The sequence below is a fragment of the Sphingomonas phyllosphaerae genome (assembly GCF_029623345.1).
GTDB lineage: Bacteria > Pseudomonadota > Alphaproteobacteria > Sphingomonadales > Sphingomonadaceae > Sphingomonas > Sphingomonas phyllosphaerae_C.
Genome location: NZ_JAPYKH010000003.1, coordinates 224,868 through 282,251, shown reverse-complemented (window position 1 = coordinate 282,251; position 57,384 = coordinate 224,868). Strand labels below are relative to the sequence as shown.

General features: G+C 69.2%; 49 protein-coding genes and 2 tRNA genes (2 of these 51 running past the window's edge). 16 read left to right on the top strand and 35 right to left on the bottom strand.

Going from position 1 to position 57,384, the window contains the following annotated elements:
• Positions 1-3,295: the 5' portion of a DNA polymerase III subunit alpha gene (gene dnaE, locus QBJ89_RS04875; RefSeq protein ID WP_277979404.1), read on the bottom strand. The gene continues 200 nt to the left of window position 1, outside the view; only the first 3,295 of its 3,495 coding nucleotides appear in the window; it begins with the start codon at positions 3,293-3,295; its stop codon lies off the left edge, out of view.
• A 101-nt stretch (positions 3,296-3,396) separates the two neighbouring features.
• Here dnaE and QBJ89_RS04870 point away from each other — a divergent pair, with 101 nt between their 5' ends.
• Positions 3,397-3,975: an HdeD family acid-resistance protein gene (locus QBJ89_RS04870; RefSeq protein WP_277979403.1), complete on the top strand. Its 579-nt coding sequence runs from the start codon at positions 3,397-3,399 to the stop codon at positions 3,973-3,975.
• Positions 3,976-4,176: 201 nt separating this feature from the next.
• On the opposite strand, the gene QBJ89_RS04865 is transcribed toward QBJ89_RS04870, so the two are convergent.
• The 5 genes from QBJ89_RS04865 to QBJ89_RS04845 form a co-directional block, all read right to left on the bottom strand.
• Positions 4,177-4,656 (bottom strand): glutathione peroxidase, encoded by a 480-nt coding sequence (locus tag QBJ89_RS04865; protein ID WP_277979402.1) that lies wholly within the window; start codon positions 4,654-4,656, stop codon positions 4,177-4,179.
• The gene (locus tag QBJ89_RS04860; protein ID WP_277979401.1) at positions 4,653-5,243 is read right to left on the bottom strand and encodes a GNAT family N-acetyltransferase; all 591 of its coding nucleotides are present in this window, start codon (positions 5,241-5,243) and stop codon (positions 4,653-4,655) included. Before QBJ89_RS04860 ends, QBJ89_RS04865 begins: the two co-directional genes overlap by 4 nt.
• Entirely contained in the window at positions 5,240-5,941 is a 702-nt protein-coding gene (locus QBJ89_RS04855) for an ABC transporter ATP-binding protein (RefSeq protein WP_431522504.1), read from the bottom strand. The genes QBJ89_RS04860 and QBJ89_RS04855 overlap by 4 nt, the downstream gene beginning before the upstream one ends.
• The gene (locus QBJ89_RS04850) at positions 5,934-7,184 is read right to left on the bottom strand and encodes a lipoprotein-releasing ABC transporter permease subunit (RefSeq protein WP_277979400.1); all 1,251 of its coding nucleotides are present in this window, start codon (positions 7,182-7,184) and stop codon (positions 5,934-5,936) included. The genes QBJ89_RS04855 and QBJ89_RS04850 overlap by 8 nt, the downstream gene beginning before the upstream one ends.
• A 338-nt stretch (positions 7,185-7,522) precedes the next feature.
• Positions 7,523-9,982, bottom strand: a complete 2,460-nt coding sequence (locus QBJ89_RS04845; protein WP_277979399.1) for a TonB-dependent receptor — start codon at positions 9,980-9,982, stop codon at positions 7,523-7,525.
• A gap of 205 nt (positions 9,983-10,187) precedes the next feature.
• Between QBJ89_RS04845 and QBJ89_RS04840 the strand changes: the two genes are divergently transcribed.
• Entirely contained in the window at positions 10,188-10,655 is a 468-nt protein-coding gene (locus QBJ89_RS04840; RefSeq protein ID WP_277979398.1) for an Hsp20 family protein, read from the top strand.
• A gap of 100 nt (positions 10,656-10,755) precedes the next feature.
• On the opposite strand, the gene QBJ89_RS04835 is transcribed toward QBJ89_RS04840, so the two are convergent.
• The 3 genes from QBJ89_RS04835 to secG all read right to left on the bottom strand — a co-directional run bounded on the left by QBJ89_RS04835 (position 10,756) and on the right by secG (position 14,799).
• Positions 10,756-12,591, bottom strand: a complete 1,836-nt coding sequence (locus QBJ89_RS04835) for a methyl-accepting chemotaxis protein (protein WP_277979397.1) — start codon at positions 12,589-12,591, stop codon at positions 10,756-10,758.
• A gap of 93 nt (positions 12,592-12,684) precedes the next feature.
• Positions 12,685-14,319, bottom strand: a complete 1,635-nt coding sequence (locus tag QBJ89_RS04830; RefSeq protein ID WP_277979396.1) for a CTP synthase — start codon at positions 14,317-14,319, stop codon at positions 12,685-12,687.
• An 84-nt stretch (positions 14,320-14,403) separates the two neighbouring features.
• Positions 14,404-14,799, bottom strand: coding sequence for a preprotein translocase subunit SecG (gene secG / locus QBJ89_RS04825; RefSeq protein ID WP_277979395.1), 396 nt, complete (start codon positions 14,797-14,799; stop codon positions 14,404-14,406).
• A gap of 264 nt (positions 14,800-15,063) precedes the next feature.
• On the opposite strand from secG, the gene QBJ89_RS04820 reads away from it, so the two are divergent.
• From QBJ89_RS04820 to eda, 8 genes are all read left to right on the top strand, one after another.
• On the top strand, positions 15,064-15,399 hold the full coding sequence (locus QBJ89_RS04820) for a MarR family transcriptional regulator (protein WP_132908177.1): 336 nt from the start codon (positions 15,064-15,066) through the stop codon (positions 15,397-15,399).
• The gene (locus QBJ89_RS04815) at positions 15,344-15,706 is read left to right on the top strand and encodes an SH3 domain-containing protein (protein WP_277979394.1); all 363 of its coding nucleotides are present in this window, start codon (positions 15,344-15,346) and stop codon (positions 15,704-15,706) included. The genes QBJ89_RS04820 and QBJ89_RS04815 overlap by 56 nt, the downstream gene beginning before the upstream one ends.
• A complete protein-coding gene (gene argC, locus QBJ89_RS04810) occupies positions 15,703-16,632 on the top strand; it encodes an N-acetyl-gamma-glutamyl-phosphate reductase (protein WP_277979393.1) in 930 nt (309 codons plus the stop codon). Before QBJ89_RS04815 ends, argC begins: the two co-directional genes overlap by 4 nt.
• A 21-nt stretch (positions 16,633-16,653) precedes the next feature.
• Positions 16,654-18,117: a glucose-6-phosphate dehydrogenase gene (zwf, locus tag QBJ89_RS04805; protein ID WP_277979392.1), complete on the top strand. Its 1,464-nt coding sequence runs from the start codon at positions 16,654-16,656 to the stop codon at positions 18,115-18,117.
• 351 nt (positions 18,118-18,468) lie between these two features.
• Complete coding sequence (pgl, locus tag QBJ89_RS04800) at positions 18,469-19,173, top strand: 6-phosphogluconolactonase (RefSeq protein ID WP_277979391.1); 705 nt, start codon at positions 18,469-18,471, stop codon at positions 19,171-19,173.
• Positions 19,174-19,279: 106 nt separating this feature from the next.
• Positions 19,280-21,094, top strand: a complete 1,815-nt coding sequence (edd, locus tag QBJ89_RS04795) for a phosphogluconate dehydratase (RefSeq protein ID WP_277979390.1) — start codon at positions 19,280-19,282, stop codon at positions 21,092-21,094.
• Between the two features lie 101 nt (positions 21,095-21,195).
• A complete protein-coding gene (glk, locus tag QBJ89_RS04790) occupies positions 21,196-22,161 on the top strand; it encodes a glucokinase (RefSeq protein WP_277979389.1) in 966 nt (321 codons plus the stop codon).
• Positions 22,162-22,165: 4 nt separating this feature from the next.
• The gene (gene eda / locus QBJ89_RS04785; RefSeq protein WP_223010177.1) at positions 22,166-22,771 is read left to right on the top strand and encodes a bifunctional 4-hydroxy-2-oxoglutarate aldolase/2-dehydro-3-deoxy-phosphogluconate aldolase; all 606 of its coding nucleotides are present in this window, start codon (positions 22,166-22,168) and stop codon (positions 22,769-22,771) included.
• A gap of 256 nt (positions 22,772-23,027) precedes the next feature.
• Here eda and QBJ89_RS04780 read toward each other — a convergent pair whose 3' ends face one another.
• From QBJ89_RS04780 to QBJ89_RS04715, 14 genes are all read right to left on the bottom strand, one after another.
• Complete coding sequence (locus tag QBJ89_RS04780) at positions 23,028-24,080, bottom strand: Glu/Leu/Phe/Val dehydrogenase family protein (protein ID WP_277979388.1); 1,053 nt, start codon at positions 24,078-24,080, stop codon at positions 23,028-23,030.
• A gap of 93 nt (positions 24,081-24,173) precedes the next feature.
• Positions 24,174-24,250: transfer RNA gene (locus tag QBJ89_RS04775), tRNA-His, on the bottom strand.
• 48 nt (positions 24,251-24,298) lie between these two features.
• Positions 24,299-25,018, bottom strand: a complete 720-nt coding sequence (gene gspN, locus QBJ89_RS04770) for a type II secretion system protein N (RefSeq protein WP_277979387.1) — start codon at positions 25,016-25,018, stop codon at positions 24,299-24,301.
• The gene (gspM, locus tag QBJ89_RS04765) at positions 25,018-25,494 is read right to left on the bottom strand and encodes a type II secretion system protein GspM (RefSeq protein WP_277979386.1); all 477 of its coding nucleotides are present in this window, start codon (positions 25,492-25,494) and stop codon (positions 25,018-25,020) included. Before gspM ends, gspN begins: the two co-directional genes overlap by 1 nt.
• Positions 25,491-26,576, bottom strand: a complete 1,086-nt coding sequence (gene gspL / locus QBJ89_RS04760; RefSeq protein WP_277979385.1) for a type II secretion system protein GspL — start codon at positions 26,574-26,576, stop codon at positions 25,491-25,493. The genes gspM and gspL overlap by 4 nt, the downstream gene beginning before the upstream one ends.
• On the bottom strand, positions 26,573-27,535 hold the full coding sequence (gspK, locus tag QBJ89_RS04755; RefSeq protein WP_277979384.1) for a type II secretion system minor pseudopilin GspK: 963 nt from the start codon (positions 27,533-27,535) through the stop codon (positions 26,573-26,575). The genes gspL and gspK overlap by 4 nt, the downstream gene beginning before the upstream one ends.
• Complete coding sequence (gene gspJ / locus QBJ89_RS04750) at positions 27,522-28,226, bottom strand: type II secretion system minor pseudopilin GspJ (protein WP_277979383.1); 705 nt, start codon at positions 28,224-28,226, stop codon at positions 27,522-27,524. The genes gspK and gspJ overlap by 14 nt, the downstream gene beginning before the upstream one ends.
• Positions 28,223-28,612 (bottom strand): type II secretion system minor pseudopilin GspI, encoded by a 390-nt coding sequence (gene gspI, locus QBJ89_RS04745; RefSeq protein ID WP_277979382.1) that lies wholly within the window; start codon positions 28,610-28,612, stop codon positions 28,223-28,225. Before gspI ends, gspJ begins: the two co-directional genes overlap by 4 nt.
• Positions 28,599-28,997 carry a GspH/FimT family pseudopilin gene (locus QBJ89_RS04740; RefSeq protein ID WP_277979381.1) on the bottom strand — a complete coding sequence of 133 codons (399 nt, stop codon included), beginning with the start codon at positions 28,995-28,997 and terminating at the stop codon, positions 28,599-28,601. Before QBJ89_RS04740 ends, gspI begins: the two co-directional genes overlap by 14 nt.
• A gap of 268 nt (positions 28,998-29,265) precedes the next feature.
• Positions 29,266-29,706, bottom strand: coding sequence for a type II secretion system major pseudopilin GspG (gspG, locus tag QBJ89_RS04735; protein ID WP_277979380.1), 441 nt, complete (start codon positions 29,704-29,706; stop codon positions 29,266-29,268).
• Positions 29,707-29,714: 8 nt separating this feature from the next.
• Positions 29,715-30,938 (bottom strand): type II secretion system inner membrane protein GspF, encoded by a 1,224-nt coding sequence (gene gspF, locus QBJ89_RS04730; protein WP_277979379.1) that lies wholly within the window; start codon positions 30,936-30,938, stop codon positions 29,715-29,717.
• 188 nt (positions 30,939-31,126) lie between these two features.
• Complete coding sequence (locus QBJ89_RS04725) at positions 31,127-32,668, bottom strand: GspE/PulE family protein (RefSeq protein WP_277979435.1); 1,542 nt, start codon at positions 32,666-32,668, stop codon at positions 31,127-31,129.
• Positions 32,669-32,709: 41 nt separating this feature from the next.
• Positions 32,710-34,917 carry a type II secretion system secretin GspD gene (gene gspD / locus QBJ89_RS04720; RefSeq protein WP_277979378.1) on the bottom strand — a complete coding sequence of 736 codons (2,208 nt, stop codon included), beginning with the start codon at positions 34,915-34,917 and terminating at the stop codon, positions 32,710-32,712.
• Entirely contained in the window at positions 34,917-35,765 is an 849-nt protein-coding gene (locus QBJ89_RS04715; protein WP_277979377.1) for a type II secretion system protein N, read from the bottom strand. Before QBJ89_RS04715 ends, gspD begins: the two co-directional genes overlap by 1 nt.
• Positions 35,766-35,879: 114 nt before the next feature.
• Here QBJ89_RS04715 and QBJ89_RS04710 point away from each other — a divergent pair, with 114 nt between their 5' ends.
• Positions 35,880-36,506 (top strand): prolyl hydroxylase family protein, encoded by a 627-nt coding sequence (locus QBJ89_RS04710; RefSeq protein ID WP_277979376.1) that lies wholly within the window; start codon positions 35,880-35,882, stop codon positions 36,504-36,506.
• A gap of 40 nt (positions 36,507-36,546) precedes the next feature.
• Here QBJ89_RS04710 and QBJ89_RS04705 read toward each other — a convergent pair whose 3' ends face one another.
• The 5 genes from QBJ89_RS04705 to lon all read right to left on the bottom strand — a co-directional run bounded on the left by QBJ89_RS04705 (position 36,547) and on the right by lon (position 44,516).
• On the bottom strand, positions 36,547-39,405 hold the full coding sequence (locus QBJ89_RS04705; protein ID WP_277979375.1) for a TonB-dependent receptor domain-containing protein: 2,859 nt from the start codon (positions 39,403-39,405) through the stop codon (positions 36,547-36,549).
• Positions 39,406-39,501: 96 nt separating this feature from the next.
• On the bottom strand, positions 39,502-41,124 hold the full coding sequence (locus QBJ89_RS04700) for a hypothetical protein (RefSeq protein ID WP_277979374.1): 1,623 nt from the start codon (positions 41,122-41,124) through the stop codon (positions 39,502-39,504).
• Positions 41,125-41,559: 435 nt separating this feature from the next.
• Positions 41,560-41,634 (bottom strand) — tRNA-Val (locus tag QBJ89_RS04695).
• A 52-nt stretch (positions 41,635-41,686) separates the two neighbouring features.
• Complete coding sequence (locus tag QBJ89_RS04690) at positions 41,687-41,959, bottom strand: HU family DNA-binding protein (protein WP_183920663.1); 273 nt, start codon at positions 41,957-41,959, stop codon at positions 41,687-41,689.
• Between the two features lie 160 nt (positions 41,960-42,119).
• Entirely contained in the window at positions 42,120-44,516 is a 2,397-nt protein-coding gene (lon, locus tag QBJ89_RS04685) for an endopeptidase La (protein WP_277979373.1), read from the bottom strand.
• A gap of 103 nt (positions 44,517-44,619) precedes the next feature.
• Between lon and QBJ89_RS04680 the strand changes: the two genes are divergently transcribed.
• Complete coding sequence (locus QBJ89_RS04680) at positions 44,620-46,296, top strand: M1 family metallopeptidase (protein ID WP_277979372.1); 1,677 nt, start codon at positions 44,620-44,622, stop codon at positions 46,294-46,296.
• The gene (locus QBJ89_RS04675; RefSeq protein WP_277979371.1) at positions 46,266-46,526 is read left to right on the top strand and encodes a hypothetical protein; all 261 of its coding nucleotides are present in this window, start codon (positions 46,266-46,268) and stop codon (positions 46,524-46,526) included. Before QBJ89_RS04680 ends, QBJ89_RS04675 begins: the two co-directional genes overlap by 31 nt.
• A 124-nt stretch (positions 46,527-46,650) precedes the next feature.
• On the opposite strand, the gene QBJ89_RS04670 is transcribed toward QBJ89_RS04675, so the two are convergent.
• From QBJ89_RS04670 to radA, 6 genes are all read right to left on the bottom strand, one after another.
• Positions 46,651-47,742 (bottom strand): calcium:proton antiporter, encoded by a 1,092-nt coding sequence (locus tag QBJ89_RS04670; protein ID WP_277979370.1) that lies wholly within the window; start codon positions 47,740-47,742, stop codon positions 46,651-46,653.
• Positions 47,743-48,008: 266 nt separating this feature from the next.
• Positions 48,009-48,329 (bottom strand): DUF423 domain-containing protein, encoded by a 321-nt coding sequence (locus QBJ89_RS04665; protein ID WP_277979369.1) that lies wholly within the window; start codon positions 48,327-48,329, stop codon positions 48,009-48,011.
• An 8-nt stretch (positions 48,330-48,337) separates the two neighbouring features.
• A complete protein-coding gene (locus QBJ89_RS04660; RefSeq protein WP_277979368.1) occupies positions 48,338-50,104 on the bottom strand; it encodes a cation:proton antiporter in 1,767 nt (588 codons plus the stop codon).
• Entirely contained in the window at positions 50,104-50,544 is a 441-nt protein-coding gene (locus tag QBJ89_RS04655) for an iron-sulfur cluster assembly scaffold protein (RefSeq protein ID WP_277979367.1), read from the bottom strand. The genes QBJ89_RS04660 and QBJ89_RS04655 overlap by 1 nt, the downstream gene beginning before the upstream one ends.
• Positions 50,541-51,101, bottom strand: coding sequence for a CvpA family protein (locus QBJ89_RS04650; RefSeq protein WP_277979366.1), 561 nt, complete (start codon positions 51,099-51,101; stop codon positions 50,541-50,543). The genes QBJ89_RS04655 and QBJ89_RS04650 overlap by 4 nt, the downstream gene beginning before the upstream one ends.
• A 166-nt stretch (positions 51,102-51,267) precedes the next feature.
• Positions 51,268-52,644 carry a DNA repair protein RadA gene (radA, locus tag QBJ89_RS04645; RefSeq protein WP_277979365.1) on the bottom strand — a complete coding sequence of 459 codons (1,377 nt, stop codon included), beginning with the start codon at positions 52,642-52,644 and terminating at the stop codon, positions 51,268-51,270.
• A 160-nt stretch (positions 52,645-52,804) separates the two neighbouring features.
• Here radA and QBJ89_RS04640 point away from each other — a divergent pair, with 160 nt between their 5' ends.
• Positions 52,805-53,518: a hypothetical protein gene (locus QBJ89_RS04640; protein WP_277979364.1), complete on the top strand. Its 714-nt coding sequence runs from the start codon at positions 52,805-52,807 to the stop codon at positions 53,516-53,518.
• 367 nt (positions 53,519-53,885) lie between these two features.
• Here QBJ89_RS04640 and QBJ89_RS04635 read toward each other — a convergent pair whose 3' ends face one another.
• Positions 53,886-55,493 (bottom strand): phosphoenolpyruvate carboxykinase, encoded by a 1,608-nt coding sequence (locus QBJ89_RS04635; protein WP_277979363.1) that lies wholly within the window; start codon positions 55,491-55,493, stop codon positions 53,886-53,888.
• Between the two features lie 178 nt (positions 55,494-55,671).
• On the opposite strand from QBJ89_RS04635, the gene QBJ89_RS04630 reads away from it, so the two are divergent.
• Together QBJ89_RS04630 and QBJ89_RS04625 are read left to right on the top strand one after the other, a co-directional pair.
• Entirely contained in the window at positions 55,672-56,376 is a 705-nt protein-coding gene (locus QBJ89_RS04630) for a response regulator transcription factor (RefSeq protein ID WP_277979362.1), read from the top strand.
• Positions 56,345-57,384: the 5' portion of a sensor histidine kinase gene (locus QBJ89_RS04625; protein ID WP_277979361.1), read on the top strand. Its footprint extends 538 nt past the window's final position; the window shows 1,040 of its 1,578 coding nt (coding positions 1-1,040); its start codon is at positions 56,345-56,347; its stop codon lies off the right edge, out of view. Before QBJ89_RS04630 ends, QBJ89_RS04625 begins: the two co-directional genes overlap by 32 nt.

The following is a 57,384-nucleotide window of genomic DNA, read 5'->3' as shown; positions in this document are numbered from 1 at the left end:
CCAGCCCAGCCACGGCCGCGGCGTCGCTGACATGGACGTCGAGGGCGAACCGCGTCGACGAGGCCAGCCCCTCGAAGGGGCGAATTGCCTTCACCGTGACACGCGGCGTTTCCTCACCCGGCCGCCGGTCGAGCTCGACCGTCGCCAACCCGCAGCCGCCGTTGCGCGCGGCCTCTTCCAAGTCGGCGGCGGGGCCGTCGTCGAAACAGGTGGCGACGAACTGCCCGGTCGAGTCGGACAGCGTCGCCATCATGTAGCGCTTGCCACGCGCGGAGGTGCGCCAGCGCGCGTCCTCGACCAGCACCGCCATCGTCGCCATCACGCGCGCGCCGTCGGCGATCGGCAGCTCGCCCAGCGCGACATAGCTGCGCGCGCCGTGCGTCTTGGCGAGGTGGCGATAGCGGTCGACCGGGTGGGCCGAGAAATAGAAGCCGAACGCCTCTTTCTCCTGCTCCATCCGCTCGGCGAGCGACCAGCGCGCATCGGGGAGCTTGATCGTGTCGCCCGCTCCCGCGTCATCGCCGAACAGCCCGCCCTGCCCGCTGGCGCGTCCCTCGTGCGTGCGCGCCGCGATCGCGAGCATCGTCTCGGCGACGCCATGGACCCCGGCGCGGCTGGGCTCGAGCGAGTCGAACGCGCCCCCTGCCGCGAGGGTCTCGAGCTGGCGCTTGTTGAGCAGCCGCGGGTCGACCCGCGTGGCGAGATCGTCGAGGCTGCGGAAGGCGCCCGCGCTCGTCCGCTCCTCGCACAGCCGCTCCATCGCGCCCTCGCCGACCGACTTGAGCGCGGCGAGCGCGTAGCGGACAGAAGGCACGCCTTCGCCGTCGACCTCGACGTCGAACTCCGCGGCGCTGGCGTTGATGCACGGCGGCAGCAGCCCCACACCGAGCCGGCGCATGTCATCGACGAAGATCGCCAGCTTGTCGGTGAGGTGGAGATCGTAGCACATCGAGGCGGCGAAGAACTCGGCCGGGTGATGCGCTTTGAGCCAGGCGGTCTGATAGGCGAGCAGCGCATAGGCCGCGGCGTGGCTCTTGTTGAAGCCATAGCCGGCAAACTTGTCGATCAAGTCGAACAGCTGGTTGGCATATTCCTTCCTGATGCCGTTATGCTCGGCGCAGCCGGCGACGAAGGTGGCGCGCTGCGCATCCATCTCCGCCTTGATCTTCTTGCCCATCGCGCGGCGCAGCAGGTCGGCGCCGCCGAGCGAATAGCCGGCGAGAATCTGCGCCGCCTGCATCACCTGCTCCTGATAGACGAAGATCCCGTAGGTCTCCTTCAGGATCGGCTCGAGCAGGGGGTGAGGATAAGTAATCTCCTCGGTGCCTTGCTTGCGCCGGCCGAACGACGGGATGTTGTCCATCGGGCCGGGGCGGTAAAGCGAGACGAGCGCGACGATGTCGCCGAAGTTGGTCGGCCGCACCGCCGAGAGCGTGCGCCGCATCCCCTCGGATTCGAGCTGGAACACGCCGACCGTGTCGCCGCGCTGGAGGAGCTTGTAGACGCCCTCGTCGTCCCACAGCAACGCGTCGAGATCGACCTCGATCCCGCGCTTGGCCAGCAGCTGGACCGCCTTCTTGAGCACCGACAGCGTCTTGAGCCCGAGGAAGTCGAACTTCACCAGCCCGGCGCCCTCAACATATTTCATGTCGAACTGGGTCACCGGCATGTCCGAGCGCGGGTCGCGGTAGAGCGGGACGAGCTGCGCCAGCGGCCGGTCGCCGATCACCACGCCCGCGGCATGGGTCGACGAGTGGCGCGGCAGGCCCTCCAGCTTCATCGCGAGGTCGAGTAGGCGGCGCACCTCATTGTCGTTCGCATATTCGCGCGCCAGCTCGGAGACACCGTTGAGCGCGCGGTCGAGCGTCCACGGGTCGGTCGGGTGGTTGGGGACGAGCTTGGCGAGCCGGTCGACCTGGCCGTAGCTCATCTGCAGCACGCGCCCGGTGTCCTTGAGCACCGCGCGCGCCTTGAGCTTTCCGAAGGTGATGATCTGCGCGACCTGATCGCGGCCGTATTTCTCCTGGACGTAGCGGATCACCTCGCCGCGGCGCGTTTCGCAAAAGTCGATGTCGAAGTCGGGCATCGACACGCGTTCGGGGTTGAGGAAGCGTTCGAACAGCAGCCCCAGCTTGATCGGATCGAGGTCGGTGATGGTCAGCGCCCAGGCCACCGCCGAGCCCGCGCCCGAGCCGCGCCCCGGCCCCACCGGGATGTCGTGCGCCTTCGCCCATTGGATGAAGTCGGCGACGATCAGGAAATAGCCTGGGAAGCCCATCTGGATGATGACGTCTAGCTCGAACTCGAGCCGCTGCTGGTAGGTCTCCTGCCAGTCGGGCTCGGCGGGCGCCTGGCCGAGCGCGACGATCCGCTCGATCCGTGCCGCCAGCCCCTCGCGTGCGCGGTCCCGCAGCATCGTCGCTTCGCCCTCGCGGTCGCCGGCGAGGCTGGGAAGGATCGGCTTGCGCTTGGGCGCGGCGACCGCGCAGCGCTGCGCCACCACCAGGGTGTTGGCGATCGCCTCGGGCAGGTCGGCGAACAGCGCCCGCAACGCTTCCGCAGGCTTCATCCAGGCGTGGCCGCAGCTCTTCGGGCGATCGTCGCTCTCCAGGTAGCTGGAGCTGGCGATGCACAGCATGGCGTCGTGCGCGGCACCGAAATCAGCCTCCTCGAAGCAGCTCGGATTGGTCGCAACGATCGGCCATCCGCGTTCGTAGGCGAGATCGAGCAGCGGAGCCTCAGCGCGCTCCTCGATCGCGTCATCGCGGCGACACAGCTCGACGTAGAGCCGATCGCCGAAGGTGGCGTGAAGCCGCTCGGCATAGGCGATCGCGCGCGCGGGCTGGTCCTCGGCGAAGAGCCGCGCGACAGCGCCCTCGCCGCCCGCGGTGAGCGCGATCAGCCCGGCGGCGTGACGCTCGAGCAGCTCAAAGCCGACGTGCGGCGCCAGCTCCAGCGGGCGGTCGAGATGCGCGTGGCTGACCAGCGCGCAGAGGTTGTCGTAGCCCGTCTCGTCCTGCGCGTAGAGCGCGATCCAGTCGACTACCGTGGCGGCGCCCTCAGGCATGTCGGGGCGCGCGATGCCCAGCATCGTGCCGATCACCGGCTGGACACCCGCGCCCTTGGCAGCGTCGGAGAAGGCCATGGCGGCATAGAGGCCGTTGCGGTCGGTGAGAGCGGCCGCGGGGAAACCGAGCTTGGCGGCGCGCTTGGCGATCGCCTTTGGCTCGATCGCGCCGTCGAGCATGGTGTAGCTGGAGAAGATGCGGAGCGGCACGAAGCCCGAATGTGGCATCGCTCCTAGCTAGGCCTCCCTACCCGATTCGGCCAGCGCCCGCACGACGGCCGGAACCGCACCCGCGCCGGCCCGTTCGCCAGCGCAGAAGGAGGACCGACATGACCGACATCCGGGGTTCGGGACGGACAATGGGCGCCGGCTGGGGCTGGATCATGTCTTATGGCGTGGTCTCGGTGCTGGTGGGTGTCGCCGCGATCGTCTGGCCCTATGTGGCGACCTATGCCGCGACGGTGGTGATCGGCGCGCTGTTCTTCGTCGCGGGTGTATTCTCGATCGCGGCCGGCGTGTTCGGCCACGGCAGCGAGAGCCGGATCTACGCGCTGCTGTTCGGCCTGCTCTCGGTTGTGGTCGGCGCGATCATGGTGTCCGAGCCGATCACCGGCGCGGTGTCGCTGACGCTGATGGTGGCGGTGTGGCTCGGCGTGCGCGGGGTCCTCGAGGTGATCGCGGGAACGCGGATGCGCCGGCGGCGTGTCATGATGATCGTGCTGGGCGTGATCAACCTGCTGCTGGCGCTGTTCATCCTACTGACCGTGCCGTGGTCCGCGCTGACGCTGCCGGGCTATGTGCTGGGGATTAGTTTCCTGTTCGGCGGCGTGACCGCGATCGCCGCGGCGAGCGACCACCGCAGCGGCGCGAGCGCCTTTGCAGTGCCGGAGGAGATGGTGCAGCAGTGAGGACTCGTGGCGCGGCCCCTCTTCTCGTTGAGGGCGGCGCCGCTGGAGATGCTCTCTGTCATCCCCGCCTGCGTCATCCTGAACTTGTTTCAGGATCCTCGATCCCGCGAGAGCCGCCGGTGAGTGCGTGGCACGGTGGATCCTGAAACGAGTTCAGGATCACACCAACGTCGAGAAGCGGTGTGTTACTACCGCTGCCCGCTACAGCAGCGCTTCGATATCGGCTCGCAGCGCCTCTGGCGCCGTGGTCGGCGCATAGCGGCGCACCGTTTCGCCATCGCGGGCGACCAGAAACTTCGTGAAGTTCCACTTGATCGCGCGCGATCCCAGCAACCCCGGCGCGGCGCGCTTGAGCCGCTCGAACAACGGGTCGGCGCCCGGCCCGTTGACCTCGACCTTGGCGAAGATCGGGAAGGTCACGTCGTAGCTGGTCGAGCAGAAGGTCGCGATCGCGGCGGCGTCGCCGGGCTCCTGCGCACCGAACTGGTTGCAGGGGAATCCCAGCACCGCCAGCCCGCGCTCGGCGTGGGCTCGGTGGAGCTCCTCCAACCCGGCATATTGCGGCGTGAACCCGCACTGGGACGCCGTATTGACCACCAGCAGCACCTTGCCGGCATAGTCCGCCAGCGACTGCTCGCCGCCCGCGGCGGTGCGGACGCTCAGGTCGGTGATCGCGCTCATCCGTGCCTCCGCAGCAGGAAGTCGATGTTAGTCCGCACGCCCGGCCATTCCGATGCGATGATCGAGTAGACCACCAGGTCGCGCACCCGCCCGTTGAACAATTGGTGCGAGCGCAGCACCCCGTCGCGCTTGGCGCCGAGCCGCTCGATCGCGGCCTGCGAGCGCTTGTTGAACCAGTCAGTGCGGATCTGCACCACCTGGCAGCCGAGCGCGTCGAAGGCGTGGCCGAGCAGCAGCAGCTTGGCCTCGGTGTTGACCCCGGTGCGCTGTACCGAGCGAGCGTAAAAGGTGCCACCGATCTCGACACGGCGATGCGCCTCGCTCATCCGCATGAAGCGGGTGAGCCCGACCACCCGTCCGTCGGGAGTCTCCACCGCGAACGGCAGCGCTCGCCCGAAGTCACGCTCGCGCAGCGCGGCGGCGACGAAGGCGTCGGGGTCGGTCAGGCCGGAGACGTTGGCGAAGAAAAGCTCGGTCAGGTCGCCGTCACCCGCCGCGGCGGCCAGCGCGGGCGCATCATGAAGGGTGAGCGGGCGGAGCACCACGTGCTGGCCCACCAGCCGCGGCGTCTCGCGCCAGCGGCTCACGCGATCGTGCCCTCGTGCAGCCGGACGACGCGGTCCATCTTGGCGGCGAGCCGCTCGTTGTGCGTCGCCACCAGCGCCGCCGAGCCTTCGCCGCGCACCAGCCGCAGGAACTCGGCGAGCACGACGTCGGCGGTATGCTCGTCGAGGTTGCCGGTCGGCTCATCGGCCAGCACCAGCGCGGGCCGGTTGGCGAGCGCGCGCGCCACCGCGACGCGCTGCTGCTCGCCGCCCGAGAGTTGCGCCGGGCGATGCGTCAGCCGGTGCCCAACGCCGAGTGCAGTGAGCAGCCCCGCGGCGCGCTCCTCCGCGGGCGCGCGCTCGGCGCCGTGGATCAGCTGCGGAAGCACCACGTTTTCGATCGCGTTGAAGTCGGGCAGCAGGTGGTGGAACTGGTAGACGAAGCCGAGCCGGTCGCGCCGCATCGCGGTCCGCCCCGCGGCGTCGAGCTGCGCCGCCTCCACCCCGCCGATCCGGATCGAGCCCCCGAACCCGCCTTCGAGCAGCCCCACCGCCTGGAGCAAAGTCGACTTGCCCGAGCCCGATGGCCCCAGCAGCGCGACGATCTCGCCCGGCGCGATGGCGAGGTCGACGCCGCGCAGCACGTGGATGGTTGCCCCACCCTGGGTAAAGCTGCGCGCCAGATTGCTCGTCTGGAGGACCGCCTCACTCCGACCGGGACGCAGCATCGCCTCACTCATAGCGCAGCACCTCGACCGGGTCGGTGCCCGCCGCCTTTAGCGCGGGATAAACCGTGGCCAGGAAGGTCATCAGCAGCGTGATCAGCACGATCGCGACAATCTCGACCGGGTTGGGCTTGGACGGCAGCTCCGTGAGATAGCGGATCGACGGGTCCCATAGATTCTGCCCGGTGATCGCCTGCACCGCGTTCACCACCGACTGGCGGATGAACAGGAAGCCGAAGCCGAGCAGCAGCCCCGCGACGGTGCCGAGCACCCCGATCGTCGTCCCCACCGTGATGAAGATGCGCAGCATCGCGCCGCGGCTCGCGCCCATGGTGCGCAGGATCGCGATGTCGCGCGTCTTGGAGCGCACCAGCATGATCAGCGACGAGGCGATGTTGAAGGCGGCGACCAGGATGATGATGCACAACACGGTGAACATCGCGACCCGCTCGACCGCCAGCGCGTCGAACAGCTCGGCGTTGAGCCGGCGCCAGTCGGCCACCGCGGCATAGCCCTGCACCTTGCGCGTGAGCGGCGCGAGGATCTCGCCGACGCGATCCGCATCGCTGGTCTGCAGCTCGATGATGCCGACGCTGTCGCCGCTCAGCAGCAGCGTCTGCGCGTCGGCGAGCGGCATCACGACATAGGCCTTGTCATAGTCGTACACGCCGACTTCGAAGATCGCGCCGACGGTATAATTGACGTAGCGCGGCATTGTGCCGAACGGGGTCGAGGGGCCGAGCGGGTTGATCAGCGTGATCTCGGACCCGATCGTCGCGCCGAGCTGCTCCGCCAGCCGCGCGCCGATCGCGACATTGTCGCTGCCCGGCGTCACGCTCGCGAGGCGGCCGACGATCACCTTGGAGTTGATCGTCGGGTTGCTGCGGATGTCCTCCGGCCGCATGCCGCGCAGGATGATCCCCTCGGCGCGGCCGTTGTAGGTGACGAACAGCGGCTGCTCGATCATCGGGATCGCGCCGGTGACGCCGGGGGTCGCCTTCGCCTCGGCGAGCGCGCGGCGCCAGTCGGGCAGACGGCCGTTATAGCCCTGGATCACGGCATGGCCGTTAAGCCCGACGATCTTGTCGAACAGCTCGGCGCGAAAGCCGTTCATGACGCTCATGACGATGACCAGAGCGGCGACGCCAAGCATCACCGCGCCGAGCGAGAAGCCCGCGACCAGGACGATGAACCGCTCACCGCGACCGGGCAGCAGATACCGCCGCGCGATCATGCTCTCGTAGCGCGACAGCAACATGCCGCCGCCTCTAGGATGACGCGCGCGGCGGCGCAACGGGGCGTGTGGCGGATTCGACACAGAGCTGCCGCAATCGGTTTTGCCGGCGTTCATTTCGGTCGACAGCCGAACGCCGCACCAGCATACCTTTCCTCACTGGCACACAGGCAACGGCCGTGGTTCGGGGAATGCCGTCGAGCTCCGCTTCACACCGAAGCGTGCGGGCAGATGGCGGGATAGGGGGCTGACGAGCGATCGTCACGCAGGCGCCCGGGTCGCGATGAGCGGCCCGGGCGTTTGCTTTGTGGCAGCAATGTGGTGCCGCCATGCTCCCGCGCAAGCGGGAGCATGATCCGGGATCAGAAATTCGCCGATACGGTCACACCATAAGTGCGCGGGTCACCCGGTTGGCCGACTACCAGCCCGGTGTTGCCCGACTGGGTCGCCAGCAGCTCGTAGTAATCCTGGTCGAAGGCGTTGCGCAGCCACAGGAAAGCGTTGAGCCCGCGAGCACTGCGATAGCCCAGCCGCACGTTCGAGATCGAGTAGCCCGCGATGTTGGTGTAGATCGACTCCGACGGGTTGCTCGAGAAGTCGGAGCGGTAGCTGCCGTCATAGCCGAGATAGACGTTGCCGCCTTCGCCGCCCAGCGTCACCGGCACCGCATATTCGGCACCGTAGGAGAAGGCCCATTTCGAGATGCCGGGCAGGCGCTGGCCCGAGATGTCGCAATTGGCCGGGCTGTTCGTGCCACCCGACAGCTCGGGCGGGCACGGCGCATCGGTGAAGTCGACGTATTTGGCGTCGGTATAAGCCGCGTTGGCGTAGACGTTGAGCCGGGTTGTCGGGCGGAACGCCGAGTCGAGCTCGACGCCACGGGTCCGCACCTTGCCCGCATTGGCGAGATAGCCGCGCAGCACGCCCAGCTGGCCGTTGGTGACGGTCGCCTGATAGTCCGAGATATCGGTCCAGAAGGCCGCCAGGTTCACTGTCGCGCGGCGGTCGAGGAACTGGGTCTTGAGTCCCAGCTCATAATGGTTGACCTTCTCGGGCTTCACCGTCTCCGCGCTCAGGATCGGGTTGTTGCTCGCATCGAGCGGGAGACCCGAGAGGTTGATCCCGCCCGACTTGTAGCTGCGTGCGTAAGTGGCATAGCCGTGCACGTCGGCGGCGATGTCCCAGGCCGCGGTGATGTCACCCGAGACGTTCCAGTTGTCGAAGTCGGGCGCGTAGCTCTGCGGCGCGAGAACGCCGCGCTGGTCGCTGGTCAGCGTGGTCGAGCCGCTGCCCGTCGTCACGACCGAGACATAGGAGCCGCGCTTCTTGTCATTATTGACGCGGAGGCCGGGCGCGATCGAGAAGGTCTCGCCCACGTGCCAGGTCAGCTTCCCGAACGCCGCGGCGGACGTGTTGCTAAAGCCGATCGTGTTGCGCGCGGTCAGCCCGTCGAGGATCGCCGGGTTGCACGCCGCGCTGCTCGGGCGCGCGCAGCCGTTGGCGCCGAACGGCGGATCACCCGGGTTGAGCAGCCACCGGCTTGCGGCCGGGCCCTGCACCTGAAGCCCCTGCGTGTCGATCGTCTGACGGAAGTAGAACAGGCCGGCGACATAGTCGACGCGGTGCTGCCCGTTCGACGCGACGCGCAGCTCCTGGCTCACCTGCTTCTGCTGCGACGGGTTGGCCGAGACGGTGGTGATCGGCAGGCCGATGAAGTCGCGGTCGTTCGACGGGTCCCAGTCCCAGAAGCGCCACGCGGAAACAGAGGTGAGCGTCGCCGCGCCGACGTCCCAATTGGCCACCAGCGACACGCCGCCCAACTCCTGCCGCGCGCGCAAGGGTGTGTCGAGGTCGGTCAGCCGATCGAAGGCGTTGCGCGACGGCGGCGCGTAGCCGAAGGCGGCGGCGAGCGCCTCATATTGCCGCGCCAGCGGTCGCTGCGTGCGGCCGACACGCGCAAAGATCTGCGCGCAACAGTCCGGGTTCTGGTGATTATAGTCGCCGGCGAGCGTGAGATCGAGGTTCGACGCGGCCTGCCAGAACAATTGCCCGCGCAGGCTGCGATTGTCCTGCGCGTTGACATAGGCGCCGGTGTGCGTGTTGTAGATCGTGCCGCGCCGCGACGTCACCGAGGCGGACAGGCGGATCGCCAGCGTGTCGTCGATCAGCGGGCCGGAGGCCGAGGCCTTGGCCTGGAGGAACTCGAGATTGCCCGCGGTCAGCTCGATGCGCGCTTCGGGCGTGAAGCTCGGCCGCCGCGTCGTGATGTTGATCGCGCCCGCGGTGGTGTTCTTGCCGTAGAGCGTGCCCTGCGGGCCGCGCAGGATCTCGATCCGCTCGGTGTCGGTAAAGTCGAAGGTCGCCGAGGCGATGCGGGAGTAATAGACCTGGTCGACATAGATGCCGACGCCCTGCTCGATCCCGTCGTTGGTGAGGCCGAACGGCGCACCCAGGCCGCGGATGTTGGCCGCCGAGTTGCGCGGGTTGGTCGAGTAGAATTGCAACGTCGGCTGGATCTGCGTGAGCCGGCTGACATTGTACGCGCCGGTCTCCGCCAGCGCGGTCCCGCCGATCACCGAGACCGCGAGCGGCACGCGCTGCACGCTCTCGGCGCGGCGCCGCGCGGTGACGACGATGTCGCCCCCGCCCTGCTGCGCCGGGCCGAGCCGACCCCGCTCGGTGTTGCCGCTGCCGTCGACCGTGCCACGCACCACCGCATCATCCTGCGACGGTGCTGGATCGGCGGGCGCACCCGTCGCCTGATCAGCCGCGGCGGACGGAACGGCGGCCTGCGCCAGTAGAAGCGCGAGCGTGAGCGACATCGATTTCCCCCTGTTTACCTCGACATCATCCTGCATCGCCGATCCCGCATAGTCCATCAACGAAGTAGGAGTATCAGGGGGACTTGAAACGCTTCGCGCTACTCCCATGTAGCTAGCGTGCGGCGCCGCTGGCCGGGCCACACGAACAGAGGCGCCGCGGATGACCGGGCGCCTTGCTTCAAATAGCTCATCGGAGGATTTGAACATGCGTTTCGACCTGACTCCCTACCGCCGCTCGACCATCGGCTTCGATCGTCTGTTCGACATGATCGAGGCGAACGCGCGCGGCGCATCCGAGAATTATCCGCCGTTCAACCTGGAGCGTGTCGCCGACGACCGCTACCGCATCACGCTGGCCGTCGCCGGCTTCAGCCGCGACGAGATCGAGATCACCGCGCAGCAAAATCTGCTGCAGGTGGCCGGCAAGAAGGACGATCGGGCGGAGAATGCGCAGTTCCTCCACCTCGGCATCGCCAACCGCAGCTTCGAGCGGCGGTTCGAGCTGGCCGACTTCGTGTTCGTGGAGGACGCGCGGCTGAACGACGGGCTGCTGGTGATCGATCTGGTTCGCGAGGTGCCTGAGGCGATGAAGCCGAAGTCGATCGCGATCAAGAGTGGCCCTCAGCTCGCTGCGGTGGAGGACAAAGCCATCGACGCGGCGCGCGCCGCGTAAGCGTCAGCCGCGCGAGCGGGATCGGCGTCTCTTTGCTCCCTTTCGAGGCGCCGGTGGGGGCGTCCGGGCCGACAGGTCCGGGCGCCTTTCCCTTATAGGTTCACTCGGCGCGTCGGTTGCCGCCATCCTCGCCCCCTCGCCCGCGCGGGGCGTGGCCGAGCCGCGGCGCGGGCTTGGGCAAGCGACGCGCGGGGGCTTCGATCTGACGATGGCGCGGCGCGCCGGCTCGGGTCGGCGTGGGGCGGTCGAGCAGGAAACACGCGACCTCCTGCGCGAGCGCGTCCGCCTCGCCGGCGAGCGCGCGCGCCGCGGCCGTCGTCTGCTCCACCATGGCTGCGTTCTGCTGGGTGACGCCATCCATCTCGGCGATGGCCTTGCTCACCTGCACCAGTCCGGTCGACTGCTGGTCGGCGGCCTCTGCGATCTGCGCCACCAGCGCGCCGATCTCGCCGACCCGCGCGATGATCCGGGTCAATGCGTTACCCGCCTCGACCACCAACTTGGCGCCCGCGCCGACCTGCTCGGTCGAGGCGCCGATGCGCTTCTTCACGTCGCGCGCGGCGTCGGCGGAGCGCTGCGCCAGCGCGCGCACCTCCTGCGCCACCACTGCGAAGCCGCGCCCGGCGTCGCCCGCGCGCGCCGCCTCTACCCCCGCGTTGAGGGCGAGCAGGTTGGTCTGGAAGGCGATCCCGTCGATCACGCTGATGATATCGCCGATCTCGTGCGAGGCGCGCTCGATCCCGCTCATCGCCGCGACCGCGCGGCGCACCACCTCGCCCGAGCGCTCGGCGTCGCTGCGGGTCTCCACCACCACGCCGTTGACGCGCGACACGCCCTCCGCGGTCTGCCGCACCGTCTCGGTGATCTGCTGCATCGCCGCCGAGGTCTGCTCCAAGCCGGCGGCATGTTTCTCGGTACGGAGCGACAGATCGTCGCTCGCCTGAAGAATTTCGTCGGCTCCCTCGCTGATCCCGGCGGCACTCGCCTGCACCGACGCGAGTACGGCTGCCAGCGCTTCGATCGCATCGTTGAAGTCGGTGCGCAGCTTGCCGAATGCTCCCTCCAGTTCGGTGTCGACGCGGGTCGTCAGATCACCGCGGGCGAGCGAGTCGAGCCCCGCGCCCACGCTGGTGACGATCAGCGCAGTCTGCCGCGCCTTCTCCTGCTCGGCGGCGAGCAACCGGTCGCGCAGCCTGATTGCGGCGGCGGCGAGGTCGCCGACCTCATCGCCGCGCCCCGCACCGGCGATCTCGACGCCCAGGTCGCCGTCGGCGAGCCGCAGCAACCCGTTGGTCACTGCATCGAGCGGCCGCGCGATGCCGCGGATCAGCATCATCAGCAGCGCGATCACGAGCAGCGCGGTCAGACCCATCGCCACGAACGTGATCGCTCGCGCCTCGCCGACGAGCGAGCGCGCGGTGGCGACGCCGTTATCCAGCGAGCCCGACTGCTGCACCAGCAAGCGAGTGGCATCGCGCGCGACGTCGGAGAAGGCCGGCGCGCGCGCGCGGAAGGCCGCGAGCGCCGCCGCCCCGGCACGGCGATACTGGCTCGATCCGAACGAGCGATAGGTCGCCCAGTCATGTGCGAATTCGTGCAACAAGCCCTGCGTCACCGGTGAGCGCAGCCGACCGTCGAGCTCCGCGATCCGGGTTTCCACCGAGCGCGCGCGTTCGGCGAGGTCCTGCTCCGCTGCGGCCGCCTCGGCACCGTCGCGCGCGCCTGCCATTGTCGCCTCGCCGAGCCGATATTGCGTGGCTGCCAGCGCTATCGCCGAGGCCGACTCGTAATTGAGGCGGCGGTGAACGCCGATATCTTCCGCGACCGCCTCGATGCGGCTCACGTTGGCGAGCGCGAGCAGGTTGATCCCCAGCATGACGACAAAGATCACCGCGTACGACAGGATGAGCCTGGGCGCGATGCGTACCTGATTCATCTGAGGCGAGCTCCGTTGACCGCGCCGCCATTCGGCTGCGGTTCCGCTGCCTCAATTATAAGACGGCCGCTCGCCGGAGCGGTCGTCGCGCCGCTACACGAGCCGGCTCTGCTTGACCGCGGCCTCGATGAAGCTGGCGAACAGCGGGTGCGGATCGAACGGCTTGCTCTTCAGCTCCGGATGGAACTGCACGCCGACGAACCACGGGTGGTCGGGACGCTCGACGATCTCGGGCAAGGTGCCGTCGGGCGACATGCCCGAGAAGACCAGCCCACCCTTCTCCAACGCCTCGCGATAGCCGGTGTTGACCTCGTAACGGTGGCGATGCCGCTCGGAGATATGCGTGTCGCCGTAGATCGAGGCGACCACACTGTTGCCCGCGAGCGTCGCGTCATAGGCGCCAAGCCGCATCGTGCCGCCCATGTCGCCCTGCGCCTCGCGCTGCTCGAGCCCGTCGCGCCCCATCCACTCGGTAATGAGGCCGACGACGGGCTGCTCGGTCGGCCCGAACTCGGTCGACGAGGCCTCGGCGATGCCGGCGAGGTCGCGCGCGCCCTCGATGCACGCCATCTGCATGCCGAAGCAGATGCCGAAATAAGGAATCTCGCGCTCGCGCGCGAAGCGCACCGACTTGATCTTGCCCTCGGCGCCGCGCTCGCCGAATGCGCCGGGGACGAGGATCGCGTCGAGTGGTTCGAGCTGGCTGACGATCTCCTCGTCGTCATGCTCGAACAGCTCGGCGTCGATCCAGCGGACGTTGACCTTGACGCGGTTGGCGATTCCGCCGTGCACAAGCGCCTCGTTAAGCGACTTATAGGCGTCTTGCAGGCCAACATATTTGCCGACGACGCCGACCGTCACCTCGCCCTCCGGATGCTGGAGGCGATCGACGATCTCCTGCCAGCGGCTGAGCTCGGGTGGCGAGGACGGCGTGATGCCGAAGGCGCGCAGCACCTCCGAATCGAGGCCCTCGGCGTGATATTGCAGCGGCACTGCGTAGATGCTGGCCGCGTCGAGCGCCGGGATCACCGCGCTCTCGGGCACGTTGCAGAACAATGCGATCTTGGCGCGCTCCGAGACCGGGAGCGGCTTCTCGCAGCGACACACCAGCACGTCGGGCTGTACGCCAAGCGCGGCGAGCTCGCGCACCGAATGCTGCGTCGGCTTGGTCTTCAGCTCACCCGCGGCGGCGATGTACGGCACGAGCGTGACGTGGACCGAGATGGCATTCCCGCGCCCGACCTCGTTCTTGAGCTGGCGGATCGACTCGATGAAGGGCAGCGACTCGATGTCGCCCACCGTCCCGCCGATTTCGCACAGCACGAAGTCGAGGTCGTCGGTCTCGGCGCGCGCGAACGCCTTAATCGCGTCGGTGACGTGCGGGATCACCTGCACCGTCGCGCCGAGATAGTCGCCGCGGCGCTCGCGCTCGATGATCGTCTTGTAGATGCGACCGGAAGTGATGTTGTCCGACTGGCGGGACGCCACACCGGTGAAGCGCTCGTAATGGCCGAGGTCGAGATCTGTCTCGGCGCCGTCATCGGTGACGTAGACCTCGCCATGCTGATACGGGCTCATCGTCCCCGGATCGACGTTGAGATAGGGATCGAACTTGCGGATGCGCACGCGATAGCCGCGCGCCTGAAGCAGTGCCGCGAGGCTCGCCGCCATGAGACCTTTACCGAGCGAGGAGACCACGCCGCCGGTGATGAAGATATACCGCGCCATGGGGCGAACTGCCTAACCTTATAGTACGAGCGAGGGCAAGCGCGCGGTGAGGCCGCGCGCGACGAGTCGACGCTGTAGGAGTGATCAGCGCGCCAGCGGCACGCCGTTGTCGGCCGGTGCCGGAGCCGGCGCGGCAGCATTCGCCGGCGCACCCGCGAGCGGGACCTGCGAAGCGGCGTCTGGCTGGGTCGGCGCCGGCTGCTGCGTCTGCGCCGCAGGCACGCGCCGCTGCAGCGAGGTATCGACCGAGACTGCCCCACGATGCGCCGCGATGAAGGCGAGCACGATGCTCATCAACACGAAAATTCCCGCCAGCACCGAGGTGGCGCGCGTGAGGAAGTCGGCCGCGCCGCGCGCCGACATCAGCCCGGACGGACTGCCCGACGAGGTCAAGCCGCCGCCTTCCGAGCGCTGCATCAGGATCACGGTGACGAGGGCAGCCGCGATGATGGCCTGGACGACGAGCAGGAAGGTGAACATGGGAGCGACGCGGGTCCGATACAGCCAGGGGCAGGCGCGAGCAGGTCGCGCACGCCGGATGGCGGGCACATAGGGGAGCGGCGGGCGCGGATCAACCGCGCCGCTCGCGCCCGCAACGGCACGATTTCGCTTCGCTAATTCGTGACATGGCTGAAACCAGCCGCGGAAGCGGGCGTTATTCTCGCACAAACCCGGAACGGACCGGGCGCGATGCAGCGGGACGAGGACGTGGCAACATTAGCGCAACCCGAACTTAGTTCGTGGATGAACGCGCTGGTCGATTACGTGCGCTCGGGCGAGCCCGACCTCACTAATCGCCAGATGGCGCTCCTCCTGGTCGTTTACTTGCGGCCGGGGCCGCATACGGTGCGCGGCTTGGCACGCGTACTCAACGTCTCCAAACCCGTGGTGACGCGCGCCTTGAACAGACTGGGTGCGCTCGGCTATCTGCGCCGCCAACGCGACGACAGCGACAAGCGCAACATCTTCGTCGCGCGCACATCCGAAGGGGCAGATTTTCTTGAGGAGTTCGGCCAGTTCATCGGTGACGGCGACCACCCGCCCGCCCGCGCCGTCGGGCAGCAGCACGTCACCGCGTAGCGGCTTCACGCTGACGGGGCGGTCGCGCACGCTCGACCCGCGCACCCATGCCGTGCGCGCCGATATCGCCGACGTGCGCCTCGCCGATCAGGTATTCGCGCCGCATTACGCCGCGCCGCTGCGCCGTTCGCTCGCCGCGACGGCGATGTTGCGCGAATCGCGCGATCCTGCCTCTGCGGCGCTGGCAGAGCTGCCCGCGGGCGCGGCGTTCGACTTGCTTGACCTTACCGGCGGCGTCGCCTGGGGGATTGCGGTGGAAGCCAATCTCGTCGGCTATGTCGACGCCGCGACGGTGCGCGCCGCGTGACGATATCGGTCTTCATCGACGGCGCCGCGGGCACCACGGGGCTGGAGATCCGCGAGCGGCTCGCGAGCCGCGGCGACGTCGCGCTGGTGACGGTCGATGAGTCGCGCCGCAAGGACGCCGCGGCGCGTGCCCAGGCACTCAACGACGCCGACGTCGTGATCCTCTGCCTCCCCGATGACGCTGCGCGCGAGGCGGTGGCGATGATCGCCAACGATCGCACCCGCGTGATCGACGCCTCCACGGCGCATCGAGTCGCTCCCGACTGGACCTATGGCCTCGCCGAGCTGGAGCCCGATCACTCGGACCGGATCGCGGCGGCGCGCCTGGTCACCAATCCGGGCTGCTATCCCACCGGTTTCCTCGCGCTGGTGCGCCCCCTGGTGCGCGCGGGGCTGCTCGCCGCCGACACGCCGCTCAGCGTCAACGCCGCCTCCGGCTATTCGGGCGGCGGCAAGGCGATGATCGCCGAGTTCGAGGGTGGCGAGGTGGCCACTGCTTTCCGCCCCTACGCGCTGGCGCTCGCGCACAAGCATGTCGGCGAGATGACGCGGCACGCCGGGCTCACCGTTGCGCCGATCTTCCAGCCCGCCGTGGCGCGCACCTATCGCGGCATGGTGGTGCAGGTCCCGGTTCACCTGAGCCAGCTTGCCCGCGCCGCCACGCTCACCGACCTGTCCGAGGTGCTGGCCGCCGCCTATGACGGCGAGCGCGTGGTCCGCTTCGCGCACGAGGCGGCCACCGTCGTGAAGATCGAGGACGACGCCGGCACCGACCGCATGACACTGCGCGTCGTCGGCAACCAGGCCAGCGGCCAAGCGCTGCTGATCGCCACGCTCGACAATCTCGGCAAAGGCGCCGCGGGCGCGGCGGTGCAAAATCTCAATATCATGGCCGGCTTCGACCCCGTCGCCGGTTTGACCCTCTAGAAAGCGACGCAGGAGACTCAGATGGAGCGCAATCCGGTGGGCAAGCTGCTGCTGTTCGGTGCGACCGGCGACCTCGCCAAGCGAATGCTGCTGCCCTCGCTGTACGGGCTACACGCCGACGGCCTGCTGCCCGCCGGGCTGACGATCACCGGCTCGGCCCGCAGCGACCTCAACGACGACGCCTTCCGCGACGTCACGCGCAAGGCGCTGGACGAGTTCCTGCCGGCCGACCGCAAGGACGCGGGCGCGATCGACAGTTTTCTCCAGCGGCTCCAGTTCCAGCCGGCCGACCTGTCGGACCCGAACAGCTTCCAGCCGCTCGCCGACAAGATCGGCGACGTCACCGGTGGCCTTGCCATCTATCTGTCCACCGCGCCGTCCTTGTTCGAGCCAGCGGTGAAGGGACTCGAGAGCGTCGGCCTCGCCGGTGACACGGTGCGGATCGGGCTGGAGAAGCCGCTCGGCTACGACCTCGAGTCGAGCCGGGAGATCAACGACACCGTCGCCTCCGCCTTCCCGGAGGACCGCATCTTCCGGATCGATCACTATCTCGGCAAGGAGACGGTGCAGAACATCCTGGCGCTGCGCTTCGGCAATTCGATGTTCGAGCCGATCTGGAACGCCACCGGGATCGACAACGTCCAGATCACGATCGCCGAGACGGTCGGGCTCGAGGATCGCGCCGGTTATTACGAGGGGGCGGGCGCGCTGCGCGACATGGTCGCCAACCACGTGCTCCAGCTGGTCGCGCTGATCGCGATGGAGCCTCCCGCGCTGTACGACGGCACCGCGATCCGCGACGAGAAGGCCAAGGTGTTCCGCTCGCTACGCCACATGAAGCCGGAGGAGGTGCAGGGCTATACCGTCACCGGCCAGTATGAGGAGGGCGCGGTCAGCGGCAAGGTCGTGCGCGGCTACGATTCCGAGCTCGGCTATGATAGCGACGTCGAGACCTTCGTCGCGATCAAGGCGTTCGTCGACAATTGGCGCTGGCAGGGCGTGCCCTTCTACCTGCGCACCGGCAAGCGCATGGCCAAGCGCCGCAGCGAGATCGCGATCCAGTTCAAGCCGGTGCCGCACTCCATGTTCTCGGGCCGGGGGGGACTGCTCCAGCCCAACAAGCTGATCATCCGCCTCCAGCCCGAGGAATATATCCAGCTGCTGGTGATGACCAAGGAGCCGGGGCTCGATCGCGAGGGGATCAAGCTGCGCGAGGTGCCGCTCAATCTGAGCCTCGACGCGCAGTTCGCAGGCTCGCGCCGCCGCATCGCCTATGAGCGGCTGCTGCTCGACCTGATCGAGGGCGACCAGACCTTGTTCGTCCGCCGCGACGAGGTCGAGGCGCAGTGGAAGTGGATCGACGCGATCCGCTCCGGCTGGGCAGCCGCGCAGACCAAGCCGAAACATTATGCCGCTGGCACTTGGGGCCCCGCCGGCGCGATTGCGCTGACCGAGCGCGACGGCGTGAGCTGGCACGACGATTGAGATGTTCGGTGTTCCTGCGCAGGCAGGAACACCGTGTGGTCGGGCGGCGCGATCGTGGCTCTGTGCTCCTGCGTTTGCAGGAGCACGGCTCGCTCACATGGCTAGCGTCCCGGCGGACGCCGGGGCGTAGGTGGGAAGGCCCCACCGAGACTCGCCACCACCTACCCAACTGGACCCCGGCGTTCGCCGGGGTGGCGCCTCGTGTGAGGCCGCTTGCTAGGCTCTAACCTCAGCGCTCATCGCATTGCTCGGTTGACCTGACCGAACTTCCTGCGAAAGCAGGGCCCCGACCCTGCCGGCGGTACCCGCGCGGCGACCAGCGCGGCCCCGAGCGCCGCGACGGAGAGAGACATGACCGAAATTGAATGGTGGGAATATGACGACGCGGCCGAGCTGGCCGATGCGGTCGCGGGCGACATCCAGTTCGTCATCGAGAGCGCGATCGACGCGCGCGGCTCCGCGGTGATCGCGCTGGCGGGCGGCAAGACCCCCCTGCCCGCCTATGAGAAGCTGGCGCAGGCCAAGCTCGACTGGAAGCGTGTGACGATCATTCCCGGCGACGAGCGCATCGTCCCGCTCGGCGACCCGCTCTCCAACGTCACCGCGCTGGGCAAGATCTTCATTCCGAAGGGCGCGCGCGTGATGCCGATCGTGCCCAAGGCGACGGACGACTATAAGGCCGCGGGCCGCTCCGCCGACGCGCTGATGCAGGACCTGCACTGGCCGCTCGACCTCTGCGTGCTCGGAGTCGGCGGCGACGGCCACACCGCCTCCATCTTCCCCGGCCCCGATTATGACGAGGCGCTCAACGGGCCGAAGGAGCGCCGCGCGCTCGGCGTTATGCCCGATCCGCTGCCGCCCGAGGCGCCGGTGGCGCGCGTCACGCTCAGCCGCCAGGCGATCGCCACCGCGCGCGCGCTGCTGATCGCGGTGACCGGCGACGCGAAGCGCAAGGTGATCGAGGACGCCATCAAGGAAGGCGCGGGCTCGCCCTATCCGATCGGTCGCGTGCTCGCCGACGTCGAGCTGCCCGTCGACATCCACTGGGCCGCCTGAGCCGCCCACACATACGTATTCCGACCTCGCGGGACTTGAGTGCGGCAGGGCCCTGCCGCACAACCGCGCCGCCGCGCGACGACCCGCCCGAGCCGAAGGTAGCAGCATGAATCCAGCCGTCAGCGCCGTCACCGACCGGATCGTCGAGCGCTCGCGCCCGACCCGTCAGGCGTATCTCTCGCTGATCGAGCGCGAGCGTGACGGCTGGATCGGCCGCCCGCGGCTCGGCTGCGCCAATCTCGCGCACGCTTATGCCGGCACGCCCGAGGACCGCGAGGCGATGACGACGCGGCACGAGGCGATGAACATCGGCCTCGTCACCGCCTACAACGACATGCTCTCCGCGCACGCGGTCTATTACCGGTATCCCGAGCAGATGAAGGTGTGGGCGCGCGAGGTCGGCGCCACCGCGCAAGTGGCGGGCGGCGTACCCGCGATGTGCGACGGCGTGACCCAGGGCTATGCCGGCATGGAGCTGTCGCTGTTCAGCCGCGACACGATCGCGCTCAGCACCGCGGTCGCGCTGAGCCACGGCACCTTCGAGGGCGCGGCGCTGCTCGGCATCTGCGACAAGATCGTGCCCGGCCTGTTAATGGGGGCGCTGCGCTTCGGTCACCTGCCGATGATCCTGATCCCCGGCGGCCCGATGCCGTCGGGCCTGCCCAACAAGGCCAAGGCGGCGGTACGCGAGCGCTTCGCCGAGGGCCAAGCCACACGCGACGAACTGCTCGACGCCGAGATCCAGGCCTATCACACGCAAGGCACCTGCACCTTCTACGGCACCGCCAACACCAATCAGATGATGATGGAGGTGATGGGCCTGCACATGCCAGGCGCCGCCTTCGTCAACCCGGGCACGAAGCTGCGCCAGGAACTCACCCGCGCCGCGGTCCACCGGCTTGCCGCGATCGGGGTGCACGGCGACGACTATCGCCCGCTCGGCGTCTGCGTCGACGAAAAGGCGATCGTCAACGCCGCGGTGGGGCTGCTCGCCACCGGCGGCTCGACCAATCATCTGCTCCACCTGCCCGCGATCGCGCGCGCGGCGGGGATCGTGATCGACTGGGAGGATTTCGACCGGCTCTCCGCCGCGGTGCCGACGGTGGCGCGGGTCTATCCCAACGGCTCGGCCGACGTGAACGCATTCGAGGCGGCGGGCGGCATGCCCTTCGTGATCCGCGAGCTGATCGGCGCAGGCTATCTCCACCGCGACCTGATGACCGTCGCGGGTGACGATCTCGCCGCGTATGGCGAGCGACCGGTGATCGAGGGCGAGAAGCTGGCGTGGGAGCCGGTGGCGGCGAGCGGCGACGAGAGCATCCTGCGTCCCGCCGACCGCCCGTTCGCACCCGACGGCGGCATGCGCATCCTTCAGGGCAACATCGGCCGCGCCTGCATCAAGGTATCCGCGGTCGAACGCGAGCGCTGGGTGATCGAGGCGCCCGCGCGCGTCTTCGCCGATCAGCTCGACGTGCTCGCCGCCTTCCGCAACGGTGAATTGGAGCAGGACGTCGTCGTCGTGGTCCGCTTCCAGGGACCGCGCGCCAACGGCATGCCCGAGTTGCACAAGCTCACCCCACCGCTGGGCGTGTTGCAGAACCGCGGCTTCAAGGTGGCGCTGGTCACCGACGGGCGCATGTCGGGGGCGAGCGGCAAGGTGCCGTGCGCGATCCACTGCTCGCCCGAGGCGCTGGGCGGCGGCGCGATCGGACTGATCCGCGATGGCGACCTGATCCGTGTCGACGCCGAAGCTGGCACGCTCACCGCGCTGGTCGACGCGGACGAGTGGGCGGCGCGCACGCCCGCCGCGGCGCCGCCGCCCGCCAGCGGCATGGGGCGCGAGCTGTTCGGCCTGTTCCGCGGCCTGGCCGACGAGGCGGAGAAAGGTGCCAGCGCGATACTGGCGGGCGCCGGATTGTAGTAGCGGAAGACCCTCTCCCGCGGGAAGAGGGTCGCGAGCGCGGCACCGCGACACGCGTCGCGGCGACCGGCGGCCCGCGCGGCGGGGAGAGGGAGAAGAGCATGCAGATCGTATCGGTGGACATCGGTGGCACCCACGCCCGCTTCGCGATCGCCGAGGTGGACAAGGGCCGTGTCCTGTCGCTCGGCGAGCCGGTGACGCTCAAGACCGCCGAGCACGCCAGTCTTCAGACCGCCTATGAGGCATTCCGCGCGCGTCAGGGCGGCACGCTGCCGTCTGCGGCGGCGATTGCGGTTGCCTCGCCCATCACGGGCGACGTCATTCGCCTGACCAACAACCCTTGGGTGATCCGCCCTTCGCTCATCCCCGAGCGGCTCGGCGCCGAGCAATGGACGATCATCAACGATTTCGGCGCGATCGGCCATGCCGTGGCGCAGCTGCCAGCGCACGACTTCGAGCATATCTGCGGGCCAAACATCAATCTGCCCGATGAGGGCATCACCACCGTCTGCGGCCCAGGCACCGGACTCGGGGTAGCGCAGGTGCTGCAGCAGCAGGGCCGCTACTGGGTGCTGCCGACCGAGGGCGGCCATATGGACTATGCCCCGCTCGACGGCATCGAAGACGCCATCCTCAAGCGGCTGCGCAAGACCTACACCCGCGTCTCGGTTGAGCGGATCGTCGCCGGACCGGGTATCGTCGCGATCTACGAGACGCTCGCAGACCTCGAGGGGCGCGCGGTACTCCGCCGCGACGACAAGGCGATCTGGACCGAGGCGCTGGAGGGCACCGACTCGATCGCGCTCGCCGCGCTCGACCGCTTCTGCCTTGCGCTCGGCGCGGTTGCGGGCGACCTCGCGCTGGCGCACCTCGCCAAAGGCGTGGTGATCGCGGGCGGGCTGGGGCTGCGGATCAAGGACAAGTTGCTGCGCTCGGGCTTCGACCAGCGCTTCGTCGCCAAGGGCCGGTTCCAGTCTATGATGGCGGCGATCCCGGTCAAGCTTATCACCCATCCGCAGCCCGGCCTGTTCGGCGCCGCGGCGGCTTTCGCGCAGGAGCATCAGTGAGACCATGAGCGACATCGAGACCGTGATGCGCACCAGCCCGGTGATCCCGGTGCTGGTGATCAAAGACGCCGCGCAGGCGCGCGGGCTGGCTGAGGCGCTGGTCGCCGGCGGGCTCAAGGTGCTCGAGGTGACGCTGCGCACCCCCGCCGCGCTCGACGCGATCCGCGCGATGAAGGAAGTGCCCGGCGCGATCGTCGGCGCGGGCACCGTCGTCACCGCCGAGCAGGTGGCGCAGGTGAAGGACGCGGGCGCCGAGTTCATCGTCTCGCCGGGCCTGTCGCAGAAGCTGGGCGAGACGATCCTGGCGAGCGGCATCCCCTGGCTGCCCGGGATCGCCACGGCGGGCGACATCATGCGAGGGCTGGACATGGGGCTCTCGCATTTCAAGTTCTTCCCGGCGGAGACGAGCGGCGGGATCAAGGCGCTCAAGGCGCTGGCGGCGCCCTTCTACCAGTGCCGCTTCTGCCCGACGGGTGGCATCACCGAGGCGAGCGCGCCCGACTGGCTCGCGCTCGATCCGGTGCTGTGCGTTGGCGGCAGCTGGGTTACCGAGGGCACGCTGCCCGAGATCGAGGCGCGCGCGCGCGCGGCAGCGGGGCTGGCGCGGTAGGCCGGTCTAGGATTGACGGGAGGCGCGCTGGTCGCAGTTAGGGCCCCCGCCTCCGCCTTCCGTCATCCCGACTTGGTCCGGGATCCATGGTGCCCAGTACCTATCGGCGCGTGAGTACGCGGGCCAGTGGATCCCGGACCAAGTCTGGAATGGCGGTGGCGGGAGCGGAGAGGCTGCGTTCGCCATGGCGACCCTGCCGCCCCACGAGATCGCCTTTGATGCGCGCCGCTCAACGTAACACGGCGCACCTCCGCGGTTACGCGCGCCCGATCAGCCGCCGCGCGATCCGGTCCGCCACCTCGGCGGTCGGGTCGCCCGTCGCCTCGGCCTCGTCCCACACCTGGTCGAGCCGGCCCGGGATCTGCGCGATCCGCGCCATCACCTCGGCCTCGTCGCCGTGGCCGAGATACTCGAGTCCGACGTTGATGATCCCGCCCGCGTTGATGACATAATCCGGCGCGTAGACCACCCCCGCTTCGTGCAGCCGCCGCCCGTCCGCCGCAGTGGCGAGCTGGTTGTTGGCACCGCCCGCCACGATCTTCGCGCTGAGCGCAGCGATCGACTGTTCCGTCAGGATCGCGCCGAGCGCGTTGGGGCTGACGATGTCGACGTCGGCGCGGAGGATCGCCTCGGGTGCGACCACCGTCGCGCCCAGCTCGGCCGCGAGCCGCTCGGCGCGTGCCTGGTCGACATCGGCGAGCGTCAGCACCGCACCGTCGCGCGCGAGCAGCTTGGCGAGTCCACCACCGACCGAGCCGAGCCCCTGAATCGCGACCCGCACGCCGCGCACGTCGTCGCTGCCCAGTCCGCGCTTGGCGGCGGCGCAGACACCGAGATAGACGCCATGCGCGGTGTACGGCCCGGGATCGCCGCCCGCTGCGCCCTGCGCCACGGGCAGGCCGGAGACGTAGCGCGTTTCCTCGGCGATCAGCTTCATCCGCGCCTCGGACATGCCGACGTCCTCGGCGGTGACGTAGCGACCGCCGAGCGACTCGACCGCGCGGCCGAAGGCGCGCAGCTGCGCCTCGCTGATCGTCTCGCCCGGCCGCGACGCGAGCACCACGCCCTTGCCGCCGCCAAGCGCCAGCCCCGCCATCGCGTTCTTGTAGCTCATCCCGCGTGACAGTCTCAGCGCGTCGGTCAGCGCGCGCGAATCGTCGGCATAATGCCAGAAGCGCACGCCACCAGCGGCCGGCCCGAGCGCGGTCGAGTGGACCGCGATCACCGCCTTCAGCCCGGAAGCCGGATCGGCGAACAGGTGAAGCCCCTCATGGGCGTCGAAATCGGGATAGTCCCACAGCGAGGTCATCACGCCTCCGTCAAGCGCAGCAGATAATTACCGCGAAGCGCAATATTCGTAGCCGGCGGTCTGCGCCAGCGTGAAATGCACAAGGGGGGGAAATGGGGCGACCGACGGGACTTGAACCCGCGACCCTCGGTACCACAAACCGATGCTCTAACCAACTGAGCTACGATCGCCGCGAAGGCCGGTCCCCTAGCGGGGCGTGTGGCCCCTCGTCAAGGCGCTCAGAATCTTCCTTCCACCGCGAAGGTGCGAGCGGCGCCGTTGGCGACGAAGCCGCCGGCGTCAAGCCGCGCTGCGATGGTCGGGTCGGTCGGTACCAACGTCAGCTCGGCGCGATAGCGTCCGTCCGGCCACAGCCGCAGGTTGACGCCCTCGCCCGCGCCGCTGCTCAGCGGCAGCAGCAGCGCGCCTCCGTCACAGCGCGCCGCACCGCTAATCGCGCCGGGCAGCGGCTGGCCGAGGAACTGCCCCGACAGCGTCGCGCGCACGCGCCCCTCGGCCTGCTCGCAGGTTGAATCAACGAAGCGCACGGTGACGTCGTCGAGGTCGAGCGCGGTCACCGGCAGCGGGCGGAAGGCGTTGCCGGGGGTCAGCGGCCCGCGCGCGCCGATAATCGCGGCGCGGTTGCGCGCCAGCTCGACCGTGCCCGACAGCTGGCGCGACGGATCGGCGCTCGCCCCCGCCAGCGCGATGCGCGCGCGCCCGATCAGCAGCGCCAGCGGCGACACGCCGGCGTCGAGGTCGCCCAGCGCGATGTCACCGAAGCGCGCCTCCACCAGCCGGCCCGACCAGAGGCTGCCGGTCACCTCCCGCGAGGTGAAACCCTGCGCGTCGAGCCCGGCCCAGCCGAGCGCCAGACGCATCGGCAGGAAGACCAGCACCGCTAGCGCGAACAGTGCGATGAAGAGCGCGCGGCGCCCGGTGGCGAGACGGATCCGCATCACTCGCCTCGCTGGCGCAGGCTGAGCTGCGCAGTGACGCTGCCCGCACCGCTGCCGGTGACGCTGAGCGAGTCGATCAGGATGCCCTCCTGCTCCAGTCCGGCGACCCAGCGCATCAGCGCTCCGGCGCGCGCGCTCGTGATCGAGGTGCGCACCTGATCGGGCGCGACCACGTCGAGCGAGGCCAACGCCAAGCCTGCCGCATCGGCGCGCGCGCGCACCACGTCGGCGAGCGAGCCGCCGAGCGCGGTGGCGCCACGACGCTGCAACCCCTTCACTTGCGCGAGCCCGCTCTGCGCCGCGCCCAGCCGCACCACCGCGTCGGTATAGCGCGCGCGCGACGACGAGAGGCCGTTGCGCACCGGCAGGATCACCGCCGCCCAGACGAGCGTGACGATGAGCAGCACGGCCATCACCGCGATCAGCCGCCGCTCGCGCAGCGAGCGCGACTCGAACCAGGCGCGCGCCGCGTTCACGGCCGCACCGTCATGTCGCCGGTGAGCCGGTTGTTGGCCTGCTGGAACACGCTCGACTCCACCGTGAAGCCCGCGCCGGCGAGCCGCTGCTTGATCGTATTGGCCTGCGCCTCGCCGGCGAGCGACAACGACACGTGCAGCGATCCGTTGGGCTCGAACTGAAGCGCGGTGATCTCGCTCTCCGGCACGGCGTCGACGATCGCATAGACCGCTGCGGCGGTGCGGGTGAAGCCCTGCCCCGGCCCGCGCAGCCGCATCAGCCGCTCGCCGAGCAGCCGCGCCGGGTCGCCCGCGTTCGCCCCACGTGGCAGCGCCTGGCGCGCCACCGTGTCGGCCCGCGCCTCGATCGCGTCGGCGCCGAAGGAATAGCGCAGGATGCGCACCAGATCGATCGCCAGCGTGGCGAGCAGGATGCAACCGACCAGCACCGCGATGCGGCGCAGCAATGCCCAGTCGACCGCGCGCTGACGCCGCCGAGCGAACGCACCCTGGCGCAGGTCGATCGCCGGCGCGGCAATCGCGGCGACCGCGGCGTGGCGCACCGCGTCGCGCGCGAGTGGCGCGGGGCGCTCGCCCCCGGTGATCAGCTCGGTGAGCAGCGGCTCGTCGGCCCAGCCGCTGGTGCGGCCGCGCACCACCCGCTGTCCCGGCAGGTCGGCCGCCACATAGCCGTCCTCCGGTGCTGGCAGCAGCAGCGGGGCCGGAATGATCGCGCCCGGATCAATCCCGGCGCGCGCGAGCGCCTCGAGCCAGCCTCGCATCAGCGCCGGCGCCACCACCGCGATCGCGCGCTCCCCGCCCTTCTCGCCGCCGACCGCGACGTGGAGCTCCCCCGCCGGCTCGGCGGTGGCGTCGCCGACCACCACGCGCGCCGCGGCGAGCGCCTGCGCCGGCGAACGCGCGGGCAGTTCGGCCCAGTGGAGCGTCACCGCGTCGGCGGGGGCCACCGCGATCACCGGCACCTCCTCGTCACGCGCGGGAACGCCCTCGCCCTCGCGCTCGACGCGATCGTCGCGGATCCGCCACCAGCGCCACGGCTGGTCCTCGGCGGCGGGAAGGAAGAGGAGCGTGGCAGCAGTCATGGCGCATCCCCCCATTGCCGCGTCACGAGCCGGACGGGAAGGGTCCGCGCGTCGATCAGTCCCCGTTCGTGCAACTCGGCGGCACCGAGCGTCACGTCGACCTGCAGCGCGAACCACACGGTCTTCACGCTGGTCGACTGCTGCGCCGACGTCTGCGAGGCACCGCCGCTCTGGGTCGACAGCTGCGCCCACATTTGGCCCACCTGCGACCAGCCATCGGGCGGCCGGCGCAGCAGCACGCCCTGCGCCGCCTCGACGCTGAGCGACTCTCCCACCAGCATCGCCAGCAGCGGCGCCTGCTCGGGCAGCAGGGTGTTGACGTTAAAGACGTTCCGCTGCGCCAGCGGCAGGGTACAGACATAGGGTCGCAGCGCGCGATACACCTCAGCGGTAACGCCGCGGACTGCGCGCAGCTCGCTTACGTCCGCCATCAGCACGCCCGCGGTGCGATAGCCGCGATAATCGTTGTCTTCGGCGCCGCCGGGAAGCGGGCTGTCGTCGCTGTCGATCCAGTCCGCCGCCGCGGCCGCGACGCGGTCGCCATCGGGCACACGCAGCAGCCGCGCGAGCCGCTGCAATTGCTGGAGCGACTCGATGTTGACGGCGTAGCTGCCGTCCGGCGCGCGCAGGACAAGGCTGTTGAGGTTGAAGCAATTGCCGCCGTCGGTGACGCGCGCGGTCGCGGAGCCGCCCGCGATCGGCAGCCCGAACGGCCGCCCGCTCCATCCCCCCGTCAGCGCGACCCGATCGCGCGCCTGGCTCAGCAGCGAGGTCACGCGCGTGGTCGCCAGCGTCTCGGCGGCGTAGGCGTAGCCGCGCGCGCCGTCGAGCGCGACCGCGTTGGCGGCCAGCCGGGTCGACAGCCGCAGCCGCTCGAGCGCGCTCGCCGCCATGACGGAGATCACCGCGACGAGCAGCAGCACGGTCAGCAGCGCCGCGCCGCGCTCACCGTGCCGCATCGCTGCCTCCCGGCATCCGCGCCGGCGCCCCCGCCCCCGGCGACATCGTGCCGCCGCCCACGGCATCGCCCGGCGCTCCGCTGCCGTTCTCCTGCACCCGCCCCGCGCCGGTGCCAACGAGAAACAACAGCCGGTACAACCGCGAGTCGGCGCGGGTCACGACCAGCTCGACCGCCTGGGGCAGCGCCGCGCGCGGGTTGCCCTGCCACGTGTCGCTCCAGGCGCCGCGATAGCGGAAGCGCAGCTGCACCGTGCGCACACGGTCGAGCAGCAAGGCGGGCGGCAGCGGCGCCGCGCCGTCGAGCGCCGGATAGGCGACTCGTTCGAGACCGTCGCCGGCGAGGCGATATTCCACCTTCTGCACCTCGGCACGCGGTGCCTGATCGGGATTGCTCCAGCCGGCGCGGACCAGCCGCAGCAGCGGCGTCGCGGCGGCGTCGCCGCTGAAGGCGGGCAGCAGCACGCCGTTCACGTCGCGCGTGTTGCGATCCTGTGCCTGGGCAAGGTCGGCGGTGAGGATCGAGGAGAGCCGGCTCAGCGCGCCGGTGTCATCGAGCGCGGCCGCGCTGGCACCCTGTGCGCGCACGCTGAAGGCGAGCAGCGCGACCCCGGCGGCCGCGATCATGCCAAAGATCATCAGCGCGATCATCACCTCAACCAGGGTGAATCCGGCGTCGCGACGCGCGCTCATCCCGCCACATCCACGGAAAGCGCGGGCGCTGGCGGGCGCACCATCGTCATGCGGCCGAGCACCGCGCCGCCGCGGTCGCTGACGCTGACGTCGACCCGCATCACGTCGCCGTCGCCGAGCGGCTGTACCTCGCGCACCCAGGTCCAGGCGCGGCCGCCATTCTGCTCCACGCCGGAGGAGCGCCCGCGCACCGGCGGCTCGGCGTCGGTCACCGCCTCGATCGCAACGTTGCGCGCCACCGCCTGCGCCAGCAGGGTCGCCGAGAGGATGCCGGTCGAGCGGATCGTCTGCCCCTCCAGCCGGATCAGCGCGAGCGCGGCGAGGCTGAACACGGCCAACGCCACCATGATCTCGATCAGCGTGAAGCCGCGCTCAGCCCGCGACATGCGCGCGCCCGTCGGGCTCGATCACGACGTCGGTGCGCGCGCCCTCGCGCGTCAGCGTGATCGTGAGCGGGCGGTCCGCCAGTCCGGTGGTGTCGAAGGTGACGCGCTCGCGCACCAGCCCCGCCGCGGCGGTACCGGGCCGCCACTGCTCGACCCCGAGCGGCGGCTCCATCGGCGACCAGCGCCCGCCGCGCCACTGATCGAAGCCGTAGCCGGTCTCGGTCACCCACAGGCTTACGGGGCGCGACTCGATGATCGCCGCATCGTGCGCGCTGCGCGCGCGGACGGCGAAGCGCGTTGCCTCATCGGCGAGGCGGCCCCGCGTGTCGGGCATCGCCAGCACCGCCGCAGCGGAGGCGAGGCCGATCACGGTGATCACGACCATGAGCTCGATCAGGGTGAAGCCGCGTGAGGCAGGCGCAGGGACGTGGCGGTGCGCGCCCGCGGCCCCTGCCCTAGCGACCGCCTCCTGCTCTACCGTCATCCCGGACTTGGCCCGGGATCGACCGTGCCGCAGGCGCCGAAACTTCGCGTCGCGCGGATGGGTGGATCCCGGACCAAGTTCGGGATGACAGAGTGGTTCGAGGGGGCGAGAAGCCACGGCACGCCGAACGCAACGCGCCTGCCGTCGCCCCACCCGCACCGGGCCGCGCCTATTGCCAGGAGCCGATATCGGCATCGATCCCCTCGCCGCCGTCCTTGCCGTCGGCACCCAGCGTCCACACGTCGGCGGCACCGTGCTGCCCCGGCGAGGCGTAGAGATATTCGCGACCCCACGGGTCCTTGGGCAGCTTCTTGACGTAACCGCCCGCCTGGTAACGCGCGGCGTCGGCACCGGCTGGCGCCGTCACCAGCGCCTGAAGACCCTGCGACGTCGTCGGATAGCCGCCGACCTGGAGCCGGTACAGCTCCAACCCCTGCTCGATCGTGGCGATGTCGGCCTTTGCCTTCTGGATCCGCGCGGTGTCGCCCGAGGGCAGCACGTTGAGCGCGACGATCGTGGCGAGCAGGCCGATGATCACGATCACCACCATCAGCTCGACGAGGGTGAAGCCGTTCTTCTTCTTGCGGCGCTGGGTTTGTTCGTTGTGCATCAAGGGTCTCACTGGCCGGCCAAGGTGTTGAGCTGGAGGATCGGAAGCAGGATCGACAGCACGATCGTGGCGACGATCGCACCCATCACGACGATGATCAGCGGCTCGAGCAGCGACAGCGCCGTGGCGGTGAAGCGGTCGAACTCGCGCTCGAGATAGTCGGCGGCGCGCTCGAGCATCTCATCCAGCCGCCCCGCCGCCTCGCCGCTGGCGGCGAGATAGACCAAGAGCGGCGGGAACACGCCGGTGCGCCGCATCGCGGTGGAAAGGCTGCCACCACCGCGGATCGACTCCGTGATCTCGTCCGACGCGGCCTTGAGCCGCCGGTTGTGAATCGTTACCGCGGTCAGAGCCAGCCCCTCGAGCAGCGGCAGCCGGCTCGCCACCATGGTCGAGAGTGTGCGTGCGATCCGCGCCGCGTGAAGGTCGCGCAGCAGCCGCCCGATCAATGGCACGCGCAGCAGCCAGGTGTCGAAGGCGAGCCGGATCGGCGGCTGTCGGAGCGCCAGCACCGCGCCGCCGACAGCCGCGACCACGATCAGCAGCAGCAGCCACCACCAGCCGACCAGCAGGTCGGACAAGGCGATGATCATGCGCGTAAGCAGCGGCAGCTGCTGGCCGACAGTGTCGAACTGCTCGACCACCTGCGGCACCACGAAGGTCATCAACGCGATCACCACGCTGAACGCCACCGCCGACAGCACGCTAGGATAAGCCATGGCGGTCAGCAGCTTGCCGCGGATCTCCGCCTGGCGCTCGAGCAAGGTGGAGAGCCGCTCCATGATTTCGGGCAGCGTCCCCGAGCTCTCGCCCGCGGCGACCATCGCGCGGTACAAGGGTGGGAAGCTCTTCGGTTCGCGTGCCATCGCGTCGGCGAGCCGGCGGCCCTCGACCACGCCGGTGTGCACGGTCTGCACGATTGCGCGCACGCTCTCCTGCTCGGTCTGGCGCGTGATGGTGCGGAGCGACTCCTCCAGCGGCGACACGCGGTTGAGCGTGGCGAGCTGGCGCGTGAACAGCGTCAGCTGCTTGCCCGACATCTTGGCCCGGCCGAGCTCGAGCCCGAAGAGCGGGCGCTGGCGCGTCGCGGGCGCGCTGCCGGGCTCGATGCGGACGACGTAGAGGCGACGGCGGTCGAGCGCTGCGCGCGCGGCGGCGACGTCCGCCGCGGCGACATGCCCGCGCGTCTCGTTGCCGCGCGTGTCGATCGCGAGATAGTCGAAGTCAGCCACGGGGGCGGGCCGAAGCGCGGAGCCGGTAGCCGCCGAAACATGAGGAAGCCATCCCACCCCTACCGCCATCCCCGCGCAGGCGGGGATCCAGACGCGCGGACCTTCGTGACAGAACCGCCACGTCAGCGTATCTGGTTCCCCGCGTCTGCGGGGATGACGGCGGTGGTGCGAGAGAACGGCCGGCCGGATCACGCATCGGCGATGGCCGCCTCGGCGGCGTCGGCGTTCTCGCTGCGCGACACGCGCACCGCTTCTTCCGCGGTGGTCTGGCCGTTCTTGACCAGCCGGCGCGCCGCGATCGCGAGCGTGTCGCCGTGCGCGAAAGCGTGGCGCGCAATCGCGTCCTCGTCGACGCCGTCGTTGATCATGCGGCGCACCACCGCGTCGACGCGCACCGCCTCGAACACGCCGATGCGGCCGCGGAAGCCGGTGCGGTTGCACTGCTCGCAGCCGACCGCCTCGTACACGGTTGCGCCCGGGTCGACCCCGAGCAGCGGCGCCACCGTCTCGCTCGCGCGCACCGCGTGGCGGCAGTTGGTGCACAGCCGCCGCACCAGCCGCTGCGCGATCACCGCGCGCAAGGTCGAGGCGAGCAGGAAGGGTTCGACCTTCATGTCGCGCATGCGCGTGATCGCGCCGACCGCGTCGTTGGTGTGGACGGTGGAGAGCACGAGATGCCCGGTGAGCGAGGCCTGGACCGCGATCTCGGCGGTCTCGCGGTCGCGGATCTCGCCGACCATCACCACGTCGGGGTCCTGGCGCAGGATCGCGCGCAGCCCGGCGGCGAAGGTGAGCCCGACCTTGCTGTTGACCTGCGTCTGCCCGACGCCCTCGACCGCATATTCGACCGGGTCCTCGACCGTCAGAATATTGCGGCTGCCGTCGTTGAGCAGGCGCAGCGCGCCGTACAGCGTCGTCGTCTTGCCGCTGCCGGTGGGGCCGGTGACGAGCACGATGCCGTTGGGCTCGGCGATGATCTCGCGCAGCAGCGCGTACATCGGCGGCGTCATGCCGAGCGCGTCGAGGTCAATGCCTGCATTCTCCTTGTCGAGGATACGCAGCACCACGCGCTCGCCGGCGCGGCTGGGCAGCGTGGAGACCCGAACGTCGAGCAACTTGCCGCCCAGCGTCAGCCCCATGCGACCGTCCTGCGGGACGCGCCGCTCGGCGATGTCGAGCCGCGCCATCACCTTGATGCGGCTCACCACCACCGGGGCGACGTGCGGCGGCATGCGCAGCGTCTCGCGCAGCACGCCGTCGATCCGCATCCGCACCACCAGCCCGGTCTCGTACGGCTCGATATGGATGTCCGACACGCCGTTGCGCGCGGCGTCGGCGATGATGCCGTTGATCAGCCGGATGGCGGGTGCGTCGTCGGCGGTGTCAAGCAGGTCCTCCGCGGTAGGCAGTCCCTCGGCGAGCAGGTCGAGCTCGTCGCCCATGCCGACCGCGGCCGCGGCGGTGGCCTGGCCGTCCATCGCGTAATTGTCGCTGAGCAGCCGGTCGAACGCGGCGACCGGCACCACCGTCACGTCGAAGGCCCGGCCGAGCACGCGCCGCACCTCGATCAGCGCGCGCGGATCGGCGCCCTCGCGCAGCGCCACTTTGGGCGTCCCGACCGTTCCGCCCTGATCGAGCACGACGCCGAACTTGCGCGCGAAGGAGTAAGGCAAAGCCGCCGGCGGCAGCACCGCGGGCGGCACCGTCACCCCATCACCGGGCGGCGGCAGCGGCGCGGCGACGGCGTCGATCTCGGCTCCGGTGCGCACGATCACTTGCGCCTATCTCCTCCGGGGATGACGGTGGTGGAGTTGCGATAGACCGGCACCGCCACGCGCGGGTCCTCGATGCTGCCGGGTTGGCCCGCCGGCGGCAGCGGCGGCGCGGCGCCCATATAATCCCGCACCAAGGTGTCGATTGAGGGCTCGGACAGGGGTTCCTGCGCCGCCTGCTGGAGGCGGAGATAACCGTAGCGCTGCTCGGTGACGCGGCGGTTGTCGGCCGCACTGCGGATCACGGTCGGGCGGATGAAAATCATCAGGTTGGTCTTAGACCGAGTTTTGGCGCGCGACTTGAAGAGATTCCCCAGCACCGGGATGTCACCAAGCAGCGGGATCTTCTCGATTGTGCGGCGCTCCTCGTCGGAGAGCAGCCCGCCGATCACGCCGATCGCGCCGTCGTCGACGGTCAGCACCGTTTCGACCTCACGCTTGTTGAGGATCAGGTCGGAGTTGTTGCTCGACACCGGCCCCGCGATCGAACTGACCTCGAGATGGAGGTTCATCTTGATCGTGCCCGATGAGTTCACCTGCGGCCGCACGTCCAGTCCAATGCCGACATTCTGCCGCTGCGTGGTGCGGAAAGCGTTGTCGAAATTGTTCGACAGCGCCTCGCCGGTGGTGATCGGGATCTCCTGGCCGACGAGGGTGTGCGCCTCCTGGTTGTCGATCGTCATGATCTGCGGCACCTGGAGCAGGTTCGACGTATTGTCCCGCTTCACCGCGTTGATGATCGCACCGAAGATGGTGCTGCCGATCTGCCCGCCGAAACCGCCGAACCCGCCCGACGAGCCGATGATCGACTGGATTGCCGACTGGGTCAGCGTGTCCGAGGGCGTATTGTTGGTTACGGTGGTGGTAACGCCGTTGGCGATCGTGGTGGTGGTCGAGCTCGCCAGCTCACGCGCGCCGATCGCGCCGGCGATCTGGAGGATGTTGGGCGCGGAGTTGCTGAAGGTCGACGCCGCGAAGGCGCCGCCGTCGAGGTTGCCGAGGATGAACTGCGCGCCGAGCTGGTTGACGGTCGAGTCCGACACTTCGGCGACGATCGCCTCGACCAGCACCTGCTGGCGGCGCTGGTCGAGCTGCTTCACCACGTCGGCGAGCTGGCGCTGGATGTCGGCGGGCGCCGCGATCACGATCGCGTTGGCGCCGGCGTAGCGGGTCACCACCGCCGCGGTACGATTGCCCTGGCCGGTGATCGCGGCCTGCTGCGGCTGGCTGCCCGACTGCTGCGTCGTCGACTGGGTCGGGCGCGAGCGCGTCGCGGGCTGCGGCGTCGCGCCCACGCCGGTCGAGCCGGTGCTCGAGCTGCTGAGCCCGGAGCGGGTGAGCGCTTGCTCCTCGATCGCGTCGGGCGCCTGGCCGACGAGCTGCTGGAGCACCGGCAGCAGCTGGTTGGCGTCGGCATTCTCGAGGAAGACGACGCGGATCTCGGTGGCGTTGCGCGCGCTCTGGTCAAGTTCGCGCGCCAGGGCCGCCAGCCGTGCGACGGTCTGCGGGTCGCCGCGCAGCGCCACCGCGTTGGAACTCTCGATCGCCACCGCCGAAGCGCCCCCGCCGGGAGACGCGGCGCCGCCGCTTCCGCCGATCAATCCCTGCAGAGCGGTCGCGACCTCGCTCGCCCGCGCGTTTTTGAGCGGGATGATGCGCGTCGCCGACGTGTCTGAATCGATCCGCCGCACGACCTCGCGCACGCGGCGGACATTGTCTGCGAAGTCGACAACCACCAGGCTGTTGCCGCCGCGATTGGCGGTCACCGACCCTTGCGCGCTGACCAACGGGCGAACGGTGTCGACTGCCTGCGCGGCGTCGACCGAGCGCAGCCGGATAATCTCGGTTACGAGCTGGTTGCGCGGCGCGCCCGCGACGCCGACTTGTCCCGGCTGGCTCGCCGCATTGTCGATCGGCTGGACGCGGAAAGCGCCGTTGGCGCTCGGTACCGCGACCAGGCCATTGGCGCGCAGCGTCGAAAGGAACACTTCCAGATATTCGGAGCGCGACAGTGGCCGGTCGGTGACCACGGTCACCTTCCCCTGGACGCGATTGTCGATGATGAAGGTGCGCCCGGTCACCTTCGCGGCGTCGGCGATGAAGGCGCGGATGTCAGCGTCGCGCACGTTGAGCGTGGTCTGCGCGAGCGCGGGCTGCGCCGCGGCGGCGATCGCGAGAGGGGCGAGGAGAACGTGAGGACGCTTCATCATTTTACCGGAATGGCGAGCGCGACCGTCTGGCCGTTGCGCTGGACGGTGACGGGGACCGAGCCGCCCGGGGCGCGCTCGCGTGTGAACTGGTCGAGGTCGGCCGGGCCAGAGACCGGACGCCCCGCCACTTGCGTGACAACATCGCCGTCGCGCAGCCCCGAGGCACGGAAGGCGTTGCCGCCCTGCCCGCGCACGGTGAGCCCGATCACGCGGCCGCCCTCGATCTGCGGGATGGCGGTGATGTCGGTGCGCAGCCGGTCGGGCGACATGGCGCCGCCGCCCGCGTCGGAGTCGCGCGCCACGCGCGGGTCCGGGCCGGGCATCGCGGCGGGGGCGGCGCCGGGTGGCGGCACCTCGGCGCTCGGCTTGGTCGACTGATCGAGGAACAGGTCTTCGCGCGCGCCGCCGCGCTCTAGCGTGACGTGGTCGAAGGCGACCCCGCGCAGCACCACACCGGGCACGACCTCCTCGCCGACGCTGACGCTGCGTTGCAATCCATCCGGCCCCGCCAGGATCGCGGCGCCGCGCGCCTGCGCGTCGTCCATCCGCGTGCCGAACAGTGTCAGCTGAAGCGAAGTGACCACCGCTGGTCCCTGCGCCTGCGCGCCGCTGACCCGGTAGAAGGGATCGACGCGGCCGAGCACGCCGGCGGGATCGACCGGGATCGTCGGGCCGGCAGGCACCCAGGCGCCGAGCGGCGACACCGGAGTCACGATCACCCACATCAGCCGGGCGCATTGCACGGCGAGCCCGGCGAGCAGCAGCAGCTCGACGACCGAGTAAGCGTTCACCACCGGCAACCGCCGCAGGATCGCCCGTGCCCGGGCGTCGAACTTTAAACGCATGCGCTCGGCTGAACTCCCTGCGCCACCACGATAACCCTGTTACATCGGCGTCGGCGGCTTGTGTAATATTTCTGTGGCTGGTTCGACTTGCCTCAGGTGGGATATAGCAGACGCATGGCGACCGACCCCGTAATTGCGCGATTGAGTGCGCAGCCGCTGATCCAGCGTGTCCCGTCCCCCAAGCTGACCTTGTTCATTCGGCGAGACTTTCTAAGTCCCGACGAGTGTGCCGCACTGACCGCTCTGATTGACACAGATCGGCGACCCTCCACCATCGCGGACCCGAACGGCGACAACGCCTTCCGCACCAGCGAGACCTGCGACCTGCGCGACGATGACCCGCTCGTCGCCGCGGTCAACCGACGGCTGGCCGCCTTCGCCGGCCTCGATCCACGCCACGGCGAGCCGCTACAGGGGCAGCGCTACGCGGTCGGACAGGAGTTCAAGGCGCACACCGATTATTTCGAGCCGACCGGTACCGATTTCGCGCGCTTCTGCAGCGTCGCGGGCAATCGCACCTGGACGATGATGGTCTATCTTAACGCTCCCGAGGCGGGCGGCGCCACGCGGTTCAAGGCCATCGACAAGACGATCCAGCCCGAGCCGGGTAAACTGGTCTGCTGGAACAACCGCCGTGCCGACGACACCCCCAACCCCGCCACGCTCCACCACGGCATGAAGGTGCGCGCCGGGGTCAAATACGTCATCACCAAATGGTTTCGCGAGCGGCCCTGGATCTAACGGGCGACCGGCATTTGTTTCCGCTGGCCGCCACGACCGATCAGAAGCTCACGCTGGCGCCGAGCGTGAACAGCCGACCCAGCCGGTAGCGGTTGATATCGACCCGATTGCCGCCGTCGAAGGTCTGGAACTCCTGGTAACGCGTTCCCGTTAGATTGCGCGCCTCGGCCTTGATCTCGACCTTCTGCCCGACCAGCTGCACCTGCTGGCGCATCACAAAATCCACCCGGATGCCAGGCTTCTCGATGATATCGGGCTGGAAGCCCGATCCGTCGAGCAAGGACGGGCCGCGATTGGTGACGCGCTCGCTGGCATAGTTGAACAACAAGGTCGCCTGGGTGCCGTTCTCGGTGTCCTCATAGCCGAGCTGCAGGTTGACGAGATGGTCCGACTGGCCGGTGAGTGGCGCGCCGTCGCGGAATAGCGCACGCGCCGGCGCGAAGTTGGCCTGGCAGCCGCCCAGCGTCGTTCCCTCGAGCACGCCGGGCACGCAACTGCCGTCGGCGGTGATTGCCGAGTGGGTCCAGGTATAATTGGCGATCAGCACCGCGCGCTTGCCCGCCATGCCCGCCGAGAGGAAGTCTAGCGGGACGTACTTCTGCGCCTCGACCTCGGCGCCGTACAGCTTAGCCGTGGGCAGGTTGGTGAAGCCGGTCTGGAGCCGCGCGTCGGGCGTCGGAAAGAAGCCGACCTGCTCGATCGGATTGTCGATCCGCTTGTAGAAGCCGGCCAACGTGATCCGCTGGTCGCGCGCGAAGAACCACTCGTAGCGCGCCTCGAGATTGTACAATTCCGAGTCCTTGAGCCGCGGGTTTCCGAAGAACAGGCGGTCCGACTCGAAGTCGCGGAACGCTTGCGGCGCCAGCTCGCGGAACTGCGGCCGCGCGATCGTCTTGGAGGCCGCGAGGCGCAGCTGCTGGTTGCTGGCAAAGTTCCAGGTGAGCGTCGCCGCCGGCAGGAAATAGTCGTTCTTCAGCCGGGTCGAGGTGGCGTTGATCGGGGTGACGCGCTGCGTCGCGGTCTCGTAGCGGACGCCGATGATCGCGCGCAGCCCGTCGAGCGCCTCCGCCTCGACCTGGGCGTAGCCGGCGTGGACGCGCAGCAGCGCGTCATATTCATACGAACCGTTCTGCCCCGCGTCGAAGCGCAGCTGCACTGCCGTGTCCGCCGGGTTGCCCGAGATCGGCGTCGGGCAGCCGTTCACCACGTCGGGCGAGAGCAGATAGTCTGGGCGCAGCAGATTGCACGGGAACGGGATCGCGCCGCCGGTTGCGGTCTGATAGACGAACGGCAGCCGCGTCGAGGTGCGGTCGTTCTGCGAGAAGTAATAACCCGCCGACACCGTCATCGGGCGCTCGCCCGGGATCTTGTAGGCGACGTCGGCTTGGCCCGAGTAGAGATTCTCGTTGAGCTCGCTGAACACCACCGTGGCGAAGCGGTCGAACGCGTTGGTCGCCTGCCACGCGCCCGGGCAGTTGAGCCCACGGTCGCTGACCGGTACGTCGCCGGTCTGGTCGGTCAGGCTGGTGTTGCAGAGATAGATGAATTGGCGCTCATAGGGCGAGTTGCGCTTCGTGTTAGCATAGGCGCCACGCACATCGATCGACAGATCGGTGACCGGCTTGAACTCGCCCACCAGCTGAGTCTCGATCAGCTTGCGCTCGAACCAGTTGGTGTTCTGCTGGAACAGCGGGTTGCCGCTCGAGTTGTTGTACACGGTCGCGCCCGAGGCGCGGCCCTGCTTGAGCGTGTCGTGGATGTAGACATTGGTCCAGCGCACCTTGTTCTCACCGAACTCGGCGCCGAGACCGAGCAGGCCGTTCACGACCGCGCGATTGTCGGTGATCACGGTGTGGAAGTCGTTGCGCAGCGTGCCGTCGACGCTGACCGTGTCCTGCTGCGTCGCGTCGCGCGTGCGCCAGGTGTTCGACACACCGAGGCTGCCGATCAGCCCGACGCGGGTCGCGCCGATATCGCCGGTGACGCCCAGGTCCATGCTGCCGGAGTAATTGGCGGGCGTATCGGTGGTGCGCTGGAGCAACGTGGTCCGAGCGTTGGAGAGCTGAAGCACCTGCGCGCTCGGGATCACGCCGTTGCCGGTGGGCGCCTGCTTGATGAAGTCGGGGACGTTGCGCTCGCCGCCGTCATAGCCGAGCCAGTCGGTCTTGGAGCCGAAATAAGTATAACCGAGCTTTCCGGTCGACTCGGTGTCGATCCCGCCCGAGGCGCCGACGGTGAAGAAGTTTTCGTCGGGGATGGCCTTGGTCGTCAGATTGATGACGCCGCCGCCGAACTCGCCGGGGTAATTGGCGGAATAGGTCTTCTGCACCAACGCCGAGCCGACCACCGTGGTCGGGAAGATGTCGAGCGGAACGGTGCGGCGCAGCGGCTCGGGGCTGGGCAGCGGCGAGCCGTTGAGCAGGGCCGAGGAGTAGCGGTCGCCCAGGCCGCGAACGAAGACATAGCCGTTGCCGACCACCGACAGGCCGGTGACGCGCGTTAGCGCACCGGCGATATCGCCCTCGCCGGTGCGGGCGATGTCGGCGCTGGAGAGGACGCTGACGACCTGCGCGGTGGCGCGGATCGTGTTGGGAATGTTGCGCCCGACGACGACGATGTCGCCGCCGCCGCTGGCGTCGAGGCCCGGCGCGGAGACCTCGGCCTGGGGCTCGTCGGCTGCGGTGTCGGTGCTCTGCTCGGCGCCGGGCGTCGCGGTAGCGGTCGCCTGATCCTGCGTCGTCGGGGCGGCGTCGGGATTGGTGGTCGTGCTCGTCGGCGGTGGGCCGGCGGGCGACGACGTGGTCGGCGCGCCGGTCTGCGGCGCGACCTGCGCCAGCGCCGCGGGGGCGACCAAGGTGGTCGTCAGGAGAAGGAGCGAGGCATAGGTGCGCTGGCGCATGGCGGAAGGTTCCAGTCTTTTTCTATGAGCGGGCCCGGGGCGGCGCTGCGAGGCGCTCCCCGGGCTCCGCCGAGCATCACGAGGGCTGGTGGCGCCTCAGCGGCCCTGGCACTGGAAGTAGACCGAGTTGAAGGTCGGCGGCCCGACGTCCTGGAGCGCGCTGTCGGCGGCGCGGATCGTGGTGCGCGTCGCCCCGTCGCCGGCGCCGGCGATGATGTTGACACACGCCGCACCGGCCGCCGACTTCACCACGCCGTTGACGAAGGCGAAGTCCGCGCCGCCGCGCAGGCGGATCGCGGCCGGGGCCGAGTTGGTCTGGATGAAGGTGAAGTTGGCGTAGCGGCCGTAGGTGCGCGGCAGCAGGTCCTCGGCCCCGTTCGAGTCGATCTCGGTCGCGAACGAGTCGGCCGTCGAGCCGGAGGCCTTCTGCGCGGCGATGATGAACTGCATGAAGCCGCGCCAGCCGTTGTCGACGTCGAACCCGTCGTCGTCGGCGCCGGTCACGACGAAATACTTCAGGTTGGTGGCGCCGCCGAAGATCTCGACGCCGTCGTCCGACGAATTGTGGCTCTGCACGTGGTCGATCGTCGTGCCCGAGCCGGTGCCGCCGAGCGTCAGGCCCTGGAGCTCGTTACCCTCGCTGATCGCGATGCCGGTGTAGCGGATCTGGACGTACTGGAGCGTGCCCGAGCTGTCGGCCTGGTTGGAGCCGCCGTAGAAGCGGCCGGTGACGCCCTCGATCGCCTGCTGGCAGGTCGCCGAGCTGCCGTTGGCATCGTTCGGGCCGGTGCCGGCGGCGCAGACCGCGGTCGGCGCGCGACCGAGCAGGATCACGCCACCCCAGAGACCCTGGGTCGCGTCCGACACGCCATTGTTGGCGAGGTTCTGCTGCGCGGTGAAGATGATCGGCGCATCAGCGGTGCCGACCGCGTTGAGCCGGCTGCCGCGATTGACCAGCAGCAGGTCGTTCGTTGCTTCGGACGAGTCGGCGGCGAGCACGACACCCGGCGCGATCGTCAGCGTGACCCCGGTGGCGCTGCTGACGTCGCCGACCTCAGTCTGGCCGCGGAAGCGATAGACCAGGCCGGGGATCTTGGCGAGCGTCAGGTCCGCGGTGATGATCTGCGGCAGGCGGCAATAGCGGAAGGTCGGCGCCGTCGACGAGTTCACACCGTCGTCGGTCAACCCGGTCGGGCACGAGGCGGCGGGCGTCCCGCTGCCGATCGAGGGCACTGCGGTGCAGTTGCTGCTATTCAGGAAGCTCGCCGCGGTCGAGCTGCAGGTCCAGCCCGAGAAGGCCGCGTCGTTGGGTCCGCTGAGCGCGCCGACAAAGCTCGTGTTCTGGATGAAGCTGGTATTGCCGAGCACCGTCTGCGGGTTGCTCGCGGTCGCCAGCGAGGCGCCGCTGACCGGGTAGACACCGCTCAGCGTGCTGCCGAAACCCTGCAGATTGTTGTTCTGCCCGGCGTTGAGGATCGCAACCTGCTCGTCGGCGGTGACAGTCACGCCCGACTGCGTCGTGGCCAGCGCGATCTGCGCGTTGGTCAGGGCCGTCGGGGTCGGCGTGCCGGTCGGCGTCGGGGTCGGGGCGGGCTGGACGATCGTGATCGGCAGGCTGCCGGCGCCCGGCGAGGCGACATCGTCCGCTCCGCACGAGGCGAGGAACAACGTGGCGGAGGTCGCCAGCAGGAACTTGCTGCGACGGCTGAAGCTGACCATGACTCACTCCCTGTTAGGACGAGCCCCGCTTTGGGGCTCGGTGCGGCGAGTCGAACCATGTGCGCCCGCTCGCTCCCTGAGCAGCGCCGCTAGGCCCGCTCGATGACAGCTGAATGAGTCTTCCGAGACGTTTCGGCGTCGTTTCAGTTACGCTTACATGACAGACGCGTCAGTGCCCCGATCTGGGACTTGTCAATGCGCGAGCGGCCGGAGCGCGTCTACTCCAGCGCCAGCCTGTGATCGTCGGCTCACGAGACACAGATGGACCGTGTCCCTGCGCCCGCGGGAAAACGGAGCCGCGATCGACACGAGTCCGAATGCTGGGATCCTGCTTGCGCGGGAGCGCGCCGTCTGAGGGAGCGCGCGACCGTCCCCGGCACATAAGAGAAGCCCCCGCCGGTCACTGGGACGAGCGGGGCGTTCGGGCCGGTCGGATGGTGGGCGCGACAGGGATTGAACCTGTGACCCCACCCGTGTGAAGGGTGTGCTCTACCGCTGAGCTACGCGCCCATCCGCGTCGGGAGCGGCGCACCTACGGGAGCGCGCCAGCCCTGTCCAGCACTTAATTGAGCGAGTCCTTGAGCACCTTGCCCGCCTTGAACTTGGGCTGGCTCGAGGCCTTGATCGTCATCGGCTCACCGGTGCGCGGGTTGCGCCCCGTCGACGCCTTGCGACGACTGACCGCGAAGGTGCCAAAGCCGACCAGGCGCACCTCGTCTCCCTTCTTCAGGCTCGTCGAGATCGCGTCGAACACCGCCTCGACCGCGCGGCTCGCCTCGCTCTTGCCGAGCCCGGCCGCCGTCGCGACCTGCGCGATCAATTCTTGTTTATTCATGCGAGAAGACCCCGTCCCTTACCGTTACGCATTCGTGATGGATTCGCGGAGCGTGGCCCGCATCCGTCCAATAAGGCGCGCGGTCGGCGTCAAGTCAATTGAAACCGCCGCGCCCCGGGACAGGACGCGGCGGCAGTAAGTTACGTCGTGTTAACGTAAATTAGTGATGCAGCTCGCCGCCGACGGGCGTGATCGGCGCGGGCGGCAGCGCCGCCAGCTCGTCCGCCTCGGTCCAGTCAATCGCCTCGAGCGGCTGGGTCAACGCGAGCTTCAGCACCTCGTCGACGTGACTGACCGGCACGATCCGCAGCCCTTCGCGGATGTTCGCGGGTATCTCCGTCAGATCCTTTTCATTCTCCTTCGGGATCAGCACTGTCTCGATCCCGCCGCGCAGCGCCGCGAGCAGCTTCTCCTTGAGGCCGCCGATCGGCAGGACGCGGCCGCGCAGTGTCACTTCACCCGTCATCGCCACCTCCTTGCGGACAGGGATGCCCGTGAGCGTCGAGACGATCGAGGTGACCAGCCCGATGCCCGCCGACGGCCCATCCTTAGGCACCGCGCCCTCGGGCAGGTGGATGTGGATGTCCTTGCGATGGAACAGGCTGGGCTTGATCCCGAACGAGGGCGAGCGTGCCTGGACGAAGCTGTAGGCGGCCTGGACTGATTCCTTCATGACGTCGCCGAGCTTGCCTGTCACCTTGGCCTGGCCCTTGCCCGGTACGGTGACGCTCTCGATCGTCAGCAGCTCGCCACCCACCTCGGTCCAGGCGAGACCGGTGACCGCGCCGATCTGATCCTCGGTCTCGGACAGGCCGTGACGGAATTTCTGCACGCCCGCGAAGTCGGCGAGATTCTCGGGCGTGATCGTCACACTCGTGATCTTGCCCTCGAGAATCTGGCGCAGCGCCTTGCGGCACAGCTTGGCGACCTCGCGCTCGAGCGTGCGGACGCCCGCCTCGCGCGTGTAACGCTGGATCAGAGAGCGCAGCCCCTCGTCGGTCAGCGTGAACTCGCCCGGCTTGAGCCCATGCGCCTGCACCTGCTTGGCGATCAGGTGGCGCTCGGCGATCTCGACCTTCTCGTCCTCGGTGTAGCCCTCGAGCCGGATGATCTCCATGCGGTCGAGCAGCGGCTGCGGCAGGTTGAGCGAGTTGGCGGTGCAGACGAACATCACGTCGCTGAGATCGATGTCGATCTCGAGATAATGGTCGTTGAAACGCGCGTTCTGCTCGGGATCGAGCACCTCGAGCAGCGCCGAGGCCGGGTCGCCGCGGAAATCCTGCCCAAGCTTGTCGATCTCGTCGAGCAGGAACAGCGGGTTGCTCGCCCCTGCCTTCTTGAGGTTGGTAACGACCTTGCCCGGCAGCGAGCCGATATAGGTGCGGCGATGGCCACGGATCTCGGCCTCGTCGCGCACGCCGCCGAGCGACTGACGGATGAACTCGCGCCCGGTCGCCTTGGCGATGCTCTTGCCCAGTGACGTCTTGCCCACGCCCGGCGGACCGACGAGGCACAGGATAGGCCCCTTCAGCTTGTTGGTGCGCGCCTGCACCGCGAGATACTCGACGATCCGGTCCTTGACCTTCTCCAGCGCGTAGTGATCCTCGTCCAGCACCGCCTGCGCGGCGGCGATGTCCTTCTTGATCTTGCTCTTCTTGCCCCAGGGCAGGCCCAGCAGCACGTCGAGATAATTGCGAACCACGGTCGCCTCGGCGCTCATCGGCGCCATCGTCCTGAGCTTCTTCAGCTCGGCGGTCGCCTTGGTGCGCGCCTCCTTGGAAAGGCGGAGCGTCGCGATCTTCTGGGTGAGCTCGGCGATCTCGTCGCCCTCACCCTCCTCGCCCTCGTTGCCGAGCTCGCGCTGGATCGCCTTGAGCTGCTCGTTGAGATAATATTCGCGCTGCGTCTTCTCCATCTGGCGCTTGACGCGGCTCTTGATCTTCTTCTCGACCTGGAGGACGCCGAGCTCGCCCTCCATCAGCGCATAGGCCATCTCGAGCCGCTTGAGCGGATCGGCCTCCATCAGCAGCGACTGCTTTTCGGCGACCTTGACCTGGATGTTGCCCGCGACCGTGTCGGAGAGCTGCCCCGCGCCCGTGATCTCGGCCAGCTGCGCCGCCAGTTCCGCGGGGAGCTTGCGGTTGAGCTTGGCGTAATTCTCGAACTGGTCGACCACCGAGCGCATCAACGCGGCCAGCTCGGGCCCCTCCACCTCGGCGTCGGCGACAGGCGCGACCGTGGCGGTAAGATAGACCCCGCTCTCCTCCAGCGTCTCCAGCGTGGCGCGGGCCTTACCCTCGACCAGCACGCGCACGGTGCCGTCGGGCAGCTTGAGCAGCTGGAGCACCGTGGCGGTGACGCCCATCGTGTACAGGTCGTCGCGCGACGGGTCGTCCTCGGCCGGGTCGAGCTGCGCGACCAGGTAGATCTCCTTGTCCGCGGCCATCGCCGCCTCCAGCGCGGCGACCGACTTGTCGCGCCCGACGAACAGCGGCACGATCATGTGCGGGAACACGACGATGTCGCGAAGCGGCAGTACGGGGAAAGTGGACGTCATGGATACTCCGGCGCCGCCCGATGAGGACGGCCAACGCGCTTTATATGGTGTGTGGGGGCGCCGCATCAATCTGGCAGTGCGAACGACCGCCCTGGCGCTGAGCTTGAGCGGAGCCACCGCGGCGCAGAGCCCACACCTGCCCGGGAAGGGCGAGCCCGCGATCACCGCGCCGACGCAGCGCTCGGGGGGTATCCGCCCGACCGAGCAGGCCGCGATCCGGCTCGTCTCGGCCGAACTCTGGTTCGCGCTCGACCCCGCACGGCGGACGCTGACGGCGCGTGCACGGCTCGGCGTGCGCGCGGCGGCGACGGTACCGCGTCTGCTGCTCGACCTCGACTCCAATTACACGGTGCGCTCGGTCACGGTTGATGGCCGCGCACTCCCCGCCACGTCGGTGCAGCGCCCGGACGGCCAGCTCGCGCTCGCGGTGCCGCTGGCGAAGGGGGCGGTCGCGGCGGTCGACATCGCCTATGACGGCACGCCGCACGTCGCGGTCAACGCACCGTGGGACGACGGCATCGTCTGGTCCACCACGTCCGACGGTCGCCCGTGGATCGCGACCACGACCGAGGGCTATGGCTGCGACCTGCTCTGGCCCTGCCTCGACTTCCCCGAGGGCGAGCCGGGCGAGGCTCTGCTCCACATCACCGCACCCCGGGGGCTGAAGGCGCCGTCGAACGGCCGTCTGCTCGGGGTCGACCCGCTGCCCGACGGGCGCAGCGTGTGGCACTGGCGCGCGCGTCAGCCCAACACCTATGCCATCGCCATCAATCTCGGCCCCTACGAGGTGATCGAGGGGCGATATCGCAGCCGCTACGGCAACGAGATACCGCTCGCTTACTGGTATCTGCCGGGCGAGGAGACGCAGGCGCGCGCGCTCTTCGCCGAGTTTGCGCCGACGCTCGACTTCTTCGAGACGGTGATCGGCCCCTATCCCTTCGGCGACGAGAAGCTCGGCGTGGTCGAGACGCCGCATAAGGGCATGGAGCACCAGACGATCAACGCCTACGGCAACGGCTATGCCAAGGCGCCCGAGGGCTTCGACTGGCTCTTCCACCACGAATTCTCGCACGAGTGGTTCGGCAACCAGCTGACCGCCGCCAACTGGGACGATTACTGGCTGCACGAGGGTTTCGGCAGCTACATGCAGCCGCTGTACGGGCGCTGGCGCGAGGGCGAGGCGCGTTACGCGGTGATGCTGGAGGCGCAGCGCAACCAGATCGCGAACCGTGCGCCGGTCGTGCGTGATCGCGTGCTCACCGAGGAGGAGGTGTACGAGCCCACCCAAGGCGGCGCGGGCACCGATATCTATTACAAGGGATCGTGGACGCTCCACACCCTGCGCTGGCTGATCGGCGACGCCGCCTTCTACGAGTCGGTGCGGCGGCTGGTCTACGGTCGCCCGGACCCGCGCCCCGGCAACTTCCGCCCACGGTTCGGCTCGACGCGCGACTTCGAGGCGATCGTCGCGCGCGTGACCGGCAAGGATTTCCGCTGGTTCTTCGACACTTATCTGCGCGACCGCGCGTTACCCGAGCTGCTGGCGACGCGGGATCGCGGCGTGCTGCGCCTGGTCTGGAAGACCGAGCAGCCGCGCATCTTCGCGATGCCGGTGGAGGTTCAGGTCGGCGAGGATCTGCGTCGCGTCGCGGTGCCGGGCGGGGTGCGCGTTCCCGCCGGGGCGCACGTCACGATCGATCCGGCGGCGCGCGTGCTGCGTCGCTCGGTCGCAGTGGAGGAGTATCAGGCATGGCGCGCGCGATCGACGACCTTGAAGTGAGCCGGCTGCTGGCACGACGCAGCGCCGAGATGGCCGCGGTCTTCATGATCGGCGACGGCATGCTCGGGCTGCTCCAGCCGCGCCGCCACGTCGCGCTGTGGCAGGAGCGTGCGCTCGGCGCGGAGGCGCTGGTCGCGCCCTTCGTCGACCGGCCGGGGCGGCGGCGCGCCTATGCGGTGCTGCAGATCGCGATCGGCATCGCGCTCGCGGCACGACAGCGCGCGCGGTGAGGCTTCCGCCTCCGTGCTCCTGCACACGCAGGACCCCATTGCCAAGAATGCCATTTACGGAAGTCTGGGCTCCTGCGTCCGCAGGAGCACCGCTCAGCTGTGGTGGTCGCGCTCTCGTGGCGGCTTACGGCACCACCGTGGTGAACAGATAGACCGCGAAGATCACCAGGTGCACCGCGCCTTGCAACACCGTCGTCCGTCCGTTGCCGAGCGAGATCGTCGCGACGAAGAGCGAGAGCGCGAGCAATACCAGGCTCTTCGCCCCGATCCCCAACGCGAGTGGAAGGTCGAGCACCAGGCTGACGATCGCGACCGCCGGGATCGTCAGCCCGATCGTCGCCAGCGCCGAGCCGAGCGCGAGATTGAGGCTGGTCTGGATGCGATTGCGCCGCGCCGCGCGAACGGCGGCGAGGCTCTCGGGCGCGAGCACCAGCGCCGCGATGACCACGCCGACGACGGCGAGCGGCAGTCCCGCGTCGAGCACCGCGCGCTCGATCGTCGCCGACAGCGCCTTGGCGAGCAGCACCACCGCGACCAGCGCGACAAGGAGCAGCGCGAAAGCGGTCCACGTGGTGCGCGCGTCGGGAACCGCGCCATGATCCTCTTCGCCCTCGGCGCTGAGGAAATAGTCGCGATGCCGCAGCGTCTGCACCATCACGAACACGCCGTAGAGGAACAGGCTGACCACGGCGACGAGGATCAGCTGCGACGTCGAATAGCTCGGCCCTGTAGTGGTGGAGGTGTAGTTCGGAAGGACCAGCGTCAGGATCGCCAGTGCGGCCAGCGTGCACAGTGCCGCGCTCGCGCCGCGCAGCGAGAAGCGCTGCTCGCCGTGGATCACGCCACCCACCATCAGGCACAGGCCGATGATGCCGTTGAGGATGATCATGATCGCGGCGAAGACGGTGTCGCGCGCCAGCGCCGAGGCATCACCGGCATCGGACAGCATCAGCGAGACAATCAGCGACACTTCGATCACCGTCACCGCGAGCGCGAGCACCAGCGTTCCGAACGGCTCGCCGACGCGATGCGCCACCACCTCGGCATGATGGACCGCGGCGAGCACGGCGCCGAACAGGATCACCGCCGCCGCGACCGTGCCGCCGCTCCCCAACTTGGCGAGGCCTAGCAGCACCGCGACAACGCCGGCGAGCGGGAAACCGACCGCCCACCAGGGCATCAGCCGCGGAGCGGCGGCCAGCGGGGCGTCGGTCATCGTCTGCATGCCGGGGCAATGCGCGAATGGGGCGCTGCGATCCGTCGGACATGATATGCAAAGGTCGGTGCCGCGATGAAGGGCTTGCTTCTTGGACAACAGATTCGAGATGGCGCGATCGTGCGCTATCCACCCCAGACAGGCGAGCTGTCACAGCGGCAGTCGCGCCGCGCGATGATTGGCGGGCAAGCGGCTCGATCGGCGCGCTCGGTGCCTATCTCACGGCGGGGATGCTGCACGCGACCGACGGTGCGATGAGCCAGGATCTAACCCCGCATGCCGCTCCACGCCAGCCACAGCCAGCCCGCGATCAGCAGCGTGCCGCCGATCGGCGTCACTGCGCCGAGCCAACGCGGCAGGCCAAGTGCCATGAGGTACAAGGTTCCCGCGAACAGCGCGCCGCCGGCGAGGAACAGCCACGCCGGCCCGCGCGCCTCCAGCCGCAGCGCCACTAGCGCGGCGACCGCGTGGACCAGCTGATAATGACTTCCGGTCTTAAGCCATTCCACCGCCGCGCCGCTCGCGCCGTGCGCACCGAACGCGCCCGCGCCCACCGCCAGCGCGCCCGACAAGGCCGCCACGACCATCAACCAGCTCACTCGCGCTGCCCCCCGCCCCATGGCGCCTGCTCGGCGACCAGCGCGCGCGCGGCGCGGATGTCGCCCGCCTCGATCTGGATGCGCAGCCGCTCGCGGTCGCGCGCGCGGTACATCTGCTCGGCGCGATCGATCTCGCTGGGCAAGACGCCCAGCCCCTCCATCGCCAGCCGCGCCATGCGGATCGCCGACTCCAGTACCTCGCGCACCACCGCGCGCGCGGGCCCCGGCTTGAGCCGCACCAGCGCGCGCCGGTCGAACGTGCGGACGTAGATCGCGGCACGCGGGAAGGCTTCGTGGATGGCCTCGAGCTGGCCGAGGTCGAGCTGGTCGCCGTCCATGCAAAACATGATCAACTCCGCCTCGGCCGCACCGGCCTGACGGAGCAGGTCGAGCCGCGTCCCGTCACCGTAATAGACCTTGGACCCGAACTCCTCGGCAATGTCGATCATCTCGATGTCGGTGTCGATCAGCGTGACCGGGATGTCCTGCATCATCAGCATCTGCCCGACCGTCTGGCCGAAGCGGCCATAGCCGACGATGATCGCATTGGCGCCGTCCGCCTTGGGACCGTCACGAGCCCCGTCAGCGACGATCGGCTCCTCGCGGAAGCGGCGGGTGAACATCATGAGAAAGGGCGTTGTCGCCATCGACAGCGTGATGATCGCGCCGAACAGGCTCGCCGCCTCGGGGGCGATCAGATACGCGTTCTGCGCCTGGGCGAGCAGCACGAAGCCGAACTCGCCCCCCTGGCTCAGCAGCAGCCCGAGCGCTACCGCCTGCCGCCACTTCATGCGGAAGGCACGCCCGAGCAGCGTGATGAACCCGGCCTTGGTGGCGATCAACGCCGCCGCCATCGCGACCACGAAGAAGGGCCGCTCGGCGATCGCGTGAAGGTCGAGCATCATCCCGACCGCGAGAAAGAACAGGCCGAGCAGGATCGAGCGGAACGGCTCGACGTCGGTCTCCAGTTCATGTCGGTAGGGGCTGTCCGCCAGCATCACGCCCGCGACAAAGGCGCCCAGCGCGGTGGAGAGGCCGAGCCACTCCATCAGTGCCGCCGCGGCGATCACTGTGAACAGCGCAGCGAAGACGAACATCTCGCGCTCGCCGAGATTGCCGATGCCCCGGAACAACGGGCGGAGCGCGAAACGCCCCACCGCGACCAGGCCGGCAATGGCGAGTACGGTATAGACCACCAGCAGCCAGCCGGGCGGCCCCGCCGCCGCCTCGGGGTTGCGGCTCATCGCAGCGATGATCGTGATCATCGGGATGATCGACAGGTCCTGGAACAGCAGGATTGAGAAGGCGCGCTCACCAAATGGCGTGCGCAGCCGCCCTGACGATTGCAGCATGGGCAGCACCTGCGCGGTCGACGACAGCGCCAGCGGCATGCCCACCGCCAGCGCCGCGGCCAGCGAGAATTTGGCGGCAAGCGCGAGGATCGCGGCGATGGCGATACCGCAGCCGATCACCTGGATCGCACCCAGCCCGAGAATATCCTCCTTGAGCCGCCACAGCCGAGTCGGGCTCAGCTCCAACCCGACGATGAAGAGCAGCAGGGTGATGCCGAGCTCGGCGAAGCCCAGCTTGGTCTCGGCGTCGCCGACCAGTCCCAGCAACTGCGGCCCGACTAGCGCGCCGGCGACGAGGAAGCCCAGCGTCGCGCCCAGACCGAGCCGCCGGAACAGCAGCACGAAGACCAGCCCCGCCCCGAGCAAGATCGTCCCGTCGCGAACCAGCGAGCCGTCGGCGGCGTGCTCCATCAGACCACGACCTTGCTCGCGGCGCGCGCCTGTTCGGCTGCTTCCGCCGCCGCTTCGAACGCAAGCCGGATCGAAGGATGGCGCGCGGTGAGCTTGAGCCCGGGCGCGAAGATCGCGATGCCGGGCCAGTCGGGCGTGTCGCCGGTGCCGGCGAGCCAGGCGGTGAGCGCGTCGCGCGCCGCCGCCAGCTCCTCGGGCGTGCGGCCGATTGCGTGCTGCGCCAGTAGCGTCGCCGAAGCCTGGCCGAGCAGGCAGGCGCGCACTTGCGTGCCCAGCGCCGCCACTCGCCCGTCGCCGTCGAGATCGACGTCCACCGTCACGCGGCTGCCGCAGATCGGCGAGCGCTTCTCCGCCGAACCCGCGGGGCCGGCGAGCCGCTCGGGATAAGGGTTGCCGATGGCGAGCGCGCTGATCTCGGGAGTGTACAGGTCGAGGCTCATGACGCTCTGCTCTCTCTGGCCGGCCGCGGCGGGACACGTGGCGCGAAGACGGGCTCGCCGCGCCGCCGACGATCGACGAAATCGGCGATCGACGCGCTCGTCGCGCTGAGCAGCGGGTAGGTCCGCGCCTGCGTCAGCCACGCCGGCCGGTGCGACGGCCCGCCGCCCGTCGTGTCGAGCACGAGGATCATCAGAAGATAGGCGAGGCTGGCCAGGATCAACCCCTTGAGCGCACCGAACCCGAACCCCAACGCGCGGTCGATCGGGCCGAGCACCGAGGTGCGGGTGCGCCGCGCCACCGCATTCACCACGATCTTGCTGAGGACATAGGTGCCGGCGGTGAGGATCACGAAGGCCAGCACCGCCGCTCCGGAGGCGCTGCCGACCGAGCCGCTGAGGGCGCGCGCAAGCGGCAAATGGAAGATCTTGAGCGCGAACACCATCGCCACCCAGGCGAACAGCGCCAGCACCTCGCCGACGAAACCACGCCGCACGCCGCCGAGCGCGGTCAGCGCCACCGCGGCGAGCACGGCGATGTCGAGCCCCTGCAAATCCATCCGCGCACCCATATGGCGTGGCGGCGGCGGGGGCCAGCGCGAGTTGCGGCGAGAGCGGGTGCGGCGAACGCGACGAGGCGGCTCAAACTGGTGAGTACGTCGCACCGGACGTTCCGCACAGATCCTCCCCGGGACGGGGAGGATTGGGTTCGCCGATCGTGTCTCTTCACCCTCTCCCCAGCAGATGATCGACGAACTGCCCCAAGGTCCGGAAGCTCGACCGTCGCATTACATCGCGCTCCGCCCCCGCCGCGCTGTCCGGCAGCAGGGCACGCTCGAAGCCAAGCTTGGCCGCCTCCTTCAGTCGCAGCGGCGCGTGCGCGACCGGGCGCAGCTCGCCCGACAGCGCGATCTCGCCGAACGCCACCGCGTCAGCGGGCACCGGCCGCTCGCTCAACGCCGACACCAGCGCCGCCGCGACTGCGAGGTCGGCCGCCGGATCCTGCACGCGATACCCACCCGCGACGTTGAGATACACCTCGCAGGTCGAGAAGCTGAGCCCGCAGCGCGCCTCCAGCACCGCCAGGATCATCGCCAGCCGGCCCGAGTCCCAGCCGACCACCGCGCGCCGCGGCGTCGCCCCGCTGGCGAGCCGCACCACCAGCGCCTGGATCTCGACCAGCACCGGGCGCGTGCCCTCCAGCGCGGGAAAGACCGTGGCGCCGGTCACGCCCTCGTCACGCTGGGTGAGGAACAGGGCCGAGGGATTGGACACTTCCTCCAGTCCTTCGGCCACCATCGCGAAGACGCCGATCTCATCGGTGCCACCGAAGCGGTTCTTGAGGCTACGCAAGATGCGATATTGGTGGCTGCGCTCGCCCTCGAAGCTCAGCACCGTGTCGACCATATGTTCGAGCACGCGCGGCCCCGCGATCGTGCCGTCCTTGGTGACATGGCCGACCAGCACCACCGCGGTGCCGCGCTCCTTGGCGAAGCGGATCAACTCCTGCGCGCTGGCGCGGACCTGGCTGACCGTACCAGGCGCGCCCTCGATCAGATCGGAGTGCATCGTCTGGATCGAGTCGATCACCAGCAGCGCGGGCGGGCGGTCCTGCGACAGCGTGGTGAGGATGTCGCGCGTCGAGGTGGCGGCGGCGAGCCTCACCGGCGCGTCGCCCAGCCCGAGGCGACGCGCACGCAGCCGCACCTGGTCGGCGGCCTCCTCGCCGGAGACGTATGCGACGTCGTGCCCGCGCCGGGCGAGTGCCGCTGCGGCCTGGAGGAGCAGCGTCGACTTGCCGATGCCGGGATCGCCGCCGATCAGCGTCGCCGATCCCGCCACCAGCCCGCCGCCGAGCGCGCGGTCGAACTCGGCGATGCCGAACGAAGTGCGCGGCGGCAGCGCGATCTCCGCGTCGAGCCCGACGAGCGCGATCGTCCGCCCGCCGCCTTGTAGATTGTGCTTGGCCTGGAAGGGCGTGGCGGTGACCGGCACCTCCTCCATCAAGGTGTTCCACTCCGAACAGTCGGCGCATTGCCCCTGCCAACGGTGGGTGACCGAGCCACACGACTGGCAGACATATCGCTTGTTGATCTTCGCCATGGCGGGATCGTAGCGCAGTGAGAACAGGAAGGGAACGGCTGTTCGATGAACAGGCGGTTCACCGCAGGTGCAGGGCGAGTCGGCCATCACCGGGAACCCTCGCTGTGACGTGATCGTTTCAGCAGCGATAACTATTTGCAAACGACCAAAGGAGTTTCTCGTGAAGCACTTCGCCGTTTTCGCCCTCGCTTCCGCCGCTGCCCTTCCCGGGACCGCGCTGGCGCAAGCGGCGGCGCCGGCCCAGGCGCCTGCCACGGGTGCGGCCCCGGTCGCCGCCGGCGCCACCGTCTACGACACCTCGGGCGGCGTCGTCGGCACCGTTGAGAGCACCGACGGCACCAACGCGGTGGTCAACACCGGCACCGTCAAGGCGGCGATCCCGCTGACCTCGCTTGGTCAGGGCGCACAGGGCCCGGTGCTGGCGATGACCAAGGCGCAGCTTGAGGCCGCCGCCGGGCAGCAACAGGAGCAGGCCTCGGCCGACTTCAAGTCGAAGCTCGTCCCCGGCGCCACCGTTTATGGTACCGGCGGCACGCAGCTCGGTACGATCAAGTCGGTCGACGCCAGCGGGGTGACGCTCACCACTGCCGACGGTCCGGTCATGCTGCCGACCAGCGGCTTCGGGCCTGGTCCGCAGGGTATCGTGCTCGGCATGACCGCGGCGCAGCTCAAAGCGGCGATGACCGCGGCAGGTGGCGGCAACGCCAGCGCTTCGTCGGCGACCTCCTCGACCACGGCGGGAGACATGGCTGCCGGCACCACTGCCGCGACCGGTACCGAGAGCGCGTCGACGCCGGGCACCACCGCCGACGCCTCGACGAGCGCGCCGGGCGCGACCACCACGACAACCAAGGCCAAGCGCAAGCCGCGCTGATCAAAGCCTGAGCTGAAACAGGAGCGCCGCCCGCGTCGAGGGACTTGGGCGGCGCTTCTCGTTGAGGCCGTTGAGCTGTTGCACCTCGAGCTTGGAAGCCGGCACAAGCCGGCGCTCGCTTGGGATAGCGGTTGTCGCTCGACCGCCGCGGGTAGCCGACTGCGCCAAACGTGGCCGGGGCACGAGGAAGACAGTGTCACGTAAAGGTTTGGAGAGGGTTGCCCCGGACGGCGCGCGGCAGAGCGCCGGCGAAAGCCAGCGTTGACCGACTTTCCCACGCCGGGCGGGGAGCATTTGCCGCAGAGCCGCCCGACGCGTGCTCCCACGCCGATCGAACCCTTCGCGGCTTCGCGTTCCCTCAAACCTTTCACATCGCCGCGACCCCCCTCGGCGCGGCGTCGCGCACGCCCTGGTCGACGTGCTCGGCGAATTGCGCGAAGTTATCGTTGAACAGGTCGACCAGCCGCGCCGCGGCGGCATCATAGGCAGACTTGTCCGCCCAGGTCGCGCGCGGGTCGAGGATCGCGCTGTCGACGCCCGGCACCCCTACCGGCACCTTGAACCCGAAATTTGGGTCGGTGCGGAATTCGGCATGGTTGAGGCTGCCGTCGAGCGCGGCGTCGAGCAGCGCGCGGGTCGCCTTGATCGGCATACGATGGCCGACGCCGTACTTGCCGCCGGTCCAGCCGGTGTTGACCAGCCAGCAGTCGACCCCGCCGCGCGCGATCCGCTCTTTGAGGAGATTGCCGTAAATCGATGGGTGGCGCGGCATGAAGGGCGCGCCGAAACAGGTCGAGAAGGTGGCGTCGGGCTCAGTCACGCCCATCTCGGTGCCCGCGACACGCGCGGTGTAGCCGGATAAGAAGTGGTACATCGCCTGATCGGGGGTCAGCTTGGCGATCGGCGGCAGGATGCCATAAGCGTCCGCGGTCAGCATCACGATGCTGCGCGGCGTGCCGCCCATGTTGCGCTCGGACGTGTTGGGAATGAAGTCGATCGGATAGGCGCCGCGGCTGTTCTCCGCGAGCGAATTGTCGTCGAGGTCGAGCTGGCGTGTCACCTCGTCCATCACGACGTTCTCGAGCACGGTCCCGAAGCGCTTGGTAGTGGCGAAGATCTCGGGCTCGGCCTCGCGCGAGAGGCGGATCATCTTCGCGTAGCAGCCGCCCTCGAAGTTGAAGACCGCGTCGTCGGACCAGCCGTGCTCGTCGTCGCCGATCAGCGTGCGCTTGGGATCAGCCGACAGCGTCGTCTTGCCCGTGCCCGACAAACCGAAGAACACCGCGGTGCGTCCGTCCGCGCCCATGTTCGCCGAGCAGTGCATCGGCATCACCCCGGTCGGAGGCAGCAGATAGTTGAGGATGCCGAACACCGACTTCTTCATCTCGCCGGCGTAGCGCGTGCCCCCGATCAGCACGAGCTTCTCGCTCATGTTCACCGCGATCACGGTCTCGCTGCGACAGCCGTGGCGCGCCGGGTCGGCGCGGAAGCTCGGCAGGTCGATGATCGTGTAGTCGGCGACGAAGTTCTTGAGCTCACGCTCTTCGGGTCGGACGAGCATGGTACGGATGAAGAGGTTGTGCCACGCCAGCTCGTTGATCACGCGGACGCGGACGCGATGGCCCGGCTGAGAGCCGCCGTACAGGTCCTGCACGAACAGATCGCTCTTGGCACGCAGTGCGGTGACGAAGTCCTCCTTCAGCGCGGCGAAATGGTCGGGCGTCATCGCCTTGTTCGACTTGCCCCACCACACGCTCGCCTCGGTCTCGGCATCGCGCACGATGAACTTGTCCTGTGCCGAGCGGCCGGTGTGCTGCCCGGTCTCGACCACCAGCGGCCCGTCGGCGGAAAGCTTGCCCTCGTTGCGCGCCACCGCGGCCTCGACCAGCCGCGCGGTGACCAGGTTCCAGTGGAGCGTGGCGCGAGTCTCGATACCCTGTGCCTCGAGCCCGGCGTCCGGAATGCGATCGCTCAATGGTCTATCCTCTGCTTCGCCGCCACGCCCTCGCGAAGTGGCTTGTGCTAAACATGTTTTACGCGGCGCATGCGGTCGCGTCAAACATGTTAAACACCATCCTGCTGCAGTTTGTCGCGTCCCATTGAGCGGGCGCGCGCTTTGGACTACCCACCGGAGCTATGACCCGGATCCCTCGATGACGGCCACGATCGCGCTGGTCGACGACGATCGCAACATCCTCACTTCGGTGTCAATCGCACTGCAGGCCGAGGGGTTCCTGACGCGGGTCTATTCGGACGGCGAGGCGGCGCTAAAGGCGCTTACCGACAACCCGCCCGATCTCGCGATCTTCGACATCAAGATGCCGCGGATGGACGGGCTCGAGCTGCTGCGGCGATTGCGCGAGAAGAGCCGCGTCCCCGTGATCTTCCTCACCAGCAAGGACGACGAGCTCGACGAGGCGCTCGGGCTGGCGATGGGGGCGGACGATTATATTGCCAAGCCGTTCAGCCAGCGGCTGCTGATCGCGCGCATCCGCGCCATCCTGCGCCGCACCGAGAGCAGTGCCGCGCCTGGCGGTGAGGATGCCGCTGCGCAGGGCCCGATCGAGCGCGGCCGGCTGGTGATGGATCCGGCGCGCCACCGGGTCAGCTGGGACGGCCATGACGTGACGCTGACCGTCACCGAGTTCCTGATCCTTGAGACGCTGGCGCAGCGCCCCGGCATCGTGAAGACGCGCAACCAGCTGATGGACGCGGCCTATCAGGACGACATCTACGTCGACGACCGCACTATCGACAGCCATATCAAACGCGTTCGCCGCAAGTTCCGCGAGGTCGATGCCGGCTTCGACTCGATCGAGACATTGTATGGCGCCGGCTACCGCTTTTCGGAGGAGTGACGCCGCCGAGCAGGCGCGCTCCTGGTCCGGCAAGGTCTCGCTCACCCCGCGCATCCTCGCGGTCAACATCCTGGCGCTGCTCCTTTTGGCGGGCGGCTTCTTCTATCTCGACTCCTTCCGCACCCGCATCCTCGACGAGCGTGCCGCGCAGGCGTCGCGCGAGGCGCGGCTGATGGCGGAGGCGCTCACCGCCATCCCCGACGCACGGCGCGACTGGCTGCTGGCGCGGCTCGCCACCGACACCGGCACGCGCCTGCGGCTGTACGACTCCGGAGGCGCCACGCGCGCCGATTCGCGGGGGCTCGGCGTCGCCAACTTCCGCCTCGACGATCCCGACGACGACTCGATCGCCAAGCGTGGCGCGCGCTTTCTCGACGCGGCGATCGACCGCGTCGTCCGCGCTCCGCTCGCGCCAGGCTATCGCGAGCGTACCGATGGGCGGCGCTGGCCCGACGTGCACGCGGTGCTCGCCGGCGCGCCGAGCGCGGTGACGGTCTGGCGCGCGCCCGATCGCACCCCGGTGATCACCGCCGCCGCCCCGCTGCCCGGCGGGCGCGCGCTTCTCTCCGCGGTCAACGCGCGCGACATCACCGAGCGCGTGCGGCTCGAGCGCTTCCGGCTGAGCGTGGTGCTGCTGGTGGTGGCGGCGATCTCGATCGGCCTGTCGCTGTTCCTCGCGCGCACCATCGTCGAGCCGCTGCGTCGGCTGGCGCGCGCCGCGGTGCGGGTGCGGCTCGGCCGCGCGCGCGAGGTGGTGGTGCCGCGCCTGCCCGAGCGGCGCGACGAGATCGGCATGCTCGCGCGCGCGCTCAGTGACATGAGCCTCGCCCTGCGCGCGCGCATCGACGCCACCGAGGCGTTCGCCGCCGATGTCACGCACGAGCTCAAGAACCCTCTCGCCTCGCTGCGCTCCGCCGTGGACGCGCTCGGCCATGTCCGCGCGCCCGATGCGCAGGCGCAGCTGCTCGCGATCGTCGGCGACGACGTGCACCGGCTCGACCGGTTGAT

Coding starts and splice junctions, on each gene's coding strand:
- QBJ89_RS04870 (WP_277979403.1), top strand. CDS start 3,397: ATGACCGACATCCGGGGTTCGGGACGGACAATGGGCGCCGGCTGGGGC.
- glk (WP_277979389.1), top strand. CDS start 21,196: ATGCAGATCGTATCGGTGGACATCGGTGGCACCCACGCCCGCTTCGCG.
- QBJ89_RS04835 (WP_277979397.1), bottom strand. CDS start 12,591: ATGAATCAGGTACGCATCGCGCCCAGGCTCATCCTGTCGTACGCGGTG.
- QBJ89_RS04675 (WP_277979371.1), top strand. CDS start 46,266: ATGGCGCGCGCGATCGACGACCTTGAAGTGAGCCGGCTGCTGGCACGA.
- gspK (WP_277979384.1), bottom strand. CDS start 27,535: ATGCGGCACGGTGAGCGCGGCGCGGCGCTGCTGACCGTGCTGCTGCTC.
- QBJ89_RS04670 (WP_277979370.1), bottom strand. CDS start 47,742: ATGACCGACGCCCCGCTGGCCGCCGCTCCGCGGCTGATGCCCTGGTGG.
- QBJ89_RS04780 (WP_277979388.1), bottom strand. CDS start 24,080: ATGACCTCGCTGTGGGACTATCCCGATTTCGACGCCCATGAGGGGCTT.
- QBJ89_RS04650 (WP_277979366.1), bottom strand. CDS start 51,101: ATGGATTTGCAGGGGCTCGACATCGCCGTGCTCGCCGCGGTGGCGCTG.
- QBJ89_RS04700 (WP_277979374.1), bottom strand. CDS start 41,124: ATGGTCAGCTTCAGCCGTCGCAGCAAGTTCCTGCTGGCGACCTCCGCC.
- eda (WP_223010177.1), top strand. CDS start 22,166: ATGAGCGACATCGAGACCGTGATGCGCACCAGCCCGGTGATCCCGGTG.
- QBJ89_RS04855 (WP_431522504.1), bottom strand. CDS start 5,941: ATGAGTGAGGCGATGCTGCGTCCCGGTCGGAGTGAGGCGGTCCTCCAG.
- QBJ89_RS04850 (WP_277979400.1), bottom strand. CDS start 7,184: ATGTTGCTGTCGCGCTACGAGAGCATGATCGCGCGGCGGTATCTGCTG.
- QBJ89_RS04845 (WP_277979399.1), bottom strand. CDS start 9,982: ATGTCGCTCACGCTCGCGCTTCTACTGGCGCAGGCCGCCGTTCCGTCC.
- edd (WP_277979390.1), top strand. CDS start 19,280: ATGAATCCAGCCGTCAGCGCCGTCACCGACCGGATCGTCGAGCGCTCG.
- QBJ89_RS04865 (WP_277979402.1), bottom strand. CDS start 4,656: ATGAGCGCGATCACCGACCTGAGCGTCCGCACCGCCGCGGGCGGCGAG.
- gspD (WP_277979378.1), bottom strand. CDS start 34,917: ATGAAGCGTCCTCACGTTCTCCTCGCCCCTCTCGCGATCGCCGCCGCG.
- QBJ89_RS04660 (WP_277979368.1), bottom strand. CDS start 50,104: ATGGAGCACGCCGCCGACGGCTCGCTGGTTCGCGACGGGACGATCTTG.
- QBJ89_RS04740 (WP_277979381.1), bottom strand. CDS start 28,997: ATGGTCGTGATCACCGTGATCGGCCTCGCCTCCGCTGCGGCGGTGCTG.
- gspL (WP_277979385.1), bottom strand. CDS start 26,576: ATGACTGCTGCCACGCTCCTCTTCCTTCCCGCCGCCGAGGACCAGCCG.
- secG (WP_277979395.1), bottom strand. CDS start 14,799: ATGTTCACCTTCCTGCTCGTCGTCCAGGCCATCATCGCGGCTGCCCTC.
- QBJ89_RS04705 (WP_277979375.1), bottom strand. CDS start 39,405: ATGCGCCAGCGCACCTATGCCTCGCTCCTTCTCCTGACGACCACCTTG.
- QBJ89_RS04710 (WP_277979376.1), top strand. CDS start 35,880: ATGGCGACCGACCCCGTAATTGCGCGATTGAGTGCGCAGCCGCTGATC.
- gspJ (WP_277979383.1), bottom strand. CDS start 28,226: ATGAGCGCGCGTCGCGACGCCGGATTCACCCTGGTTGAGGTGATGATC.
- QBJ89_RS04840 (WP_277979398.1), top strand. CDS start 10,188: ATGCGTTTCGACCTGACTCCCTACCGCCGCTCGACCATCGGCTTCGAT.
- QBJ89_RS04690 (WP_183920663.1), bottom strand. CDS start 41,959: ATGAATAAACAAGAATTGATCGCGCAGGTCGCGACGGCGGCCGGGCTC.
- pgl (WP_277979391.1), top strand. CDS start 18,469: ATGACCGAAATTGAATGGTGGGAATATGACGACGCGGCCGAGCTGGCC.
- QBJ89_RS04820 (WP_132908177.1), top strand. CDS start 15,064: ATGAACGCGCTGGTCGATTACGTGCGCTCGGGCGAGCCCGACCTCACT.
- QBJ89_RS04655 (WP_277979367.1), bottom strand. CDS start 50,544: ATGAGCCTCGACCTGTACACTCCCGAGATCAGCGCGCTCGCCATCGGC.
- gspG (WP_277979380.1), bottom strand. CDS start 29,706: ATGCACAACGAACAAACCCAGCGCCGCAAGAAGAAGAACGGCTTCACC.
- QBJ89_RS04715 (WP_277979377.1), bottom strand. CDS start 35,765: ATGCGTTTAAAGTTCGACGCCCGGGCACGGGCGATCCTGCGGCGGTTG.
- gspI (WP_277979382.1), bottom strand. CDS start 28,612: ATGTCGCGGGCTGAGCGCGGCTTCACGCTGATCGAGATCATGGTGGCG.
- gspN (WP_277979387.1), bottom strand. CDS start 25,018: ATGCGGATCCGTCTCGCCACCGGGCGCCGCGCGCTCTTCATCGCACTG.
- zwf (WP_277979392.1), top strand. CDS start 16,654: ATGGAGCGCAATCCGGTGGGCAAGCTGCTGCTGTTCGGTGCGACCGGC.
- QBJ89_RS04830 (WP_277979396.1), bottom strand. CDS start 14,319: ATGGCGCGGTATATCTTCATCACCGGCGGCGTGGTCTCCTCGCTCGGT.
- lon (WP_277979373.1), bottom strand. CDS start 44,516: ATGACGTCCACTTTCCCCGTACTGCCGCTTCGCGACATCGTCGTGTTC.
- QBJ89_RS04630 (WP_277979362.1), top strand. CDS start 55,672: ATGACGGCCACGATCGCGCTGGTCGACGACGATCGCAACATCCTCACT.
- radA (WP_277979365.1), bottom strand. CDS start 52,644: ATGGCGAAGATCAACAAGCGATATGTCTGCCAGTCGTGTGGCTCGGTC.
- QBJ89_RS04665 (WP_277979369.1), bottom strand. CDS start 48,329: ATGGTCGTGGCGGCCTTGTCGGGCGCGCTGGCGGTGGGCGCGGGCGCG.